This is a genomic window from Hydrogenophaga intermedia (assembly GCF_000723405.1).
GTDB lineage: Bacteria > Pseudomonadota > Gammaproteobacteria > Burkholderiales > Burkholderiaceae_C > Hydrogenophaga > Hydrogenophaga intermedia.
This window is the reverse complement of the sequence record NZ_CCAE010000035.1, coordinates 1-49,401: the sequence shown is the minus strand read 5'-3', so window position 1 is coordinate 49,401 and position 49,401 is coordinate 1. Positions and strand designations below refer to the sequence as shown.

The 49,401-nt window shown below is 69.7% G+C and carries 48 protein-coding genes; 28 read left to right on the top strand and 20 right to left on the bottom strand.

The genetic code is table 11. The features are described 5' to 3' along the window. Positions 1 to 139 precede the first annotated feature (139 nt). The 6 genes from BN948_RS17725 to BN948_RS17700 are packed head-to-tail and all read left to right on the top strand — an operon-like array spanning position 140 to position 5,505. A complete protein-coding gene (locus BN948_RS17725; RefSeq protein WP_009518482.1) occupies positions 140 to 1,237 on the top strand; it encodes an AI-2E family transporter in 1,098 nt (365 codons plus the stop codon). A 31-nt stretch (positions 1,238 to 1,268) separates the two neighbouring features. Further along, positions 1,269 to 1,955 (top strand): DnaA regulatory inactivator Hda, encoded by a 687-nt coding sequence (gene hda, locus BN948_RS17720; RefSeq protein ID WP_009518480.1) that lies wholly within the window; start codon positions 1,269 to 1,271, stop codon positions 1,953 to 1,955. Positions 1,956 to 1,969: 14 nt separating this feature from the next. Further along, positions 1,970 to 2,638, top strand: coding sequence for a histidinol-phosphatase (locus BN948_RS17715; RefSeq protein ID WP_009518479.1), 669 nt, complete (start codon positions 1,970 to 1,972; stop codon positions 2,636 to 2,638). Next, positions 2,635 to 4,290 (top strand): polynucleotide adenylyltransferase PcnB, encoded by a 1,656-nt coding sequence (gene pcnB, locus BN948_RS17710; RefSeq protein WP_009518478.1) that lies wholly within the window; start codon positions 2,635 to 2,637, stop codon positions 4,288 to 4,290. The genes BN948_RS17715 and pcnB overlap by 4 nt, the downstream gene beginning before the upstream one ends. Further along, entirely contained in the window at positions 4,277 to 4,774 is a 498-nt protein-coding gene (gene folK, locus BN948_RS17705) for a 2-amino-4-hydroxy-6-hydroxymethyldihydropteridine diphosphokinase (protein ID WP_138820288.1), read from the top strand. Before pcnB ends, folK begins: the two co-directional genes overlap by 14 nt. Further along, positions 4,774 to 5,505 (top strand): pseudouridine synthase, encoded by a 732-nt coding sequence (locus tag BN948_RS17700; protein ID WP_035623027.1) that lies wholly within the window; start codon positions 4,774 to 4,776, stop codon positions 5,503 to 5,505. The genes folK and BN948_RS17700 overlap by 1 nt, the downstream gene beginning before the upstream one ends. 36 nt (positions 5,506 to 5,541) lie before the next feature. Here BN948_RS17700 and pdxH read toward each other — a convergent pair whose 3' ends face one another. Then, the gene (gene pdxH / locus BN948_RS17695; protein WP_009518475.1) at positions 5,542 to 6,180 is read right to left on the bottom strand and encodes a pyridoxamine 5'-phosphate oxidase; all 639 of its coding nucleotides are present in this window, start codon (positions 6,178 to 6,180) and stop codon (positions 5,542 to 5,544) included. Positions 6,181 to 6,206: 26 nt separating this feature from the next. Next, on the bottom strand, positions 6,207 to 6,809 hold the full coding sequence (locus BN948_RS17690) for a gamma-glutamylcyclotransferase (protein WP_009518474.1): 603 nt from the start codon (positions 6,807 to 6,809) through the stop codon (positions 6,207 to 6,209). Positions 6,810 to 6,866: 57 nt separating this feature from the next. On the opposite strand from BN948_RS17690, the gene BN948_RS17685 reads away from it, so the two are divergent. Beyond that, a complete protein-coding gene (locus BN948_RS17685; protein WP_035623007.1) occupies positions 6,867 to 7,397 on the top strand; it encodes an OmpA family protein in 531 nt (176 codons plus the stop codon). Between the two features lie 63 nt (positions 7,398 to 7,460). Here BN948_RS17685 and gloA read toward each other — a convergent pair whose 3' ends face one another. Together gloA and BN948_RS17675 are read right to left on the bottom strand one after the other, a co-directional pair. After that, positions 7,461 to 7,874: a lactoylglutathione lyase gene (gloA, locus tag BN948_RS17680; protein WP_035623004.1), complete on the bottom strand. Its 414-nt coding sequence runs from the start codon at positions 7,872 to 7,874 to the stop codon at positions 7,461 to 7,463. An 11-nt stretch (positions 7,875 to 7,885) separates the two neighbouring features. Beyond that, the gene (locus BN948_RS17675) at positions 7,886 to 8,416 is read right to left on the bottom strand and encodes a PaaI family thioesterase (RefSeq protein ID WP_009518351.1); all 531 of its coding nucleotides are present in this window, start codon (positions 8,414 to 8,416) and stop codon (positions 7,886 to 7,888) included. Between the two features lie 52 nt (positions 8,417 to 8,468). On the opposite strand from BN948_RS17675, the gene BN948_RS17670 reads away from it, so the two are divergent. After that, positions 8,469 to 8,945, top strand: coding sequence for a MarR family winged helix-turn-helix transcriptional regulator (locus BN948_RS17670; RefSeq protein WP_009518352.1), 477 nt, complete (start codon positions 8,469 to 8,471; stop codon positions 8,943 to 8,945). Then, positions 8,932 to 10,152 carry an MFS transporter gene (locus BN948_RS17665; protein WP_009518353.1) on the top strand — a complete coding sequence of 407 codons (1,221 nt, stop codon included), beginning with the start codon at positions 8,932 to 8,934 and terminating at the stop codon, positions 10,150 to 10,152. The genes BN948_RS17670 and BN948_RS17665 overlap by 14 nt, the downstream gene beginning before the upstream one ends. A 9-nt stretch (positions 10,153 to 10,161) precedes the next feature. On the opposite strand, the gene BN948_RS17660 is transcribed toward BN948_RS17665, so the two are convergent. Together BN948_RS17660 and BN948_RS17655 are read right to left on the bottom strand one after the other, a co-directional pair. Then, entirely contained in the window at positions 10,162 to 10,491 is a 330-nt protein-coding gene (locus BN948_RS17660) for a hypothetical protein (RefSeq protein WP_035623001.1), read from the bottom strand. Positions 10,492 to 10,594: 103 nt separating this feature from the next. Beyond that, positions 10,595 to 11,377, bottom strand: a complete 783-nt coding sequence (locus tag BN948_RS17655; RefSeq protein WP_009518355.1) for an SDR family NAD(P)-dependent oxidoreductase — start codon at positions 11,375 to 11,377, stop codon at positions 10,595 to 10,597. 150 nt (positions 11,378 to 11,527) lie between these two features. Between BN948_RS17655 and BN948_RS25785 the strand changes: the two genes are divergently transcribed. After that, positions 11,528 to 12,235: a response regulator gene (locus BN948_RS25785; RefSeq protein WP_009518356.1), complete on the top strand. Its 708-nt coding sequence runs from the start codon at positions 11,528 to 11,530 to the stop codon at positions 12,233 to 12,235. On the opposite strand, the gene BN948_RS17645 is transcribed toward BN948_RS25785, so the two are convergent. The 3 genes from BN948_RS17645 to BN948_RS17635 are packed head-to-tail and all read right to left on the bottom strand — an operon-like array spanning position 12,232 to position 15,207. Beyond that, positions 12,232 to 13,167: a LysR family transcriptional regulator gene (locus BN948_RS17645; RefSeq protein ID WP_009518357.1), complete on the bottom strand. Its 936-nt coding sequence runs from the start codon at positions 13,165 to 13,167 to the stop codon at positions 12,232 to 12,234. The genes BN948_RS25785 and BN948_RS17645 overlap by 4 nt on opposite strands. A 52-nt stretch (positions 13,168 to 13,219) precedes the next feature. Next, positions 13,220 to 14,545, bottom strand: a complete 1,326-nt coding sequence (locus tag BN948_RS17640) for a sensor histidine kinase (protein WP_009518359.1) — start codon at positions 14,543 to 14,545, stop codon at positions 13,220 to 13,222. Continuing rightward, positions 14,542 to 15,207: a response regulator gene (locus tag BN948_RS17635; RefSeq protein ID WP_009518360.1), complete on the bottom strand. Its 666-nt coding sequence runs from the start codon at positions 15,205 to 15,207 to the stop codon at positions 14,542 to 14,544. The genes BN948_RS17640 and BN948_RS17635 overlap by 4 nt, the downstream gene beginning before the upstream one ends. Before the next feature lie 92 nt (positions 15,208 to 15,299). Between BN948_RS17635 and BN948_RS17630 the strand changes: the two genes are divergently transcribed. Further along, a complete protein-coding gene (locus BN948_RS17630; protein WP_009518361.1) occupies positions 15,300 to 15,683 on the top strand; it encodes a cupin domain-containing protein in 384 nt (127 codons plus the stop codon). On the opposite strand, the gene BN948_RS17625 is transcribed toward BN948_RS17630, so the two are convergent. Beyond that, positions 15,680 to 17,464 carry a DEAD/DEAH box helicase gene (locus tag BN948_RS17625; protein WP_035622998.1) on the bottom strand — a complete coding sequence of 595 codons (1,785 nt, stop codon included), beginning with the start codon at positions 17,462 to 17,464 and terminating at the stop codon, positions 15,680 to 15,682. The two genes, BN948_RS17630 and BN948_RS17625, sit on opposite strands and share 4 nt — an antisense overlap. A gap of 248 nt (positions 17,465 to 17,712) precedes the next feature. Between BN948_RS17625 and ettA the strand changes: the two genes are divergently transcribed. The 3 genes from ettA (at position 17,713) to BN948_RS17610 (ending at position 22,100) form a co-directional block, all read left to right on the top strand. Further along, positions 17,713 to 19,374 carry an energy-dependent translational throttle protein EttA gene (ettA, locus tag BN948_RS17620; protein ID WP_009518364.1) on the top strand — a complete coding sequence of 554 codons (1,662 nt, stop codon included), beginning with the start codon at positions 17,713 to 17,715 and terminating at the stop codon, positions 19,372 to 19,374. Then, positions 19,371 to 19,931 carry a DUF1415 domain-containing protein gene (locus BN948_RS17615; RefSeq protein WP_009518366.1) on the top strand — a complete coding sequence of 187 codons (561 nt, stop codon included), beginning with the start codon at positions 19,371 to 19,373 and terminating at the stop codon, positions 19,929 to 19,931. Before ettA ends, BN948_RS17615 begins: the two co-directional genes overlap by 4 nt. Positions 19,932 to 20,021: 90 nt before the next feature. Continuing rightward, positions 20,022 to 22,100 carry a DUF1631 family protein gene (locus BN948_RS17610; protein ID WP_158515842.1) on the top strand — a complete coding sequence of 693 codons (2,079 nt, stop codon included), beginning with the start codon at positions 20,022 to 20,024 and terminating at the stop codon, positions 22,098 to 22,100. Here BN948_RS17610 and BN948_RS17605 read toward each other — a convergent pair. After that, the gene (locus BN948_RS17605) at positions 22,097 to 23,455 is read right to left on the bottom strand and encodes a TAXI family TRAP transporter solute-binding subunit (RefSeq protein WP_035623021.1); all 1,359 of its coding nucleotides are present in this window, start codon (positions 23,453 to 23,455) and stop codon (positions 22,097 to 22,099) included. The two genes, BN948_RS17610 and BN948_RS17605, sit on opposite strands and share 4 nt — an antisense overlap. A gap of 114 nt (positions 23,456 to 23,569) precedes the next feature. On the opposite strand from BN948_RS17605, the gene BN948_RS17600 reads away from it, so the two are divergent. Further along, positions 23,570 to 24,403: an undecaprenyl-diphosphate phosphatase gene (locus BN948_RS17600; RefSeq protein WP_009518371.1), complete on the top strand. Its 834-nt coding sequence runs from the start codon at positions 23,570 to 23,572 to the stop codon at positions 24,401 to 24,403. A 1-nt stretch (position 24,404) separates the two neighbouring features. Here BN948_RS17600 and BN948_RS25780 read toward each other — a convergent pair whose 3' ends face one another. The 4 genes from BN948_RS25780 to mutS all read right to left on the bottom strand — a co-directional run bounded on the left by BN948_RS25780 (position 24,405) and on the right by mutS (position 30,684). Further along, positions 24,405 to 26,318: a PAS domain S-box protein gene (locus BN948_RS25780; RefSeq protein WP_009518372.1), complete on the bottom strand. Its 1,914-nt coding sequence runs from the start codon at positions 26,316 to 26,318 to the stop codon at positions 24,405 to 24,407. Between the two features lie 97 nt (positions 26,319 to 26,415). Then, positions 26,416 to 27,252, bottom strand: a complete 837-nt coding sequence (locus BN948_RS17590) for an alpha/beta fold hydrolase (protein ID WP_009518373.1) — start codon at positions 27,250 to 27,252, stop codon at positions 26,416 to 26,418. A gap of 7 nt (positions 27,253 to 27,259) precedes the next feature. Beyond that, positions 27,260 to 28,087 (bottom strand): proteasome-type protease, encoded by an 828-nt coding sequence (locus BN948_RS17585; RefSeq protein ID WP_009518374.1) that lies wholly within the window; start codon positions 28,085 to 28,087, stop codon positions 27,260 to 27,262. After that, the gene (mutS, locus tag BN948_RS17580) at positions 28,084 to 30,684 is read right to left on the bottom strand and encodes a DNA mismatch repair protein MutS (protein WP_050980663.1); all 2,601 of its coding nucleotides are present in this window, start codon (positions 30,682 to 30,684) and stop codon (positions 28,084 to 28,086) included. The genes BN948_RS17585 and mutS overlap by 4 nt, the downstream gene beginning before the upstream one ends. Positions 30,685 to 30,973: 289 nt before the next feature. On the opposite strand from mutS, the gene BN948_RS17575 reads away from it, so the two are divergent. From BN948_RS17575 to BN948_RS17565, 3 genes are read left to right on the top strand one after another with little or no spacing between them, the layout of a single operon-like run. Further along, the gene (locus BN948_RS17575) at positions 30,974 to 31,735 is read left to right on the top strand and encodes an endonuclease/exonuclease/phosphatase family protein (RefSeq protein WP_009518376.1); all 762 of its coding nucleotides are present in this window, start codon (positions 30,974 to 30,976) and stop codon (positions 31,733 to 31,735) included. After that, positions 31,732 to 33,048, top strand: a complete 1,317-nt coding sequence (clsB, locus tag BN948_RS17570) for a cardiolipin synthase ClsB (protein ID WP_009518377.1) — start codon at positions 31,732 to 31,734, stop codon at positions 33,046 to 33,048. The genes BN948_RS17575 and clsB overlap by 4 nt, the downstream gene beginning before the upstream one ends. After that, entirely contained in the window at positions 33,045 to 34,076 is a 1,032-nt protein-coding gene (locus BN948_RS17565; RefSeq protein WP_009518378.1) for a putative bifunctional lysylphosphatidylglycerol flippase/synthetase, read from the top strand. The genes clsB and BN948_RS17565 overlap by 4 nt, the downstream gene beginning before the upstream one ends. Here the strand turns inward: BN948_RS17565 and BN948_RS17560 are convergent. Continuing rightward, the gene (locus BN948_RS17560; RefSeq protein WP_009518379.1) at positions 33,964 to 34,971 is read right to left on the bottom strand and encodes an aldo/keto reductase; all 1,008 of its coding nucleotides are present in this window, start codon (positions 34,969 to 34,971) and stop codon (positions 33,964 to 33,966) included. The genes BN948_RS17565 and BN948_RS17560 overlap by 113 nt on opposite strands. Positions 34,972 to 35,126: 155 nt before the next feature. On the opposite strand from BN948_RS17560, the gene BN948_RS17555 reads away from it, so the two are divergent. The 6 genes from BN948_RS17555 to BN948_RS17530 all read left to right on the top strand — a co-directional run bounded on the left by BN948_RS17555 (position 35,127) and on the right by BN948_RS17530 (position 41,057). Continuing rightward, complete coding sequence (locus BN948_RS17555; RefSeq protein WP_009518381.1) at positions 35,127 to 35,549, top strand: universal stress protein; 423 nt, start codon at positions 35,127 to 35,129, stop codon at positions 35,547 to 35,549. A gap of 12 nt (positions 35,550 to 35,561) precedes the next feature. Beyond that, positions 35,562 to 38,054 (top strand): cation-translocating P-type ATPase, encoded by a 2,493-nt coding sequence (locus BN948_RS17550; RefSeq protein WP_009518385.1) that lies wholly within the window; start codon positions 35,562 to 35,564, stop codon positions 38,052 to 38,054. Between the two features lie 10 nt (positions 38,055 to 38,064). Further along, positions 38,065 to 39,114, top strand: coding sequence for an SAM-dependent methyltransferase (locus BN948_RS17545; protein WP_009518387.1), 1,050 nt, complete (start codon positions 38,065 to 38,067; stop codon positions 39,112 to 39,114). Positions 39,115 to 39,175: 61 nt separating this feature from the next. Beyond that, entirely contained in the window at positions 39,176 to 39,967 is a 792-nt protein-coding gene (locus BN948_RS17540; RefSeq protein ID WP_009518388.1) for a DUF1295 domain-containing protein, read from the top strand. Further along, positions 39,964 to 40,617 (top strand): DUF6134 family protein, encoded by a 654-nt coding sequence (locus BN948_RS17535; protein WP_009518389.1) that lies wholly within the window; start codon positions 39,964 to 39,966, stop codon positions 40,615 to 40,617. Before BN948_RS17540 ends, BN948_RS17535 begins: the two co-directional genes overlap by 4 nt. Beyond that, positions 40,614 to 41,057 carry a DUF2177 family protein gene (locus BN948_RS17530; protein WP_009518390.1) on the top strand — a complete coding sequence of 148 codons (444 nt, stop codon included), beginning with the start codon at positions 40,614 to 40,616 and terminating at the stop codon, positions 41,055 to 41,057. The genes BN948_RS17535 and BN948_RS17530 overlap by 4 nt, the downstream gene beginning before the upstream one ends. Here the strand turns inward: BN948_RS17530 and BN948_RS17525 are convergent. Together BN948_RS17525 and BN948_RS17520 are read right to left on the bottom strand one after the other, a co-directional pair. Beyond that, positions 41,020 to 41,676 carry a ChrR family anti-sigma-E factor gene (locus BN948_RS17525; RefSeq protein WP_009518391.1) on the bottom strand — a complete coding sequence of 219 codons (657 nt, stop codon included), beginning with the start codon at positions 41,674 to 41,676 and terminating at the stop codon, positions 41,020 to 41,022. The genes BN948_RS17530 and BN948_RS17525 overlap by 38 nt on opposite strands. A gap of 5 nt (positions 41,677 to 41,681) precedes the next feature. Further along, entirely contained in the window at positions 41,682 to 42,266 is a 585-nt protein-coding gene (locus BN948_RS17520) for a sigma-70 family RNA polymerase sigma factor (RefSeq protein ID WP_009518392.1), read from the bottom strand. 235 nt (positions 42,267 to 42,501) lie between these two features. On the opposite strand from BN948_RS17520, the gene BN948_RS17515 reads away from it, so the two are divergent. The 3 genes from BN948_RS17515 to BN948_RS17505 are packed head-to-tail and all read left to right on the top strand — an operon-like array spanning position 42,502 to position 45,914. Next, positions 42,502 to 43,884 (top strand): NAD(P)/FAD-dependent oxidoreductase, encoded by a 1,383-nt coding sequence (locus BN948_RS17515; RefSeq protein WP_035622988.1) that lies wholly within the window; start codon positions 42,502 to 42,504, stop codon positions 43,882 to 43,884. Positions 43,885 to 43,902: 18 nt separating this feature from the next. After that, entirely contained in the window at positions 43,903 to 44,697 is a 795-nt protein-coding gene (locus BN948_RS17510) for a DUF1365 domain-containing protein (protein ID WP_035623010.1), read from the top strand. Continuing rightward, positions 44,694 to 45,914, top strand: a complete 1,221-nt coding sequence (locus tag BN948_RS17505) for an SAM-dependent methyltransferase (RefSeq protein ID WP_009518396.1) — start codon at positions 44,694 to 44,696, stop codon at positions 45,912 to 45,914. Before BN948_RS17510 ends, BN948_RS17505 begins: the two co-directional genes overlap by 4 nt. Before the next feature lie 23 nt (positions 45,915 to 45,937). Here the strand turns inward: BN948_RS17505 and BN948_RS17500 are convergent, their stop codons facing one another. Together BN948_RS17500 and BN948_RS17495 are read right to left on the bottom strand one after the other, a co-directional pair. After that, positions 45,938 to 47,164, bottom strand: coding sequence for a hypothetical protein (locus BN948_RS17500; protein WP_035622985.1), 1,227 nt, complete (start codon positions 47,162 to 47,164; stop codon positions 45,938 to 45,940). Positions 47,165 to 47,403: 239 nt separating this feature from the next. Then, complete coding sequence (locus BN948_RS17495) at positions 47,404 to 48,102, bottom strand: glutathione S-transferase family protein (protein WP_009518398.1); 699 nt, start codon at positions 48,100 to 48,102, stop codon at positions 47,404 to 47,406. Positions 48,103 to 48,212: 110 nt separating this feature from the next. On the opposite strand from BN948_RS17495, the gene BN948_RS17490 reads away from it, so the two are divergent. Beyond that, entirely contained in the window at positions 48,213 to 49,097 is an 885-nt protein-coding gene (locus BN948_RS17490; protein ID WP_009518400.1) for a LysR substrate-binding domain-containing protein, read from the top strand. Positions 49,098 to 49,401 lie beyond the last annotated feature (304 nt).

The window sequence follows — 49,401 nt, the reverse complement described above, 5'->3', positions numbered from 1 at the left end:
CATGTAGTGGTGTGAAAAAGGGCCGGGCGGGGGGGGGGGGGGGGGGGATCCCCCGGGCGCCAGGGGCGCGCCGATAGAATCCGGAACCGGATTTTACGGGCTCGCCCCGGGCCCGACGCCCGCCATCGAGCCCCGCCTCATGACCTTCACCCCCACCCAGATCCGCATCGCCGCCTGGACCTTGATCGCTCTGGTCATGGTCCTGCTGCTCACCGTGCTGGCGCCGGTGCTCATGCCATTCATCGTGGCCTTGATCATTGCGTATGCCATGCATCCGCTGGTGGAGCGCCTGGCCGCGCGGGGCTGGCCGCGCTGGTTGGGGGCCGGTCTGTCGGTTGCGCTGCTGATGCTGGTGCTGCTGGCGGTGGTGCTGCTCATCGTCCCGGTGATCACCCAACAGGTGCCGATGCTGAGCGAACAGGTGCCCGCCCTGCTGGAGCGACTGGCCGACCGGCTCACGGCGCTGGCCGCGCGCTTCGGGTTCGACCTGAACCTGGACGTGAGCCAGCTGCGCCAATGGGCCAGCGAACTGGTCAGCGGCAAGGAAAGCGAGTTGCTGGCCGGCCTGCTGTCCTCGCTGCGCATCGGCGGCAGTGCGCTGGCGGCACTGTTCGGCAATCTGTTCCTCATGCCCATCGTCGCCTTCTACCTGCTGCTCGACTGGCGCGCCCTGATGGGCCGCGGCCGTTCTCTGGTACCACCGCGCTGGCGCGAATCGGTGCAGGGCTTCCTGAACGAGACCGACGACGTATTGGGCCGGTACCTGCGTGGCCAACTGATGGTGATGGGCATTCTGGCGGTCTTCTATTCGGTGGGGCTGGCGCTGGTGGGCTTGAACCTGGCGTTGCCGATTGGCGTGTTCACGGGCCTGGCCACCTTCGTGCCTTTCCTGGGTTTTGGCGTGGGCCTGGTGCTGGCCGTGCTGGCCGCGCTGCTGGAATTCCAGTCCTTCACCGGCGTGGCGCTGGTGTTCGGCGTCTACATGCTGGGCCAGCTCGTCGAGAGCTACTGGCTCACCCCCCGTCTGGTGGGCGAGGCCATCGGCCTGCACCCCATCAGCGTCATCTTCGCGCTGCTGGCCTTCGGCCACCTGTTCGGTTTCGTGGGCGTGCTCATCGCGCTTCCGGCCAGCGCCGTGCTGCTGGTGGCGCTGCGCCGGCTCAAGCGCCAGTACATGGCCAGTGACCTGTACCTCAAGGCGCCGGTGTCGCACAACGGGCCTCCCCGGTTGCCATGAGACCTGTTCTGTGAGCACCCCCGGCCAACCCATGAAGCAACTCGCGCTGGACATCGGCCTGGCGCCGCTGCCCACGCTCGACAACTTCGTGGGCGCGGGCAACGAGGCCGCGCTGGCGCACCTGCGCCTGTGGGTGCCCAACCCGCTGCGTTCGCCCGTGCCTACGTTCCTGTGGGGCGAAAGCGGCAGCGGCAAGACGCACCTGCTGCGCGCCGTGCGCGAGGCCCTGCGCGAGCAAGGATCGCGCGTGGGCTGGATGGACGCCGCCACGCTCGACCCACCCGAGTACGACGAGCACTGGGACGCCGTTCTGCTCGATGACACGCACCTCTACACCGCCACCCAGCAGGCCATGGCCTTCAACTGGTTCGTCAACGCCCAGACCCCGGCCCACGGCCCGGCGCGCTGGGTACTGGCCGCGGGCGACCGCCCGCCCGCCGATTTGCTCCTGCGCGAGGACCTGCGCACCCGGCTCGGCTGGGGTCACGTGTTCCAGTTGCGCGCGCTGGGCGAAACGGAGCGCCGTGCGGTGCTGCGCCGCGCCGCCGACGAGCGCGGCGTCTTCCTCGGCGACGAGGTGATGGACTTCATGCTCAAGCGCTTCTCGCGCGACCTCTCCAGTCTCATGCTGCTGCTCGAGCGGCTCGATGGCTACGCGCTGCGCACGCAGCGCGCGATCACCATTCCGCTCATCAAATCCATGCTGGAAGACGAATGAGCGGACCCCTTCCCATGCGACTGACCCTTTTCGACCTCGATCACACCCTCATTCCCCTGGACTCCGACCACGCCTGGGGCGAGTTCACCGTGCGCCTGGGCTGGCGCGACGCCGACGAATTCCGCCGCGCCAACGATGGCTACTACGCCGACTACAAGGCCGGCACGCTGGATGTGCACGACTACGTGCGCTTTGCCACCGGCGCCGTGCGCGAGCGCGGCCTGCCCGAAGGACAGCGCGCCCACGAGCGCTTCATGGCCGAGGTGATCCGCCCGGCCATGACGGACGCCGCGCGCGCCCTGGTGCGCCAGCACCAGGCGGCGGGCGACACCGTGCTCATCGTCACCGCCACCAACGCCTTCGTCACCCGCCCCATCGCCCAGGCCTTCGGCGTCGACCACCTCATCGCCATCGACCTGGAAACCGATCCGTCCGGTCAACTCACCGGCGCCATCGTGGGCGTTCCCTCGTTCCGCGAGGGCAAGGTCGCCCGTGTGGAACAATGGCTCGCCGATCGCGGCCTGCGCTGGTCCGATCTGGCGCACAGCACCTTCTACAGCGACTCGATGAACGACCTGCCGCTGCTCGAGAAGGTGGACGAACCGGTGGCCACCAACCCCGACGAGCGCCTCGCCACCCTCGCGAAAGAACGCGGCTGGCGCATCCTGAACCTCTTCGAATGATCAAGAAATTCATCGACAAGCTGCTGGGCAAGACCAGCGGCGCCCGCGCGGGATCGCGCTTCGGCAAGCGCGAAGACGTGCCGGCCAGTGTGCACAACATCAACCCCAAGCTGGTGGACCAGCGTGCGCTGGACGTGGTGCACACGCTCAAGCAGGCCGGCTTCGAGGCCTACATCGTGGGCGGCGCCGTGCGCGACCTGCTCTTGGGCCTGCGCCCGAAGGACTTCGACGTGGCCACCAGTGCCACACCGGAGCAGGTCAAGGGCCTGTTTCGGCGGGCCTTCATCATCGGCCGGCGCTTTCGCATCGTGCACGTGGTCTACGGCCGCGGGCGCGAGCACGAGGTGATCGAGGTCTCCACCTTCCGCGCCTACCTCGACAGTGCCGACGCCGAGCAGGTGGCCGGCAACGAGCGCACCAGCAAGGGTGAACTGTCGGGCATGAAGCACGCGGTGGACGCCAGCGGGCGCGTGCTGCGCGACAACGTGTGGGGCCCGATCGAGCAGGACGCCGCTCGCCGCGATTTCTCGGTCAACGCCATGTACTACGACCCGGAGACGCAGACCGTGGTCGACTTCCACCACGGCATTCGCGACGCGCAGAAGAAGACGCTGCGCATGATCGGCGACGCCGCCACGCGCTACCGCGAAGACCCGGTGCGCATCATCCGCGCCGTGCGCTTCGCGGCCAAGCTCTCGCCGCTGGGCTTCAAGCTCGATCCGAAGACGCGCGAACCATTGATCGCGTCCAAGTCGCTGCTGCAGGACATCCCGCAGAGCCGCCTGTTCGACGAGATGCTCAAGTTGCTGCAGACCGGCCACTCGCTGGCCAGCCTGCAGCAACTCAAGGCCCTGGGCCTCAACAGCGGCATCTACCCGCTGCTCGACGTGGTGGTGCAGCGCGCCGACGATCCCTTCGTGCAACTCGCCCTGCAGGACACCGACCGCCGCGTCGGCGAGAGCAAACCCGTGGCACCCAGCTTCCTGCTGGCCTGCGTGCTCTGGGCCGACGTGCGCCGCGGCTGGGAGCGCCGCCTTGAGTCGCGCCCCGACCGCAAGCCCGTGCCGGCTTTCGCGGCCCTGCAGGACGCCATCGACGAGGCCTTCGATTCGCGCATCGGCGATGTCTCGGGCCGCGGCAAGCTGGGTGCCGACATGCGCGAGATCTGGCTCATGCAGCCGCGCTTCGACAAGCGCACCGGCAGCGGTGTGTTCACGCTGGTGGAGCAACCGCGTTTCCGCGCCGGCTTCGACTTCCTGCGCCTGCGCGCGCAAGTGGGCGAGGTGGAGGAGGAACTGGCCCACTGGTGGGAGACCTTCAGCACCGCCAGCGAGGACATGCGCCGCGACATGGTGGACGCGCAGCGCAACGCCGGCAAGGGCGCGCCCAAGGCGCGGCGTGTGAAGCGCGGCGACGCCGACCACCCAGAGACCGGCGTGGCGGAAGATCCGCGCTTCCGCCCGGTGGACGAAGGCGATGGCGGCGACGAGGACGAGGCACGGGACGATGCCCCCGCTGGCGCCGAGCCCGGCGACGCGCCCGCGAAGAAACGCCGTCGCCGACGTCGCAAGCCTGCTGGTGCCGCACGCGGCGAGGGCGGTGATGGCGGCGAAGGCAGCCCGCCCGCCAGCGGCGGCGATGGCGCGGTCTGAAGTCACCGCCTGCGTCGCGCTCGGCGCCAACCTGGGTGACCCCGTGGCGGCCGTGCGCGGGGCGCTTGACGCGCTGAACCGCATACCTGGTGCGCGTCTGGTTCGCGCCTCATCGCTGTACCGCAGCGCGCCGCACGAAGCGCAGGGCCCCGATTTCATCAACGCGGTGGCCGAGGTCGCCACCACGCTCAGCGCGCCCGATCTGCTGAGCGCCTTGCAGTCCATTGAGGCCGGCGCGGGCCGCGAGCGGCCATACCGCAACGCGCCACGCACGCTCGACCTGGACCTGCTGTTCTACGGTGAGGGCCGCATCGATTCGCCCACGCTCACCGTGCCGCACCCACGCTGGCGTGAGCGCGCATTCGTGCTGGTGCCGCTGGCCGAGATCGCGCCCGATCGTTTGCCGTCGGCTTGGCAAGGGGCCATCGCCGGCCAGTCCATCGAGCGCCTGCCCGAACCGGCGCCGGCCCTCCACCGACCATGATGCAGTTGCAGGACATTCTTTTTTCGCAGGGCTTCGGCACGCGCCGCATCTGCAGTGGCCTGATCCAGCAAGGCCACGTCTCGGTGGACGACGCGGGTGAGCCCTGCATCGACCCCGGCGCCACCTTCGAGGAGGACGGCCTGGTGTTCCGTGTGATGGGCGAGACCTGGCACTACCACGCCCAAGCCTACCTGCTGCTGCACAAACCGGCGGGCTTCGAGTGCTCGCACAAGCCCGGCGCGCACCCCAGCGTCTACACCCTGCTGCCCGGCCCGCTGCGCACGCGCGGCGGCGGTGCGGCGGCCGGTGTGCAGGCGGTGGGCCGCCTGGACCAGGACACCACCGGCCTGCTGCTGCTCTCTGACGACGGCAAGTTCATCCACCGCATGACCTCGCCGCGCCACCACGTGCCCAAGGTCTACGAGGCGCAGGTGAAGCACCCGCTGGACGAGCGGCAACTGGCCCGCCTGCTCGAGGGCGTGGTGCTCGACGACGACCCCAAGCCTGTGCGCGCGCAGGCCTGCGAGGCGGTGAACGCCCACCACCTGCGTTTGACGCTCACCGAAGGCAAGTACCACCAGGTCAAACGCATGGTGGCGGCGGTGGGCAACCGGGTGGAGTCGCTGCACCGCTCGGCCTTCGGCGAGTTGGTGCTGGGGCCGGAACTGTCCGAAGGGCGGTGGCGCTGGTTGACGGGCGACGAGGTGCGCTCGTTGACGCAGAAGGTGTGAAGGCGGGCGCAGGCCCGCACGGCCTGCGGATCTGCCTCAGGGTGCCAGGCGCTCGCGCACCCAGTCCCCGTCCTCCAGCCGATAGCGCAGCCGGTCGTGCAGGCGGCTCTTGCGTCCCTGCCAGAACTGCCAGTTGTCCGGCACCAGCCGGTACCCGCCCCAGTGCGGCGGGCGAGGAGGCTTCAGCAGGAACTGCGCGCCGTACTTCGCGGCGTTGGCCACCAGCACCGAGCGGCCCTCGATCACCTCGCTCTGCGGGCTGGCCCAGGCGCCGATGCGGCTGTCCAGCGGCCGGCTGTGGAAGTAGGCGTCGCTTTCTTCGGCGCTGGTGAACTCCACGCGACCCTCGATGCGCACCACGCGCTCAAGCTCGACCCAATGGAACTGCAGCGCCGCGAAGGGGTTGCCCGCAAGTTCGCGACCCTTGCGGCTCTGGTAGTTGGTGTACCAGACGATGCCGCGCGCGTCGTAGCCCTTGATGAGCACGATGCGCGTGCTGGGGCGCAGGTCGGAACCCACCGTGGCCAGCGTCATGGCGTTGGGCTCGGGCACCTCGGCGGCGATGGCTTCTTTCAGCCACCGGTCGAACTGCTGCAGCGGATCGGCGTGCGAGGCGTCCTCGCTCAGTTCGGCCTTTTCGTAGCTCTTGCGCAGGTCGGCGATGTTCGTGCTCATACGGGGCAGTGTAGTGAGGCGATGACTCAATCGGCCAGGTGCAGCAGCTTTTCCAGCGCGTGGTCGTGGATGCCGTGGGCCTTGAGCCCTTCGAAGGTGCGGCGCGCGTAGTCCAGCGTGGTGCCGTAGCGCCCACAGGAGCGCGAGAAGATGTCGCGGTAGCGCTCGGGCGTGAGCACGCCGGTGTAGCTGGGGCTGCGGCGCGACAGCGTGAACGCCAGCGCGCGCACCGGGCCCTCGGGCGTGTTCACGCGCAGCCATTTGGGGTCGTAGACCGGGTTGGGCATCTCGCGCGCCCACAGGCGCGGCATCAGCGCCTCCACCTGCTCGTGCGGCACGCGCAGGGCGAGTCCGTCGCAGCTGCCGCCCGAGACCAGGGCGAACACCAGGCCCGGGCACTCCGGCGTGCCGCGGTTCACGCGGCTCCACATCTGCAGGCTGCGGTGGTGGCCGTGCACGCGGCCGGGCCGGCTTTCGGCGGCGTCGAACTCGGGGCGCCACACCAGCGAGGCGTAGCCGAACACCCACAGGTCCGCCCGCTCGCCCTGGGCGCGCCAGTCGGCCAGGGTGTCGGCCATCATGGCCGCGCCGTCTCGCTGTTCGGGGATCCAGGTGCGCGGTGGCTTCATCCGCCCTGCCTACAATGCCGGATTCGCCGATTCACGCACACCACAGGAGCTTCTCGCATGGCCACACAGGATAACGAACCCGAACAGCGCGTCGTCGCGGTCGTCCTGATTTCCCTCATCGCGCTGATCATTGCGGGCGTGCTGGGCCTGGGCGTGTTCAAGGCGCGCGGCGACAAGGCGGGCGCACCCGCCTCCTCGGCGGCTCCCGCCGCCGCTGCGGCGGCCATGGCACCGGGCGCCGTGGCGATCTCTGCCACCGACGCCAGCGTGGTGGTCGACAACGGCGTGGTGAAGTTCTACTTCGCCACCGGCAAGGCCGATCTGGCCTCGGGCGCCCTGGTGGCCCTGGCCGAGGCCATCGAAGCCGCCAAAGGCGGCTCGCGCCTGGTGATTTCGGGCTTTCACGACGCCACCGGCGACCCGGCCTTCAACGCCGAACTGGCCAAGCAGCGCGCCCTGGCCGTGCGCGACGCCCTGGTGGGTGCGGGCGTGGCCGAAGGCAACCTGGAACTGAGCAAGCCCGCCGTGACCACCGGCAGCGGCGCCGACGCCGAGGCGCGCCGGGTCGAGGTGGTGATCATTCGCTGAGCGCGGCACCGCGTTCGCCAGACAGAAGGCCCGGTTCAACCGGGCCTTTTTCTTGGTGGGGGTTCAGCGCAGGCCCTGTCCGGCCGCGTGGTCGTCCGCGCGCTGGATCAACTCGATCTTGTAGCCGTCCGGGTCGGTCACGAAGGCGATCACCGTGGTGCCGCCCTTGACCGGGCCGGCCTCGCGCGTCACCTGGCCGCCAGCGGCCTTGATCTTCTCGCAGGCCGCGTAGGCGTCGGGCACGCCCAGGGCGATGTGGCCGTAGGCCGTGCCCATCTCGTACTGCTCCACGCCCCAGTTGTAGGTGAGCTCGATCTCGGCCTGCGCCGGGTTGCTCTCGAAGCCCAGGAAGGCGAGCGAGTACTTGTACTCGGGGTTCTCGGAGGTGCGCAGCAGCTTCATGCCGAGCACGTTCGTGTAGAAGTCGATCGAGCGCTGGAGGTTGCCCACGCGCAGCATGGTGTGGAGGAGTCGCATGGGCGCGATTGTCACCTCGCCTCGAAGACCAGGCACGTCGTTGTGGCATGGGCGTACAGCGTGCCGTCCGGGCCCACCAGACGCGCCTCGGCGGTGGCGAGCTGGCGGCCCGCGTGAATCACCTGCCCGATGGCACGCACGCGCTGCACCTTGGGCGTGAGGGCCTTGACCAGGTTCACGCCCAGCTCGGCGGTGGTGTAGGCGCGCCCGGGCGGCATCTTCGTGTGCACGGCGCAGCCCAGGGCCGAGTCGAGCAGGGTGGCGAACCAGCCGCCGTGCACTGTGCCCAGCGGGTTGAGGTGGCGCGTCAGTGGCGTGCCCTGGAAGGTGGCGGTGCCGTCGCCCACCGCCACCAAGGTGAAGTCCAGCGTGGGTGCGATGGGCGGGAAGGGCAGTTCGCCGCGCAGCATGGCCTGCATCAGTTCCAGGCCGCTCTTGCCGGCGATTTGATCCGGCGTGGACACGCCCGCGCCCGGCCCCTTCGCCATGGCGTCGAGCACGGCCTTTTCCTCATCCAGCCAGCGTTGCAGGGTGTCGCTCATGGTGTGTTCCTTGAAAGTTGCATATGCATGAATTGTAGATACAATCATCGCCATGTCGACTGTCGCCACCGCGTCATCAGCGCCTCTCAAGCCGCAGGGCTGCACCAACCTCAAGCTGCGCCAACTGGTGCGCGCCGTGGGCGCGTTCTACGACGCCGAGGTGGGCAAGGCCGGGCTGAAGATCACCCAGTACTCGCTGCTGTCGTACATCGCCAAGCTCGGGCCGATCCGCGCGGTGGAACTGGCGCAGCAGATGCACATGAGCGCGTCCACGCTGTCGCGCAACCTGCGCCCGCTCATCGACGCGGGCTGGGTGGAGCAGGCCGCGGGGCCGGACGCGCGCAGCTGGCTGATCCAGGCCACGGCCGACGGCCAGGCCAAGCGCGCCGAGGCGCAGCGCCGCTGGCGCGCCGCGCAGGAGGCGGTGAACCAACGCCTGGGCGCGGAGCGCGTGATCGCGCTGCACGCGCTCATCGACGAATCCCTGGCGCTGCTGGACGGCGCGGAGGAAGCCCATGACGAACCTTGAACCCCGCGCTCGCCTGTGGTGGCTGGTGCTGCTGGCCGCGGCCGGTGCCTTCGCGCTCACCATGGGCACGCGCCAGACCATGGGCTTCTTCCTGTCGCCCCTGAACACCGCCACCGGCCTGGGCGTGGGCAGCATCAGCCTGGCCTTTGCCTTCGGGCAACTCTGGTGGGGCCTCACTCAGCCGTTTGCGGGCGCCTTCGCCGACCGCGTGGGCGCGGGCCGCGTGCTGGTGATCGGTGTGCTGCTGGTGGCGGCGGGCACCTTCCTCACGCCGTACATGACGACCACGCTCGGCCTGATCTTCGCGCTGGGCATCCTGGCCGCGGGCGGGGCGGGCATGGCGGGGCCGTCGGTGCTGATGGCCGCAGCCAGCCGGCACATCGCGCCCGAGCGGCGCGGCATGGCCACGGGCATCGTCAATGCGGGCGGCTCCTTCGGCCAGTTCGTGATGGCGCCGATCGCGGCCGGCCTCACGGCCAGCCTGGGCTGGGTGGGCGCGCTGCAGGCGCTGGCCTTCATCACGCTGCTGGCGCTGCCGGCGGCGTGGGTGCTGCGCGGCGGGCCCAGTGGCGCTGCCAAGGCGGCGGCGCCCGTGGCGCTGCCGGCGCGCGAGGCGCTCAAGCGCGCCTTGCAGCACCGCGACTACCTCATGCTCTCGGCGGGGTTCTTCGTTTGCGGCTTCCACGTGGCCTTCCTGGCCACGCACCTGCCGGGCGTGGTGGCCGCCTGCGGGCTGCCGGCGCCGGTGGGTGCCTGGGCGCTGGGCATCATCGGCCTGTTCAACATCGTGGGCAGCCTGACCATGGGCTGGGCGGTGGGGCGCTGGCGCATGAAGTCGCTGCTGGCGCTGGTGTACGCCACGCGCGCGCTGGCGGTGCTGGTGTTCCTGTTCGCGCCCAAAACGGAGGCCGTGTTGCTGGTCTTCGCCGCCGTGATGGGCCTGACCTTCCTCTCCACCGTGCCGCCCACGGTCGGGCTGGTGGCCAAGTTCTTCGGCATGGGCAACATGGCCATGCTCTTCGGCGCGGTGATGTTCGCGCATCAGATCGGCGGCTTCCTGGGCGCCTGGCTGGGCGGGCGCGTGTTCGACGCCACGGGCAGCTACGACTGGGTCTGGTACGTCGACATCGTGCTGGCCATCGGCGCCGCGCTCATCCACCTGCCGATCCGCGAGGCGCGGCCGATACCGCGCGTGCAGGCGGCCTGAGGGCAGGCCTCAAGGACTGCTGTACGGATTGCCCGTCGGGGAGGTGTCCGGCGGGCGCTGGGTCTTGGCGTTGCCCGGCCAGCGCTGATCGGGCTTGGGCACCTTCTCCAGGGCGTTGCCCGCCCGGTCCATGCCACGGCCCCAGGCCTGGAACAGACGGTGAACGTGCGTGTCGCCCGGCGTGGCCGGCGCCGGGGCTGCGTTCGGCACCGTGGCCTGGCTGCTGGCCGCTGGGGCGCTTCGTGGATGGGCCGTGGTCTTGCTCTGGGCCTGCGCAGAGGCCGTGGTCAGCAGCAGCCCGGCGCTGCTCAGGGCGATCAGGGACAGCAGGTGTTTCATCGTGAGGATCCCGCAAGGGACGGGCGTGTCGATGGAAGAAGGCCGCATCCTGCCCCGCCTCGCCACTGCGCGCACGCCGTGTTTGTCAGGAGGTGTAAACGCCCTACACCGGCACCGTGTAGTTCAGCGCCATGCGCCCGCCGTCCACGGTGACGATCTCGCCCGTGACGTAGCTGGCGGCGTCGCTGGCCAGCCAGGCCACCACGTCGGCCACTTCCTCGGGTTGGCCCAGGCGCTTCAGGGGCGTGCGGCTGAGGATCTTGCGGCGCGCGTCTTCACTGGTGAGCACCGCCTGCGCCGCGAGTTCGGTGGCGATGGTGCCCGGCGCCACCGCGTTCACGCGGATGCCGTGGTCGGCCAGGGCCAGCGCCATCACGCGCGTGAGCTGGTTGATGCCGCCCTTGCTGACGTTGTAGCTGGCGATGCTGGGGATGGCCATGACGCCGTTGACCGAGCTCATGTGGACGATGGCGCCGCGCACGCCGCCCTGGACCATGGCGCGCGCCACGGCCTGCGCCATCAGGAAGGCGCCTTTGAGGTTGACGCGCAGCACGGCGTCGAAATCGGCCTCGCTGATCTCCAGGAAATCGGCGGCCTTGAAGATGCCCGCGTTGTTCACCAGCACGTCGATGCGGCCGGCTTCCTCGAGCGCCGCGGCCACCAGCGCGTCCACCTGGGCCTTGTCACCCACGTCGCAGGCGATGAATTGGCCGCCGAGTTCGCGTGCCAGGGCCTCGCCGGCCTCGCGCGCCACATCGGCGATGACCACGCGCGCCCCTTCGCGCGCGAAGCGGCGCGCGCAGGCCGCGCCGATGCCCTGAGCGCCGCCGGTGACGATGACGACGCGGTCGTGGTGGCCGAAATGGATGGCGTTGGGATCGGTCATGGGGATGGCAAGGGTTGAACGACTATTGTTGCGCGTTTTGAAGTTCGTTGATCCTGGTCAACGTGATCACGGCTGATGTGCGCCATTCTGCGAACCTGGGGCAGGTGTGCCCGATGGACCGACAGACCGATGACCCGATGAAAGTGATCCATGAAGGTATTGCTCGTTGACGATGATGAGATTTCGCGGCAAGTGCTGGTCGCATCGCTGTCGCGCGTGTCCGGGGTGAGCGGTGTGGTGGAAGCCGAGGACGGCGAGGCGGCCTGGCAGTTGCTGGAATCGGGCCTTAGACCGGCGCTGTGCTGCTGCGACCTCGTGATGCCGAATCTCGACGGCGTGGGGCTGCTGGAGCGAGCCCGCGCGCACAGCCTGTTGGCGGGCTTGCCCTTCGTGATGATCTCTTCCGCCGCCGATCGCGAATCGGTGAAGCGTGCGGCGCTGGCCGGCGCGGCGGGCTTCATCGTCAAGCCATTTGCCGTGGCGGCGGTCAGCCAGACCATCGAAAAGATCCTGCGCGAGGCGCGTACGCGGCAGGCCGAGTCTTCGGCCGAGACGCGGCGCCGCCTGGGTGTGACCGGGGAGCAACTTCAGCAGATGGCGCGCCGCTGGCGCGGCGAGGCGCGTGATCTGGTCGAGCGCCGCGCCCATCGGGCCGATGGCGCAGGGCAAAGCCCGTCGCCAGAGGAAGCGGGGCTTGAATCGGCATTGCGCCGCCTGCACAGTGCCAGCGTGCTGCTGGGGCAGCACCGCTGTGCCGAACTGCTTCAGCGAGAGATCGACGCGCCCTCGTCGCAGCGTGACGTGATCCTGCTCGAGGTAGCCCGCATGGCGGACGATTGGGTAGGCGACAGCGTCTAGCCGCAGGCCATGCAGGTGGCCAGGGCCTGGTCGACGCGCGCGCGCGTCTGCTCGCTGAGGTGGTCGAGGAAGACCTGCGTGCGCCGCGGCATGAACTTGCGGCTGGGCAGAGCGGCGTACATGGTCAGGCGGTTCGTGATCCAGGGGCTGAGCACGCGCACCAGGTCGCCGTCGGCCAGCAGCGGCGCGGCCAGCTCCACCGAGGTGGCGGTGATCCCCGCACCGTCGAGTGCGGCGTGCATCAGGGTGTCGTTGTGGTTGGCCCAGACCACCGGCTGCACCTCCACTTCCACCGCGCGGTCGTTCTCGTTGGCGTTGAGCAGGCGCCACTTGCTGGTGCGCCCGGTGCTCGGCTTGAGGCGCAGCACGTCGTGCTGCGAAAGGTCTTCCGGGCGGGCCGGCTGACCCCGGCGGGCGATGTAGTCCGGCGAAGCCAGCAGGATGCCTTCGGTGCTGATGACCTTGCGGGCGATGACGTTGGAGTCGAAGGTCGCGTCGGCGCCGATGAGGGTGATGTCGTAGTCCTCCACCGGAGGCTCGCGGTGGGACTCGACGTCGATGTCGAGCCGGATCTTGGGGTAGGCCTTGCGGAAGTCCGCCACCAGCGGCGCCAGCACGTGCGTGGCCAGCACCGGCGGCGCCAGCAGGCGCAGCACGCCCGCGAGCTCCTGCGTCTGCGAACTCACCAGCGCGCTGGCTTCTTCCAGGTCGAGCAGGATCTGGCGCACGCGGTCCAGGTAGACCTCACCCGCGTCGGTGAGCGAGACCCGGCGCGTGGTCCGGTGCAGCAGGCGCGTGCCCAGGTGCTCTTCCAGGTCGGCCACCAGACGCGTGACCACGGCAGGGGAGAGATCGAGCGAGCGCGCCGCGGCCGCGAAGCCGCCTTCGTCCACCACCTTCTGGAAGGCGCGCATGGAATGCAGTCGGTCCATGGGATTGCAGTGTGGCCTGGCGGCCTTCAATTGTTGCGAAAATTGAAACAGTTTAGCGCGATGCGGCCACGACTGGCAGATCGATCCGCACGCTGAGCCCGCCGCCCTCGCATTCGCTGAGCGCGAGCGTTCCGCCGTGCTGCGCCACCACCCGGGCGACGATGGACAGCCCCAGGCCGCTGCCTTTGCCTTCGCCCTGGGACGGGGCGAGGCGCACGAAGCGCTGCAAGACCCGCTGGCGGTCGGCTTCGGGGATGCCCGGACCGGTGTCGCTCACGGCGAGCCGGACCCGCCCGCCCTCGGCCGTCACCTGCACGTCCACCCGACCGCCCGTGGGCACATGGCGCAGGGCGTTGTCCACCAGGTTGTTCAGCAGCACGCGCAGGTCTTCCTCATCGCCCGGCACCCAGGCCGCCGCGCTGGGCGCCAGGCCCAGGTCGATGCCGTGCGCATCGGCGCGCACCGAGAAGGCGGCCACCACCTCGGCCGCCAGCATGTCCAGGCGAATGGGAAGCATCTGGCGTTCGCGCACGCCGGGCTCCAGCCGGGCCATCTGCAGCAATTGGGCCACCAGGTGCGTGGCGCGCTCGATGCCGCGGTCGAGTTCGTCGAGGGCAGACTGGCGCGTGGCGTCGCCGCTGCGCCGCGCGATCTGGGCCTGCAGCTTCACGGCCGCCAGGGGTGTGTTGAGTTCGTGCGCCACCTCGGCCAGCAGGGTGCGCTGGCTGCCCAGCAGGGCGTCCACGCGCGCCAGCAACTGGTTGAGCGCCTCGCCCAATGGGACCAATTCGTCGGGCAGCGCCTCGGTGCCCACCGCGTGCAGGTCCTTGCCTTCGCGGTGGCGCAGGTCGCGGCCCCAGGCGTTCAGGGGCGCCAGTGCGTTTTTCACCGCCGCATGCATCAGCAGCCAGATCACCAGCACCAGAACGCCCAGTGGCGCCAGCAGCCCGGGAAGGATCTCGCCGAAGCGCTCCATGCGGTCGGCCGCGGTCACGGCCACCTGAACGATCTGCTCGCGGTCGACCAGGGTGTAGATGCGCCAGTCCTCGCCATTCCAGGCCGCCACATTCAGGCCGGCGGGCTGCAGCGGTGGTCCGCCCCCCGACACCGAGCTGTAGACCAGTTGCCCGCTGGCGGTCCAGATCTGGGTGGTGAAGTGCCCCAGGTCGCTGGACGGGCCATCGGGCGGGCTCGCGTGATCTGGCGCGGGGCGCATGCCGTGGCGGATCACCGAATAGGCGATCGACTGCAGCACGCTGTCGCGTGAGCGGTTGAAGCCGTCCCAGGCCAGCTGGTAGCTGATGACACCCTCGAGCACAGCGGCAATCACCAACGCCCCGAGCTGCCACAGCAGCAACCGCCGGCGGATCGACTTCATTGCGGCGGCTCGACCAGCTTGTAGCCCACGCCGCGCACGTTGCGGATCCAGGCCGCGCCCAGCTTGCGGCGCAGGTGATGCAGGTGCACCTCGACGGCGTTGCTGAGCACCTCGTTCTGCCAGGCGTACAGGCGCTGCTCGAGTTGTTCGCGCGAGAGCACCTGCCCCGGGCGCTCCATCAGCGCGGCCAGCAGGTCGAACTCGCGCGGCGACAGCGGCACGCGCTGCTCGCCCAGCGTCACCTCGCGCCGCTGCGGGCTCAGCACCAGCGGGCCCAGGCGCATCTCCGGCTGCGGGCGGCCATGCCGACGCCGCGCCAGCGCATGCACGCGCGCGATCAACTCGTCCAGGTCGAAGGGTTTGGTGAGGTAGTCGTCGGCGCCCAGGTTCAGGCCAGCAATGCGCTCGCTCACCGCGTCGCGCGCCGACACCACCAGTACGGGGGTGTCCAGGGACTGTTCGCGCATCCAGCGCAGCAGCTGCAGACCGTCCTGGCGCGGCAGGCCGATGTCGAGAAGCAGCACCTCGTGCCCGCCGGCCTGCAGGGCGGTTTGCGCGGTGGCGCCGTCACGCACCCAGTCCACGGTGAAACCCGCCATGCCCAGCCCTTTTTCAAGGCCCTGGCCCAGCATGGTGTCGTCTTCGGCGAGCAGGAGTCGCATGCGTCTTCAGGCAAAAGGCCGAGTGTGCGCGAAAACGGTGGCCGCACCTGTCGCTCGCATCTGGTAGAACCCGGCGGTTTCCGGAGCCTCCCATGAGCACCTTCACCCGCGTCATCCTGTTCACTGACACCGACGGTCGCGCCCGCTTTCGCGAAGAAGCGCTGGCGCTGGACGGCGGTTCACCCGCCGCGCGCCTGTCGGTCCTGCTGCCGGCCAGTGGCCTGGTGCTGCGCGAAAGCCCGGTGGGCTTTCGCAGCGACTTCCATTGCACCGACGCGCCGCAATGGCTCATCGTGCTGCGTGGGCGAATGGAAATCGGCCTGCAGGACGGCACAAGCCGCGTGTTCGGCCCGGGCGAGCACTTCTATTCAGCCGACACCCTGCCCGACGGCGCCACGTTCGACGCCAACGTGCACGGCCACCGCAGCCGCCAGTTGGGCGACGAGCTGCTCGTCACGGCCTTCGTCAAGATCTAGTTGTTCCCGATGCGGCCGTAGTTGGTGCGCAGCGGGTCGACGTTGCCCTCACCGCGCTGACCGCCACCGCCGCCGCCCTTCTTGTTGCGGTTCTTGCCGCGGTTGCCGGTGCGCATGGCATCGATGCCGGTGCGCAGCGGATCGGGCTGGCCGTTCGGGTTGGCCTGGCGCGGCCGGGGGTCTCGGATGCGCAGGCTGCCCAGGTGGGCGTTGGGCCCCGGCTGGCGCTCATGGCCTTCCTCGCCCTCCATGCGCGGCGGGCGGTCGGCGCGCGGCGGACGATCGGCGCGTGGCGGACGGTCGCCGCGTGGCGGACGGTCGCCGCGCGGGGGGCGCTGGCGCTGCTGGCCATTGCCCGGGCCGTTGCTGAACTGGCCGCTATTGTTGCCCTGGCCACCGCCCTGAGGACGCGGGCCCCGGGCCTTCTGGCCCTGGCCGCCGCGCGGCTGGCCATCGCCTTGTCCACGGCCTTGGCCCTGGCCCTGGCCTTCGTTGCCCTTCTTCTCGCGGATGCGCTGCACCATTTCCTGGCGAGCGGCCTTGGCGGCGGCGGCCATCACCTCGCGGCTGGGCGGCTTGCCCGCGCCGCCCCAGATGGTCTGGCGGCCCATGGCGATGGGCTCGGCTTTCTCGCCGGGCTCGGGCATGTACTCGGCGAACATCTCCACCGGGATCTGCTGCTTGGTGAAGCGCTCGATCTCCATCATGAAGCCTTCCTCGTCCAGGCTGACGAGGTTGACCGCCTGGCCTTCGCGGCCCGCGCGGCCCGTGCGGCCGATGCGGTGCACGTAGTCTTCGCAGATGTTGGGGATGTCGTAGTTGACGACGTGCGGCAGCTCATCGATGTCGATGCCGCGCGCGGCGATGTCGGTGGCCACCAGGGCGCGAATCTCGCCGCTCTTGAAGCCGGCCAGCGCCTGCGTGCGGGCACCCTGGCTCTTGTTGCCATGCAGCGCCATCGCGGTGATGCCGTTCTTGTTCAGGTAGTCGGCCACGTTGTTGGCGCCGAACTTGGTGCGCGTGAACACCAGCACCTGGCTCCAGTTGTGCAACTGGATGATGTAGACCAGCAGGGCCTTCTTCTTGCCACGGCCCACGGGGTGGATGACCTGGGTGATGCGCTGCACCGTGGTGTTGCGCGGCGTCACCTGAATGTGCTGCGGGTCCTTGAGCAGACCTTGCGCCAGATCGCGGATCTCGTCGCTGAAGGTGGCGGAGAACAGCAGGCTTTGCTTGCTCTGCGGCAGCAGGGCAAGCACTTTCTTCACGTCGTGGATGAAGCCCATGTCGAGCATGCGGTCGGCTTCGTCGAGTACGAGGATCTGCACGTTCGACAGGTCCAGGAAGCCTTGCTGCTGCAGGTCGAGCAGGCGGCCTGGCGTGGCCACCAGGATGTCCACGCCGCGCTTCATGGCGTCGATCTGCGGGTTCATGCCCACGCCGCCGAACACCACGGTGGACGACAGATCGACGTGCTTGCCGTAGACCCGGACCGATTCCTCGACCTGGGCGGCGAGTTCGCGCGTGGGGGTGAGCACCAGGGCGCGGATGCCGATGCCGCCGAAGCGGTTCTTCGGCCGCTGGCCCTGCGAGAGTCGCTGCAGCAGGGGCAGCGTGAAGGCAGCGGTCTTGCCGGTGCCGGTCTGGGCGCCGGCGAGCAGGTCGCGACCCGCCAGGACAGCCGGGACGGCCTCGACCTGGATGGGGGTGGGCGTGTGATAGCCGTGCTCATGCACGGCTTGCACGATGGCCGGGGCCAGGTTCAGTTCTTCGAATGTCATTGTGTGAATCTGCGCCCTTCCAGGGCGCTGGGTCATCGGCCACACGGGAGCGCCGCTTCGGGCGCTGCCCCGCTCAGTCGGGGTCGATGGATTTCAAGGGGAGGTGGCGGCGTCCGCGCGGGAGGCTCGCCCCAGCAGTCTGCTGGTGTCGGGCCAACTGACGTGCCCGAACGGGTCGTATTGTCGCATGGGTCGATAATCTGTGGTTTCGCGCCACGTCCCGCGCTGCAAATTTCCCACAGAACACCATGGCTCAATACGTCTTCAGCATGAACCGGGTCGGCAAGATCGTGCCGCCCAAGCGCCAGATCCTCAAGGACATTTCTCTGTCCTTCTTCCCGGGGGCCAAGATCGGCGTGCTCGGCCTCAACGGCTCGGGCAAGTCCACGCTGCTCAAGATCATGGCCGGCATCGACAAGGAGATCGAAGGCGAAGCGATCCCGATGCCGGGCATCCGCATCGGCTACCTGCCGCAGGAACCCAGGCTCAACGACGAGCAGACCGTTCGCGAGGCGGTGGAAGACAGCATGGGCGAGGTGCGCCAGGCCCAGAAGCGGCTGGAAGAGGTGTACGCCGCCTACGCCGAGGAAGACGCCGACTTCGACGCGCTGGCGGCCGAGCAGGCCCAGCTCGAGGCCATCATTGCCACCGCAGGCACCGACTCGGAACACCAGCTCGAGATCGCCGCCGACGCGCTGCGCCTGCCGCCCTGGGACGCCAAGATCGGCCTGCTCTCCGGCGGCGAAAAGCGCCGCGTGGCGCTGTGCTGCATGCTGCTGAGCAAGCCCGACATGCTGCTGCTCGACGAGCCGACCAACCACCTGGACGCCGAGTCCGTGGAGTGGCTGGAGCACTTCCTGCAGCGCTTCCCCGGCACCGTGGTGGCCATCACCCACGACCGCTACTTCCTCGACAACGCGGCCGAGTGGATCCTCGAACTCGACCGCGGCCACGGCATTCCCTACAAGGGCAACTACTCCAGCTGGCTGGAGCAGAAGGAAGACCGCCTGGCCCAGGAGCAGCGCACCGAGGACGCGCGCCGCAAGGCCATGAAGGAAGAACTCAAGTGGGTGCGCTCCAACGCCAAGGGCCGCCAGGCCAAGAGCAAGGCGCGCCTGGCCCGCTTCGAGGAACTGAGCGACGTCGATTACCAGAAGCGCAACGAGACGAACGAGATCTTCATTCCCGTGGCCGACCGCCTGGGCAATGAGGTCATCGAGTTCAAGGGCGTGAGCAAGAGCTACGGCGACCGCCTGCTGATCGACAACCTGAGCTTCACCGTGCCTGCGGGCGCCATCGTCGGCATCATCGGCCCCAACGGCGCCGGCAAGTCCACGCTGTTCAAGCTCATCACCGGCAAGGAGCAGCCCGACAGCGGCGAGGTCAAGATCGGCCAGACCGTGAAGATCGCCGCCGTGGACCAGAGCCGCGACGGCCTGGCCGGCGACAAGACCGTGTGGGAAGACATCTCCGGCGGCCTGGACATGATCACCGTGGGCAAGTTCCAGATGCCCAGCCGCGCCTACTGCGGGCGCTTCAACTTCTCCGGTGGAGACCAGCAGAAGCTGGTGAAGAACCTCTCCGGCGGTGAGCGTGGGCGCCTGCACCTGGCCAAGATGCTCAGCGAGGGCGGCAACGTACTGCTGCTGGACGAGCCCTCGAACGACCTCGACGTGGAAACCCTGCGCGCACTGGAAGAGGCGCTGCTGGAGTTCGCGGGTTCGGCGCTCGTCGTGAGCCACGACCGCTGGTTCCTCGACCGCATCTGCACCCACATCCTGGCCGCCGAGGGGGACAGCCAGTGGTTCTTCTTCAACGGCAACTACCAGGAATACGAAGCCGACAAGAAGCAGCGCCTGGGCGAGGAGGGCGCCGCGCCCAAGCGCCCGCGCTTCAAGAGCCTCGCGTGACCGAAGAAGGGGTCATCGCCGCGACGCGGCACTGGATCGAGAAGGCCGTGATCGGCCTGAACCTGTGCCCGTTCGCGCGCGCCGTGTGGGTGAAGAACCAGGTGCGCATCGTGGTGAGCACCGCTCGACATATCGACGGTCTGCTCGACGACCTGGACCGTGAACTCGATCTGCTCAAGAACACGCCCGCCGAGCAGATCGACACCACGCTGATCGTGCACCCCACGCTGTTCCCCGACTTCGAGGTCTTCAACGACTTCCTCGGCATCGCCGACGAGGTGGTCGCCGAGCACGACCTGGAGGGCGTGATCCAGGTCGCGAGTTTTCACCCCGACTACCAGTTCGAGGGCACGGAGCCCGACGACATCACCAACGCCACCAACCGCTCGCCCTTTCCCACGCTGCACCTGCTGCGCGAGGACAGCGTCGCGCGCGCCGTGGCCAGCGAAGGCGGTGATGCCGAGGCCATCGTGGCCCGCAACATGGACACGCTGCGCCGCCTGGGGCCTCAGGGCTGGCGCGATCTGATGTCGGCTTCGGGCGACACCAAAGCCTGAATTGCCGGGTCGGGCAGGTGCTTTCCCCCTTTTTGGGGATAAGGTGCCGGGGGCACAATGCTCCCGCCTTTCGTCGCTGATGCCCTCGCCATGCCCAATTCCCCGCTCCCGGCCCTTGACCTGTGTTTGAAGGAGGCGCTGGACCAGTGCCGGCAATGGATCCCGGTGTGGATCGACCGCGTGCACGCCTTGCTGCGCGAGCGCGAGCTGATCCAGACCCAGCCGCACGAGCGCCTGGCCCTGCTGGAGGCCCACCAGTCGGTGCACCGCCAGCGCGACGTGGTCGCCCGGCACTGGCTCTCGGCCCTGGCCGACCGCATCGAACAGGCGCCCGCTGCGCCCGGCCAGGCGCGCAAGCCCGCGCTCAGCCTCGATGAACTCGAACTGATGGGCGACGACCAGGTGCACGAACGCGTGGAAACCGCACGCGTTCAGCAGACCGCCATGCTGTCGGCCGACGACGCCTTCAACGAGTTCACCTCGCGCCTGTCCACCGCGCAAGGTTTCAAGGTGGTCAATGCCGACCTCAATCCCCTGCGCGTGCAGATCTTCGTCGAGACGCTGCTTTCGGCGCTCAAGTCCCTGGACGTGACCCCCGCGGCGCGCGCGCGTTGGCTGCAGGTGGGCGCCAAGCCACTGGGCGAGTCGCTCGATGTGTTCTACCGTCACCTCGCCGCCTGGCTTGGCGCGCAAGGCGTGCAACCCGCCGGCTACGCCGTGGTGATGGCGCCCGAATCGCGCGTCCTGCCGGACGAGGCGCTTGCCGGACAGGACCTGCTCGAAGGCCCGATGAGCGACCAGGAGGCCCTGCTCACGCTCGACCACCTGCACCAGTTGCTCGTGGGCGACCTGGATGGTGGCGACGCCACGCGCCGCACCAACGACAGCATGACCCGCGCGCTGGCCGGCGAGGTGGTGACGCTCATGATGCAGCGCATCGCCGCCGACAAGCGCCTGCTCAAGCCCGTGCGCAACCACCTGCAGGAGATGAAACCCGCCCTGCTCGAACTGGCCACCAGCAACCCGCGCTTCTTCGCCGACCGCAACAACCCCGCCCGGCGCCTGCTCGACGCCGTGACCGCGCGCAGCCTGGCCTTCACCAGCGAGCAGGACGAGGGCTACAGCGGCTTCCTGCAGGAACTGCGGCATGTGGTGTACGAGCTGCGTCGCCCGAGCAAGACCGATCTGTCCGAACGTTTCCCCACGCTGCTCGACCAGTTGCGCCAATCCGAAGACCGCGCCGTGCCGCGCGGCGAGCGGGAGGCGCGTGGCCGCGCCGTGCAGACCCTGGTGAAGGTGGAACAGCGCAAGCTGCTGGCCGAGAAGATCGCCAACGAATTCCGCGCCCGGCCCGATTACGCCAAGGCACCGGGCCCCGTGCGCCGCTTCCTCACCGGCGTGTGGGCACAGGTGGTGGCCAAGGCCCGCATCGACGAGGCCGACAACCCGCCCATGACCTCGGGCGATGCGAACTCCAAGCGGTATGTCGATATCCTGGCCGATCTGCTGTGGTCCAGCCAGCTCGCGCTGGCCAGCCAGAACCGGCCGCGCCTGGTGCGCATCATCCCGCCGGTGCTGCGCACGCTGCGCGAAGGCCTGGACTCGATCGACTACCCGCGCGACAAGGTCGAGGCCTTCTTCCAGACGCTGATGGGTCTGCATGAGGCGGCCTACAAGACCCAGCGTAGCAGCGAGGCCGCGGCTGCCGCACCCGCGACCGCGGAGCCTGAAGCCGACGCCAGCGTGCTCAACCCCGACGACGCCGAACTCTGGATGCGCCAGCACGAGGCGAAGGAAACCAACTTCTACGACGAATCGCTGCCCGAGACGACCCAGCCCGGCTTCCAGGCCACGCAGCCCATGCAGCGCGACTGGATCGACATCAAGGCCGAGATGGTGCTGCGCGACGCCACCTCGCTCACGGTGGGCAGCTGGTTCGACCTGCAGCAGGAGGGCCAGGCCCTGCGCGTGCAGCTCACCTGGGCCAGCCCGCACGGCACGCTGTTCCTGTTTGGCACGGCCTCGGGCAAGTCCATGTCCATGACGCGGCGCGGCGTGGACCGTCTGATCGAACAGGACAAGCTGCGCGTCGTGGCCGACCACAGCGTGGTCGACGAGGCGCTGGACGCGGTGGCGCAGCAGGCGCTGAGGAACTCCGGAAAGCGCTAAGCCGCGGGCGCCGCCGCTGCGGTGGCGTCCTTGTTGCGCAGGATCTTCTTGCGCACCAGGTGGATGTTGTTGCGCAGCGCGTACAGCTCGTCGGTGTACGACAGCGGCACCACCACCTTCTCCACCTTGGCCTCCATGCCGTCGAGCTGCTCCAGCAGCTCGTCCGGTGTGGCGCCGCCTGATTCGAGCCGATGTTCCACCTCGCGCAGCTCCGCGTACCAGCGGAACACGCGCGAGCGGATGCGGAAGGTGTAGAGCGGCGGCACGATGCGCGAGAGCGGCAGCGCCAGCGCGATGATCAGGCCCAGGGCCAGCCACATGCGCTCGACGATGCTGGCGGCCCAGAACGGCAGGTAGCGCTGCAGGAAGGGCAGGCCGCCCTTGTAGGCGCGCTCTGCCTCGCTCGCCGCGGGGAATTCGCTGTGCTCCAGGTTGGGGTACTCGCGCGCGCGATTGAACCAGCCCGCGCCGCTGTGCACCTCCATGGCCGTCTGCGCGAACAACTGCAGGATCGCCGGATGCGTGTCGGAGCGCGCCAGCAGCGAGGTGGTGGACGCCACCAGACGCACGTTGCGCGGCGGCACGTTGCGCGCCAGGTCCACCACGCCCTGCGGCATGGTCACAGGCGTGAGGTAGCCGAAGCGGCGCGAGTAGGCCTCCGCCTGCGCGAAATCGAGCAGCTTCACGCCTGGTGTCTGCAACAGCATCTGCACCATCAGCGACTCGGGCGCCGAGGCGAACACCAGGGCGTCGAGCTGGCCGTCGAGGAAGGCCACGGTGGCCGGTGTCTGCTCCAGCCGGCTCAGCGTGATCTGGTCCGGCTCGATGCGGTTGACCTCGAGCAGGCGGTTGAACAGGCGCGGCACGCCGCTGCCCGGCGTGCCCACGTTCACGCGCCAGCCCTTGAGTTCGGCCAGGTTGCGCAGCGTGGCGTCCTTGCGGTTGACGCGGCGCGCGGCGTCCTCGCGGTAGAACAGCCACAGCGGCTCCACGAACAGGCTGCCCAGGGAGACGATGCCGTCTTCGTCGTCGTAGCCCATGTCGGCCGTGCCGCCCTGCACGAAGCCCAGCTCCACCGTGCCCTCGCGCAGCCGGTCCAGGTTGTCGGCCGAGCCCTCGGTGCGCACCAGCTCCACCGTGATGCCGTGGCGCCTGAGCGCTTCGGCGTAGCGTTGGCCGAAGGTGTCGTAGGCGCTTTGCTCCGGCCCCGTGGCCAGCACCACCTGCGTGGGCGGATTGGGCTTGAGCCACCACCAGGTGAAGGCCACCAGCGCGATGGTGATCAGCACGATGGGGCTGCCCGAGAGCAGCATCTCCTTGAGCGAGATCAGGGTGTAGCGCAAGGTCTTGGGCATGATGGCCGCGAACATAGCACGCGCATGCGTACACGCCCGTTGCGCTTTGTTTCGTGGCGCCGCCACCTAGAATGCCCCGGCCGCTCACCCGAGCTCACCGAACCTCCTCACCGCATGGATCCGATTCTGCTGATCAAGGCCGCCCTCATGGGCGTGGTCGAAGGCCTCACCGAATTCCTGCCCGTCTCGTCCACGGGCCACCTCATCCTGGCGGGCACGCTGCTGGGCCTCACGGGCGAGAAGGTCAAGGTCTTCGAGGTCGTGATCCAGACCGGCGCGATCCTGGCCATCGTCTCGGTCTACGCGCAGCGCATCCTGGACACGCTGCGCGGCCTGCCCGCTGGCGACGCGGTGGCGCGCCGCTTCACCGCCAATGTGCTGATCGGCTTCCTGCCGGCGGCGGTGCTGGGCTTTCTCTTCATCGGCGTCATCAAGAGCGTGCTGTTCCACCCCTTCGTCGTGGCGGCCGGCTTCATCGTGGGCGGCTTCATCATGCTCTGGGCCGAGGCGCGCCAGGCGGGCGGCGCGCCCGTGCATGTGGAGACCATCGACGACGCGCGCTGGACCGACGCGCTCAAGGTGGGCCTCATCCAGTGCCTGGCCCTGATTCCCGGCGTCAGCCGTTCGGGCGCCACCATCATCGGCGGCATGCTGGTGGGCTACAGCCGGCGCGCGGCCACCGAATTCAGCTTCTTCCTGGCGCTGCCGGTGCTGCTGGGGGCGGCCACGCTCGACCTGTACAAGAACCGCGAGCTGCTCGCGATGGCCGATCTGCCGTTCTTCGCCACCGGGCTCATCGTCTCGTGGCTGTCGGCCTGGGTGTGCGTGCGTTGGCTGCTGCGCTTCGTGTCCTCGCACACCTTTGTGCCTTTCGCCTGGTACCGCATTGCCTTCGGTGTGCTGATCGTGCTCACCGCCTGGGGCGGCTGGATCAACTGGACCGCCTGAATCAGGCCTGTGGCTGCAGCGTGAAGTAAAAGCGCGCGCCTTCACCCGGCGCGCTCTCGGCTCGCAGCTCGCCCCCATGGCGCAGCACGATGCGCCGCGCCGTGGCCAGGCCGATGCCCAGGCCCGCGAACTCATGCGGCATGTGCAGGCGCTGGAAGGGCTGGAACAGCTTGGCCGCGCGCGCCATGTCGAAGCCTGCCCCGTTGTCGGCCACCACGAACTCCCGCTGGCCGTCACGCTCCTGCGCCGTGAAGCGGATACGCGCCCGCGGTGTCTGGGCGCTGTACTTCCAGGCGTTGTGCAACAGGTTCTGCAGCAGCGCCTCGATCAACGGCCCGTCCGCCATCGCCACCAGGCCGGGCTGCACCGACCAATCGACCGCGCGCTCGGGCGAGGTGGCCGCCAGCTCGCGCAACTGCCGCGTGGCGATGGCCGACAGGTCCACCGGGCTGCGCTGCAGTTCGCCGCGCGCCATCTGCGACAGCTTGAGCAGGCCGTCGATGAGCTCGCCCATCTTCTTGCTGGCGTCGCGGATGCGCTCCAGGTGCCGGTGGCTTTCGGGTGCGAGGCTGGGGTTGTCTTCCTCCAGCGCCTGCGCAAAGCCGTTGATGATGCGCAGTGGCGAGCGCAGGTCATGCGCGACGGCGTACGAGTAGCTCTCGAGTTCGTCGTAGGCGGCCTTCAGGGCCTGCGTGCGTTCGCGGATGCGTTCCTCCAACGAGGCGTTGAGCTGCTGGATCTGTTGCTCGGCGCGCTTGTGCTCCGTGATGTCGACCACCGTCCCCAGGCCGTGCGTGACGCGCCCGTGGGCGTCGCGTTCGAACTCCGCGCGCACCGACACCCAGTGCCATTCACCGTTGATGCCGATCTGGTATTCGATGTCATAGGCATCGCCGCGGCGGAACGCCGCCGCCCAGGCCTGTTGCATGCGCTGCCGGTCGTCCGGATGGGTCATGGCCACCATGTCCAGGTCGGTGAACACGGCGCGCGGCACGCCGAGGATGACGTTGGCATTGCCCAGTGTGGTGAACTCGCGCTTGAGCGCGTCGTAGCGCCAACTCGCCATCAGCGCCAGCTCCTGGGCCTGCGAGAGCAGGCGCTCGTTGGTTCGCAACGCCTCCTCGATGGCCTTGCGCTCGGTGATGTCCTGCACCACCGCGATGAGGTAGTCCGGCGTCTGGCTCGCGTCGCGGATCAGCGTGATGGACAGCAGCACCCAGATGGTGTGGCCGTCCTTGTGAAGGTAGCGCTTCTCGATGGTGTAGTGACCAATCTCCCCACGCGCCAGGCGTTGCATCTGCGAGAAGTCGCCGGCGACGTCGTCCGGGTGCGTGAAATCGCGCCAGTGCCTCGCGATGATTTCTTCGTGTGTGTAGCCCAGCAGTTCGCGGTAGGCCCGGTTGATGCGTATCCAGCGCCCGTCCATGTGCGTGTGGGCCATGCCTGTTGCGCGGTTCTCGAAGGTATCGAGCATCTGCTGGTGGCTGCGTTGCGCCTGTTCGACCGAGGCGCGCAGCTCGCGCGTGCGTCGCTGCATCAGTGCGATGGCGCCCACCACGACGAGCTGCGTCAGCAGATGCCAGAAGTTGAGCCAAAAGGCCTCCTTCGGGTCGCCGATGGCGAAGCTGAAGTAGGGTTGCACCAACAGGAAGTTGACCGCCAGCATGCCCAGCAAGGTGCTGAGCATGCCGATGCGAAACCCGCCATAGAGCGCGCAAATGGCCGCCGCGAGCGTGAGGGTGACGAAGCGGCCACCGCTTTCCGCCGGGGCCAGCACCACGCGCAGCCAGGTGGCCAGTGCCGTGAGCGCCACTGCCACCAGGGCGCGCAGCCACCAGGGATGGCGTCGCGGGTCCCAGGCGGTGAGGCGTGTGCCGAGCCGGCCCAATGGGCTGGAGCCGGGCTCTGCTGACATCGCATCGTCTGAGGTCACGGGGCGCGAGGTTACACCCCCTGGGGGTACTGCCGCATAAGGGGCAGCCCGGGGTGCCCCCGAGGCCGTGATGCAGGTCTCAGTCCGCGGCCAGCACGGCCAGCAACTCGTCGATGGCGGCGGCTGTTTCCTGGGGCTTTTCCATGGGGAACAGGTGCGAGCCCTCGATCAGTCGCAGCCGCGCCTCGCCACCGCGGCCCAGCACGCGCCGCGTCATCGCCATGCCCACCTGCTGCATCTCCAGCGAACGCGTGCCGCCGATGAAGCCCACCGGGCATTGCAGCGGGTGGCGGCGCAGCAAGCGGTCCAGGTTGTGGGGCAGGGTGTTGTAGATGGCGGTCTCGATCTCGCGGTCGAAGCTGAGCACGCGCTGCGGGCCTTGGGGCGTGTCGGCGTCGTGCGTGCCGTGCTCGATGTAGTCCCGCAGGCACTGCGGGTCCCAGTGCGCGAACGCGCGTTTGTGGCGCAGGTGCTCCAGCGCGGCGTCGGCGTCGGGCCAGGCCTGGCGGCGCTTGCGGCTGATGCGCCCGGGCGAGACCGACCCCACGAGTTGCGTGCGCTTGACGAGCTCCAGCGTGCGCGCGCGCCAACCCCCCAGCAGGGGCGAATCGATCAGCAGCACGCCGCGCACGCGCTGGCCACCCAGTTCGGCGTGGCGCGCGGCGCACATGAGGCTGAGGAAGCCGCCCAGCGAATGGCCGACCAGCCAGGGGGCCTCACCCGCGCGTTCCACCTCGGCACTGGCGAAGTCGGCCAGTTGCTGCACCAGGTGTGGCCAGTTGCTGGTGACGGGGTAGCGCGGGTCGTGCCCGAACCGCTCCACCGCGCGCACCACGTGGCCGCGCGCGCGCAGGCTGCGAAACAGCACCTGGTAGGTGCCCGCAGGGAAACTGTTGGCGTGCGAGAAGACGATCACGCCGCGCTCAGATGAGCTTCTCGCGCGGGTTGGTGATCTTCCTGAGCGGGCCCAGGCGCTCGCTCTCGCACCGCAGCGGCACGGTGGTCTGGCCGTCGTCCCAGGTGGGGTGCTCGATGTCGTCGAAGGCCTCGCGCAGTTTGCGGCCCCAGGTGCTGCGCACCATGCGGAAATAGGGGTTGTTTTCCTCGATACAGACGATCTTGTCGCAGCGCAGGGCGTTGGCGTCGTAGACCACCATGTCCAGCGGCAGGCCCACCGACAGGTTCGACTTGAGGGTGGAGTCCATGGAGACCAGGGCGCATTTGGCGGCCTCGTCCAGCGGCGTGTCCAGCGTGATCACGCGGTCCAAGACCGGCTTGCCGTACTTGGATTCGCCGATCTGGAAGAACGGCGTCTCGGCCGTGGCCTCGATGAAGTTGCCGGCCGAGTACACCTGGAACAGGCGCATGCCCTCGCCGCGGATCTGGCCGCCGAAGATCAGGGAGACATTGAAGTCCACGCCAGCGCGCTGCAGCGACTCGCCGTCGCGGTGCCACACATGGCGCACGGCCGAGCCCAGCACGCGCGCGGCGTCGAACATGCTGCGCGCGTTCCAGATGTTGATCGGGTCGCCGCCCTCGTGGTCGTCGAGTTGCTCGATCTGCAGGATCTCGCGCACCGACTGGGAGATGCTCAGGTTGCCTGCCGACAGCAGGCACATGAAGCGGTCGTCGGCCTTCTCGTAGATCATCATCTTGCGGAATGAACTGATCTGGTCGAGGCCCGCGTTGGTGCGCGAGTCCGACAGGAACACCATGCCGGCGTTGAGTTTGACGGCGACGCAGTAGGTCATGTGGGGGCTCCCGTCTGTGTGGCGAGTTTCTTGAGCTGGTAGAGCTGATCCAGCGCGTCGCGCGGGCTCAGCGCATCAGGGTCGATGGCGGCCATGGCGGCCACCAGGGGGTGGGGTTCGGGCGCTTCGGCCGGTGGTGGCGGGGCGAACAGGTCCACCTGCGTCTGCTGCTCGGCGCTGTGCGCCTCCAGTGCGGCCAGGGCGTGGCGCGCGTGCTGCACCACCGGCGCGGGCACGCCGGCCAGCCGCGCCACCTGGATGCCGTAGCTGCGGCTGGCCGGCCCGGGCTCGATCTGGTGCAGGAAGACGATGCCCTTGCTGCCGCCCTCGGCCGCGCTCACGTGCACGTTCACGGCCGCGTGGTGGGTGGCCGGGAATTCGGTGAGCTCGAAGTAGTGCGTGGCGAACAGCGTGAAGCAGCGCGCCTTGTCGTGCAGGTGCGCGGCGATGCCGCCGGCCAGGGCCAGGCCGTCGAAGGTCGAGGTGCCACGCCCGATCTCGTCCATCAGCACCAGGCTGTTGGGCGTGGCCGTGTGCAGGATCTGCGCGGCCTCGGTCATCTCCACCATGAAGGTGGACTGCGCATTGGCCAGGTCGTCGGCCGCGCCGATGCGGGTGTGTATGGCGTCGAGTGGGCCCAGCCGGCAGGCCTGCGCCGGCACGTGGCTGCCCATGCTGGCCAACAGCGCGATGACGGCCACCTGGCGCATGTACGTGCTCTTGCCGCCCATGTTGGGGCCGGTGATCACCTGCATGCGCGCCTTGGGGCCCAGCACCGTGTCGTTGGGAATGAAGGCGCCCGCTCCCGTCTCGGCCAGGCGCGCTTCCACCACCGGGTGGCGCCCGCCGCGGATCTCGATGCCCGGCTCGCTGGTGAAGCTGGGCGCGCACCAGTTCAGCGTGAGCGAGCGCTCGGTCAGCGCGCACAGCGCGTCCAGCGCCGCCAGCGCGCGCGCCAGCAGGGTGAGCGGGTCGATGAAACCCTGCAGCGTGTCCAGCAGGCCTTCGTACAGCCACTTCTCGCGTGCCAGCGAGCGTTCCTGTGCCGACAGCGCCTTGTCCTCGAAGGCCTTGAGCTCGGGCGTGATGAAACGCTCGGCGTTCTTCAGGGTCTGGCGGCGCTTGTAGTCGTCGGGCACGCGGTCCAACTGGCCCTGCGTGACCTCGATGTAGAAGCCGTGCACCTTGTTGAACTGCACGCGCAGGTTGGCGATGCCGGTGCGCGCGCGCTCGCGCGCCTCCAGCTCGATGAGGAAGGCGTCGCTGTTGTGCTGGATGCCGCGCAGCTCGTCGAGCTCGGCGTCGAAGCCATCGGCGATCACGCCACCATCGCGCACCAGCGCGGAGGGCTCGGCCAGCAGTGCGCGCTGCAGCAGCTCGGCGCAGCCGGCGGGCGGCTGCAGCTCGGTGGCCAGGCGGGCCAGCAGGGCGTCGCTGCCCAGCGGCGCCAGCGCGGCGGCCAGCTCGCCCGCGCGGCCCAGGGTCTGGCCCAGGCCCACCAGCTCGCGCGGCTTGGCCTGGCGCAGCGCGATGCGCGCGGTGATGCGCTCCACGTCGCTGCAGCCCTTGAGCCGTTCGCGCAGGCGCTGCCACGGGCCGCTGCGCAGCGTCGCGATGGCGCCCAGCCGTTCGCGCGCCTCGGCGCGGTCGCGTTTGGGCTCCAGCAGCCACTGGCGCAGCGCGCGGCTGCCCATGCCGCTGGCGCAGGTGTCCAGCAGCGAGAAGAGGGTGGGGCTGCTCTCGCCACGCAGCGTCTGCACCAGTTCGAGGTTGCGGCGCGTGCTGGGCGGCAGGTCGATGCGCTCGTCGAAACGCGCCACCTGCAGGCTGCGCACGTGCGCCAGGGCGCGGCCCTGGGTGTGTTCGGCGTAGGCCAGCAGTGCGCCGGCCGCGGCGTGCGCGTCGGCCAGGCCATCGGCGCCCCAGGCGGCCAGGCTGGCGGCCTGCAACTGGTCCAGCAACTTGCGCTCGCCCAGCGCGGCGTCGAAGGCCCAGGCCGGGCGCAGCACGGTGACGAGCTTGCCGCCTTGCGGCGTGGGCGCGCCGGCCAGGGCCATCACGCGCTGCTCGAACGCGGGTGTCGTCTCGGCGCTGTAGAGCAGTTCACCGGGCGCCAGGCGGGCCACCCAGTCGGCCAGCTCGTCGCTGGCGCACTGGGCCAGGAAGACGATGCCCTGCGTAAGCGACAGCCAGGCCAGCCCGCAGCCGGTGCGGGCGCCCGCGTGCACGGCCATCAACAGCGCCTCGCTCTTGTCGGACAGCAGCTCCGCGTCGGTCAGCGTGCCGGGCGTCACCACGCGCACCACCTGGCGTTCCACCGGCCCCTTGGCCGTGGCCACATCGCCCACCTGCTCGCAGATGGCCACCGACTCGCCGAGCTTGATCAGCCGCCCGAGGTACGTGTCCACCGAATGAAAGGGCACGCCGGCCATGACCACCGGCTTGCCCGCCGACTGGCCGCGCTGGGTGAGCGTGATGTCGAGCAGGCGAGCGGCCTTCTCGGCGTCCTCATAGAACAGTTCGTAGAAATCCCCCATGCGGTAGAAGAGCAGCGTGTGCGGGTGCCCGGCCTTGAGGGCCAGGTACTGCTGCATCATGGGCGTGTGGGCGGGGGTGGCCAGGGAATCGGTCACGGTGGGCGCGGGAGGGCACTGGGAAAGAGCCGAAGACTGTAGCCGATCGCCCCAGGCGTGCAGGCACACCGATTGCCCCTCCACGCGCTCCGTCCTTAGCACCCTGGGCCGAAATGTCAATCAGCGAGCAGGCATCGGCCGCTGCCGCGCAGGGCGCTTTTACCGCTCGTTGCCCCGCCAACGCCAAAGCGCGGGCACGATGGGCTTCATCATGAAACGAGACGTACTTTGGCAAGACGACAAGGAGCACGGGATGCCGCTGAAGCGTGACGGCGCCAGCCTGCGCGTGCTCACGGTCAACATTCACAAGGGTTACAGCTTTTTCAATCGGCGCTTCGTGCTGCACGAGTTGCGCGAGGCGGTGCGCGCCGTCAAGAGCGACCTGGTCTTCCTGCAGGAGGTGCGCGGTGGCGGTGACCCCGACGAGCGCCACCCGGGCGTGTCGCAGTACGAGTTCCTGGCCGACACCATCTGGCGCGACCACGCCTACGGCCGCAACGCCGTGGCCCCGCGCGACAGCTACGGCAACGCCGTGCTCTCGCACTTTCCCATCGTCAAGAGCCACAACCACCGGCTCTCGCACCCACGCATCCAGCCGCAGCGCGGCGTGCTGCATTGCGTGGTGAACCACGGTGCCTTGCCGGCACTGCACCTCATGTGTGTGCACCTGGGCCTGCTCGAAGGCGACCGTGAGCACCAGATCGCCGCGTTGCACGAGATCATCGGCAGCGAGGTACCCGCCGACGCGCCCCTCATCGTTGCCGGCGACTTCAACGACTGGCGCCAGCGCGTGGACGGGCGGCTCGCGCAGATCGGCCTCAGCGAGGTGTTTCGCCAGAGCCACGGCCGGCATGCGCGCAGCTTCCCCGCCGCCTGGCCCCTGCTGCGGCTCGATCGCATCTACGTGCGCAACGTCGAGACGGTCCAACCGTTGCCGATGCCGCGCCACCCCTGGTCGCGCCTGTCCGACCACGCCCCGCTGGCGGCCGAGGTCCGGCTCAAGGAGGCGGCATGAACACGGCGGCGACCGCGATGAACTCCCGCTGGCTACCGGGCAACCGCATCGAGTTGCTGTGCTGCGGCGAGGACTACTACCCGAGCGTCTTCCAGGCCATCGACACCGCCGAGAAGCAGGTGCTCCTCGAGACCTTCATCTGGTTCGACGATCCCGTCGGCCGCGAATTGCGGGCCGCGCTGATCCGCGCCGCCCAACGCGGGGCCGAGGTGCACGTGCTCATCGACGGGTGGGGCTCGCCCGACCTCGGCGACGAATTCGTCCAGGGCCTGATCGACGCGGGCGTGAAGCTGCGCGCCTTCGAGCCCGTGCGCAAACTGTTCGGCGCGCGCATCAACATGCTGGGCCGCATGCACAACAAGCTGGCCGTCATCGACGGCCGCGTGGCCTATGTGGGCGGCATCAACTACGCCAAGGACCACGTGCTGGCGCTGGACCCGGAGCAGGCCAAGCTCGACTACGCCGTGCGCATCGAAGGGCCGCTGGTGGAACAGATCGAGGCCTTTTGCCGCACCAACATCAGCACGCCCCAGCCCCCGCGCGAGATGTGGCTGCGCCGCTGGCGCCGCCTGCGCCAGTTGCGTCGCGAGGAACGCATGCCCTCGCTCGACCAGGGCGCCGTGGCCGCTTTCGTCACACGCGACAACCACCGCCACACCACCGACATCGAGCGCCACTACCGCGCGGCCATCCGCAGTGCGCAGACGCGCATCGTCATCGCCAACGCCTACTTTTTTCCGGGCTACCGCCTGGTGCGCGACCTGCGCCGCGCCGCGCGCCGCGGCGTGCAGGTGGACCTCATCCTGCAGGGCAACCCCGACATGCCCTGGGTGCAGCGCGCCACCATGCTGCTGTACGAACACCTCTTGCGCGCGGGGGTGCGCATCCACGAGTACAACGAGCGCCCGCTGCACGCCAAGGTGGCCGTCATCGACGACCACTGGGCCACGGTGGGCTCCAGCAACCTCGACCCCACCAGCCTGAGCCTGAACCTGGAGGCCAACGTGATCGTGCGCGACAACGCCTTCGCGGCCGTGCTGCGCCAGGCGCTGGACGGCGTGCTGGAGAAAAGCTGTGACGCCGTGCAAGTGTCGCGGCCCGGTCGCCTGCGCTCGGCCTGGATCGTGCTGCGCAGCATGGTGGTGTTCCACGCGCTGCGGCGCTTTCCGGCCTGGGCGCGCTGGGCGCACCACGCCAAGCCGCGCGTGGTGCCGGTGGTGCCCGAATCGGGCGAAGCCGAGACGATGTCGCGCGAAGCCGTGCCACATGAGCCCGTGCCGCATGAACCGGCCCACGCGGAGGGCCTGCGGTGACACCGGGGCCAACCCTCAAGCGCCTGTGGCCGCACGCGCGCCGCTGGCTGCCCTGGCTGCTGGCGGCCGCCGTGCTGTACCTGGTGGCGCAACAGGCGCGCGAGGTGGAGTGGGCCAAGGTGTGGACCGCGCTGCAGGCCTTGCCGCTGCACCACCTCCTCATCTCGGTGGCGCTGGCACTGTGCGCACACACGCTGTTCGCCAGCTATGACCTCATCGGCCGCTGGCTGGCCAAGGCGCGCATCACGCGCGCGCGCACGCTGGCCACGGCGGCCATCGCCTACGCCTTCAACCTCAACTTCGGCGCCTTGATCGGTGGCGTGGGCATGCGTCTGCGCCTGTACACGCGAGCCGGCCTGTCGCCCGGTACCGTGGGGCAGATCGTCACGCACAGCTTCATCGCCAACTGGCTGGGCTGGTGCTGGGTACTGGGCACGGTGCTCGTGCTGTCGCCGCCGCGCCTGCAGGGCGAATGGGCGCTGGGCATGGTGGCCTTGCGCGGCATGGGCGCGGTGCTGCTGGTGGTGGCCGTGGGCTACCACGCGCTGTGCGCCTTCAGTGGCAAGTCGGAGCTGCGCTGGCGCGAGCACACGCTGCCGCTGGCCGGTAGCCGCGTGGCATTGATGCAGGCGGTGATGGGCGCCACCGTGTGGATGCTGATGGCGCTGAGCCTGTGGAACCTGCTGCAGGGCCGGGTGCCGTACGCCACCGTGCTCGGGGCGCTGCTGCTGGCCGGCGTGGCAGGCGCGCTCACGCACGTGCCGTCCGGGCTGGGCGTGCTGGAGGCCGTGGTGGCGGCGGCGCTGGCGGGGACGATGCCGCTCAACGAGGTGCTGGCCGCCGTGCTGGCGTACCGCGCGGCGCACTACCTGTTGCCGCTGGCGCTGGCGCTGCCGGCGTATGGCGTCAGTGAACTCAGCTCGCGCGAGGGGACTCGATCCCCACCAGCCCCGCCTCGGGGTAGCGCGTCCCAGCCACCGCCTGTGGATCGAACAGGCGATCCAGTTGCCCGATCTCCTGGGGCGTGAGCGCGATGTCGATCGCGCTGACGTTGCTCTCCAGGTAGGCGATGCGGCGGGTGCCGGGGATCGGCACCACGTGCGGATGCTTGTTGAGCAACCAGGCCAGAGCGACTTGCGAGTTGCTCAGCCCGCGCTCGGCGGCGAACGCCGTCAAGGCCTCCACCAGGCGTTGGTTCGCGGCGCGCGCCTCGCCCACGAACCTTGGGTTGTTCTTGCGGAAATCGGTGTCGGACAGCTTGTCCGTCTCCAGCGCGCCGGTGAGGAAGGCCCGGCCCAGTGGGCTGTAGGCCACGAAGGCGGTGCCGAGTTCGGCGCAGGCCGCCAGCATGCCTTCCTCGGGCTCGCGGCTCCACAAGGAGTACTCGGACTGCACGGCGGCGATCGGAAACACCGCGTGCGCACGGCGCAGGGTCTCCACCGAGACCTCGGACAGCCCGATCGCGCGGACCTTGCCCGCCCGCACCAGCTCGCCCATCGCGCCCACCACGTCTTCGATGGGCACGTTCGGGTCGCGGCGGTGGCAGTAATACAGGTCGATGTGGTCCGTGCCCAGCCGGCGCAGTGACGCCTCGCAGGCGTCGCGGATGTAGGCCGGCGAGTTGTCGATGCGTCGCTCGTATTGCCCGGCCGCGCGCACGATGCCGAACTTGGTGGCCAGCACCACGCGCTGCCGGCGCGTGGCGCCGCCCTCGGCGAGGAAGCGGCCCAGCAGGCTCTCGTTGTGGCCGAGGCCGTAGGTGTCGGCCGAGTCGAGGTGCGTGACGCCCAGTGCCAGCGCCCGCTCCAGCGTGCGCAGCGAGTCGGCGTCGTCGGTCTGGCCGTAGAACTCGCTCATGCCCATGCAACCCAGGCCGATGGCGGATGTGGCAAGGCCCGACGCGCCCAGTTGGCGGTGTTTCATGGTGTCTCCGGTTCGGATGAAACCCCGGACTCTACGTCGGGCTGGCGTCGGGCCAATGCGCGCCGGGTTGACGCACGTCATCCCGGTCCTGGTCCGGTGCACCAAGATGGCGGGCGTGCCGCTTGGCGCGGCGAGCGACCATCCCGGGGGCAGTCATGAAGATCTTGCTGGCAGTAGACGGCAGCGAACACACCAGGCGCGCACTGGCCTACCTGGCCGCTCACGACGAATGGCTGGGCGCGCGACACGCGTACACCGTGGTTCACGCCGCCACGGCGCTTCCCCATCGGGCGGCGGCCTTCCATGGGCTTGACGTGGCCCGGTCGTTCTACGAAGACGACGCTCAGGTCATTTTCAAGCCGGTGCGCCAGTTCCTGGGGATGCACGGCATCCAGGCCAAATTCGTGCTGCGGATCGGCCACCCGGCCAAACACATCGCCGCGCTGGCCAAAAACGGCCGGTTCGATCTGCTGATCATGGGCACGCACGGGCACGGCGCCATCGCCGGGCTCTTCATGGGCTCGGTCGCAACGAAGGTGCTGTCGCTGTGCGCAACGCCGGTGCTGCTGATCCGGTGAGCGCCGACACGAATGGCTCAACGCCGCATCCCGCCGGAACAGTTGCCGCTTGGCGTCAGTGGCCACCTGGGCATGAGCTCGGAGCAGGTCATCGCGCAGCGCCGCTCCTGTGGCGACAACGACATCGTCCCGCAGACCACCAGCGGCTGGTCCTCCGTGGCGCGCGACACCGCGCGCGATCCGATGCTGTGGTTCCTGGTGGTCTCGGCCGGCCTGTTCGCGCTGCTCGGCCAACTCACCGAGTCGCTGGTGCTGCTGCTGGCGATGGGGCCGCTGCTGGGCATGGACGCCTACCTTCACCGGCGGACCCAGGCATCGTCCGCCGGCCTGGCCAGTCGCCTGGCCCCTTCGGCCCGGGTGTTGAGGGATGGCCAGTGGCGGGACCTGGTGTCGCGAGAACTCGTCCCCGGGGATCTGGTGGAGGTCAAGCCCGGCGAGTACTTCCCCGCCGACGGCTTGCTGGTCGCCGGCGATGGCCTGCAGGCGGACGAATCGACCTTGACGGGCGAGTCCCTGCCGGTCGCCAAGCGCGCCATCGCGGTGGAAACACCGCTGCCCGCCACGGCGCCCGACGACCGCTGGGGCACGGCGGGAACCCGCCTGTTGACCGGCACGGCCTGGCTTCGGGTGCTCTTCACCGGCGGCCGGACCCGCTATGGCGAGATCGTGCGCACGGCGGCCGAAGGCAGCCATGGCACCACGCCATTGCAAAAGGCCATCGGCGAGCTGGTGCTGGTGTTGCTCGCTGCTGCGCTCTCCTTGTGCGCGGTGCTCGCGGTGGTCCGGCTGTGGCAGGGGCACGGCTGGATCGACGCGGCGCTGAGCGCGGTGACCCTGGCGGTGGCGGCGGTGCCGGAGGAGTTTCCGCTCGTCTACACCTTCTTCCTCGGCATGGGCGTCTTTCGGCTGGCGCGAAAGAACGCGCTGGTGCGCCGGGCCGTCGCCGTGGAAAACATCGGCCGCACCACCTGCATCCTGTCCGACAAGACGGGCACCATCACGGCCGGCTCGCTGGTGCTCTCGCACACGGTGCTGGCCCCGTCGCTGGACGCTCGCGCCTTGCTGCAGATGGCCACATCGGCGGCCCGGCCGGACAGCGGCGATCCGCTGGACCAGGCCTTGCACGCGGCGGGTTCGGCGCCACCGGCGGCGAGCCGGGCGATCGACTTTCCCTTCACCGAGGCGCGGCGCCGCGAGACCGCCGTCTGGTCTGGCGCGGGGCGCCAGTTGACGGCCTACACCAAGGGCGCCCCAGAGACCGTGCTCTCGCTGTGCGATCTCACCGATCCGGAACGGTCGCGCTGGCTGGGCCTGGTCGATGAACACGCCAGGTGCGGCCGCAAGGTCATCGCCTGCGCGTGGAAGGACCTGATCGCTGGGCAGTCCGTCGAGCGGGAGCCCGACCATGGCTTCGAGATCGCGGGCCTGCTGGCCTTTGAAGACCCCGTCCGCGACGGGGTGCGGGAGGCCATCGCCGATTGCATGGCCGCGGGCATGCGCGTCGTCATGGTGACCGGCGATCACCTGGCCACCGCCACCGCCATCGCGCGCGCGATCGGGTTGGGCGGGGACAGGCCCCGCGCCGTGGCGCTGGAGGCCGTCGATGACCCGGCCGCCCTTTTTCGTCAGCACAAGGCGCTGGACGTCGTGGCCCGCGCGACGCCTGCCCAGAAACTGGCCCTGGTGCAGGCGATGCAGGCCGCGGGTGAGTTCGTGGCGGTGACCGGAGACGGCGTCAACGACGTGCCGGCGCTTCGCCAGGCCGACATCGGCGTGGCCATGGGCGCGCGTGGCACGCAAAGCGCGCGGGAGGTGGCGCCCGTGGTGCTGCTGGACGACAACTTCAAGACCATCGTGGACGCCGTGGCCGAAGGCCGCCAGCTGTTTCAGAACCTGCGATGGGCGTTCGCCTATCTGCTGCTCGTGCACATGCCGCTGGTGGTCGGTGCCGCGCTCATCCCGCTGATGGGCCTGCCCCTGCTGTTCCTGCCGATCCACATCGTCTGGCTGGAGTTGGTCATCCACCCGACCGCCATGCTGGCGTTTCAAGACCTGCCGTCGGGCACGACCCTGGCCCATGCGCCGTGTCCGCGAAAAGCAAGCTTCTTCACCACCCGGGCCTGGGGGGCCATCGGCCTGGTGGGCGCATGGATCGTTGTCGCCATGATCGGGAGCTACCTCCAGGCGCTCGGTGTCGAACGCGATGTCGAACACGCGCGAGCGATGGCGCTGGCGGTGCTGTTGATGGCCAGCGTGGGCGTCACCGCGGGCCTGACCCGATGGCGCGGCGCGGCCTCCCGCTGGCTGGGCATCGCCACCGTGGCGTCGGTGGTGCTGGCCATTCAGGTCCCCGTTGTGGGCCGGGTATTGAACCTTCGCCCGCTGCACGGGAGCGATTGGCTGCTGGTCGTGCTGGCCAGTGCACTGACGGCCTGGCTGGTTCGCGCGCTCGTGGCGGGTGACCCCCCCGCCACGTCGCTGCGTACAAGTGGCACCCCCACTTGATCCCGATGCCATGTCCCTTGCCCCCAACACCGCGACCGCCATCCACTGGGTCGAGCAAGGCCTGGTGCCCGACCCGGCCGTGCGTCTGGGCATCCGCCATCTGCTGCGCCAGCGCCTGAGCGAGCTGCACAGCGGCGACCCGGAGGTTGGCGCCGTCCTGTCCACGGCCTTCCACGCCGGCCTGTCCCGCGCCCCGCTGGCACCACTGCCCGAGAAGGCCAACGAGCAGCACTACGAACTGCCCGCCGACTTCTTCGGCGCCGTGCTGGGCCCGCACCGCAAGTACAGCTGCTGCTGGTGGCCGGCGGGCGTGGACACGCTGGAGCAGGCCGAGGCCGCCGCGTTGCAGGAGACCTGTGCGCGCGCCGGCCTGGCCGACGGCCAGCACATCCTGGAGCTGGGTTGTGGCTGGGGCTCGCTGAGCCTGTGGATGGCCGAGCGCTTTCCGCGCGCGCGCATCACGGCGGTGTCGAACTCGCATTCGCAGCGCCAGCACATCCAGGCCCAGGCCACGGCGCGCGGGCTGGCCAACCTGGAGGTCATCACCGCGGACTTCAACGACTTCGAGACCGATCGTCGCTTCGACCGCATCGTCTCGGTGGAGATGTTCGAGCACCTGCGCAACTGGCCGCAGGCCTTCGCCAAGGTGGCGCGCTGGCTGACCTTGGGCGGTCGCTTCTTCATGCACGTGTTCGTGCACCGCGAGGCGCCGTACGCCTTCGAGCCGCGCGATGCCAGCGACTGGATGAGCCGCCACTTCTTCTCGGGCGGGATGATGCCCAGCGACGACCTGGCCCTGCGCTGTCAGGACGACCTGCGCGTGCTGCGCCAGTGGCGCTGGAACGGCCGGCACTACGCGCGCACGTCCGCCGCGTGGCTGCAGCGCATGGACGCGCAGCGGGAGGCGCTGATGCCCCTGTTCCGCGAGGTCTACGGCGAGCAGGCCGCGGTGTGGTGGACGCGCTGGCGCCTGTTCTTCCTCTCGGTGGAAGAGCTCTTCGCCTACGCGGACGGTGGCCAGTGGTGGGTGAGCCACTACCTGTTCGAGCGGCGCACATGAGCGCCGCCGGGCCGTTCCCAAGGCGCTCAGCCCCGCAGTGCGCAGTACGGAGGGTGGTCCGATGATCACCTTGGCCGCCTGGGGGCTGCTGGCGGCGCTGGCCGTGGCCTTGCCCGTGTGGGCGCTGAGCCTGCCCTTGCGCGACGCCAGCCTGGCCGACCGCGTGTGGTCGCTGCTGGTGGTGGCGCCGGTGGGGGTCTATGCCTGGGCCCTGTTGCCGCCGCTGCAGGCGCGCGACGGGCTGCTGCTGGCCCTGCTGCTGGCCTGGGCCCTGCGCCTGGCCATCTACATCAGCCGGCGCAACAGCGGCCACGGCGAAGACCGCCGCTACCGTGCCATGCGCGAACGCCATGGCGATGCCTTCGGCCTCAAGAGCCTGTACCTGGTGTTCGGCCTGCAGGCCGTGCTGGCCTGGGTGCTGGGCTGGCCCTTGCTGGCGGCGCTGGGCCGACCCGTGGGCCTGACGGCATTGGACGCGCTGGGGTTCGTGCTGGCCGGCGGCGGCCTGCTGATCGAAACCTTGGCCGACGTGCAACTGGCCCGCTTCCTGCGCGGGCCCAGGTCGCCCGGCGCGGTGATGGACCGTGGCCTGTGGGCCTGGTCGCGCCACCCCAACTACTTTGGTGAGGCCTGCTTCTGGTGGGGCCTGTGGCTGATGGCGCTGCCGGCCGCCGGCTGGGCCGGTGCATGGACGGTGGTGTCGCCGCTGATGATCACCTGGCTGCTGCTCAAGGTGTCCGGCGTGGCCCTGCTGGAACAGGACATGGCCGAGCGACGCCCGGCGTACCGCGACTACATGGCGCGCACCAGTGCCTTCGTGCCCTGGCCGCCGCGCCGGGAGGCACAGTCATGAGTGAACGCGCCGCGCGCCGGCTCGGCCCGTGGCCGTGGGCGCTGGCGCTGCTGTGCCTGCCGGCGCTGGCGCAAGCCACCGGCGCACCAGCCACCGACGCGCCGCCCGCGGGCCGGTGGGACTTCACCGTCTCGCTCGACGGCAAGCCCATCGGCACCCACCGCTTCGTGGTCACCGGCGGTGCCGACGCGCGCAGCGTCGAAAGCCGCGCGAGCTTCGTGGTGCGCTGGCTGGGCGTGCCCGTCTACCGCTACCGCCACGAGGCGGACGAGCGCTGGCAGGGCCAATGCCTGCGCGAGTTGCGCGCCGAGACCGAGACCAACGGGGAGCGGCAGGCCGTCAGCCAGCGCCTGGACGACGGGTGCCGCATGGGATTCGCGTACTGGAACCCGCGCCTGGTGTCGCAGTCCACGCTGATCAACCCGCAAACCGGGCAGGCCACACCCGTGCGCGTCGAGCGCCTGCCCGACGCCAGCATCGAGCGCCTGGGCCAGTCCGTGCCGGCGCGCGGCTGGCAACTGCGCACGCCCGATCAGCGCATCGACGTCTGGTACGCCGCCGACAGCGGGCGCTGGATCGCGCTGGACGCCGAACTCGACGGCGGTCGCCGCCTGTCCTACCGACTCACCTCTCAGCCCACGCCACCATGAACCTCAGCCCCAGCCGCCTCGCCGCCGCCTACCTGGCCACCATGGCCGTGTTCCTCGCGCTCGACGCCGTCTGGTTGAGCCTCATGGCCTCGCGCCTGTACCAGCCCGCCATCGGCCACTTGATGGCACCCACGGTGGACTGGCTTGCCGCCGCGCTGTTCTACCCGCTCTACATCCTGGGCTTGCTGGTGTTCGCCGTGCGGCCCGCGCTGATCGAGGCCCGCGCCGCGCCGGCCCTGCGCCTGGGCGCGCTGTTCGGCCTCATCGCCTATGCCACCTACGACCTGACCAACCAGGCCACCTTGCGCGACTGGTCGTGGACGGTCACCGCGGCCGATCTGGTCTGGGGCGCGTTCGTGAGCGGCAGCGCGGCCGGCGCCGCCGCCTGGCTCATGTGTCGACTTACATCCCGACCAGCGAGCCGAAGAAGCGCGCAATAGCGCCTTCGAAGCGCAGCGGCGCGTCCAGCGAGGCCAGGCAGATGCACTCGCTGCCGTCCTGCACCACCGGCTGGTGAAGGATTTCGCCGTCGGCGGCGTCGAAGTCGCCGGGGCCGAAGAGGGCGCGCCCGTCGTGGAAGCGGCCGTGCAGCACCTGCGTGAACTCCGTGCCCTGGTGCGTGTGCCGCGGCAGGTACTTGCCCGCCGCGATGCGCAGCAGGAACACATTGGCGTCCGGCTCTTCGGGCAGGCTCACGCGGCTCCAGCGCATGCCCGGGCCGATCCAGCGCCAGGGCGTGGCCTCGCAGTGCGCCAGTGACCGGGGCCAGCGCGCGCCGGCGGGCAGGGGAGGGGGCGCGCTCGCGGTGATCGTCCTGGCCGGTGCGGCGGCTTGCGCGTCGATGCGGGCGAAGGTGCGGGCCAGGGCGTCGTCGCCCATGTCGGCGGGCGTCAGCCCGTCCAGCAATTGGCCGCCCAGCGCGTTCAGGGCTTGCACGCGCTCGCGGCACGCGGGGCACAGCTCCAGGTGGCTGTACAGCACCCGCCGCATGCCCGGCGCCAGTTGGCCGCTGGCCAGCGCCAGCAGCAACTCGTCGTCGGGGTGGTGTTGGATATCCATCGTCTTCAGCCTTCCAGCAGGCGGCGCAAGCGCGCCACCGCCAGGCGCACGCGCGACTTCACCGTGCCGAGCGGGATGCCCAGCTCGGCGGCGATGCGCGCGTGCGGTTCGTCATTGAAATAGGACAGGTGCAGCACCTGCTGCTGATCGGGGGTGAGGCGCGCGAAGGCGCCACGCAGGCGCTCGTGCAGCCGCGCCGTGTGCAAGCGCTCGTCGGCGTCGGGCTCGTCGGCCAGCACCTGGTCGAAGTCGAAGTCCTCGTCCATCGCCTCGATGCCCTGGCGCCGCCGCAGCGCGTCCACCCGCAGGTTGCGCGCGATGGTGAAGATCCAGGTGGAGGCGGCGGCCTGGGCAGGATCGAACATCGCCGCCTTGCGCCAGACCGTGGCCAGGGCCTCCTGGGTCAATTCCTCGGCTTGCGTTTCAGGGCTGCCGCCCTGCATCAGGTAGCGCTTCACCCGGGGCGCGAAGTGGCCGAACAGGCGGGCAAAGGCCGCGCGGTCCTGGTTCTGGCCCACGGCCACGAGCGCCTCGTCCCAGGCTTCATCGGGGCGGGGCGTGCGCGTGGCGTCCAGGGAAACGATGGTCAAGGCAGGCGCTCGGCGATGGGGCGGCGCGCCCGTCGAAGGGTCGGCGGGCGCGGTGGGGGGACGAGGCTGGGGCAGGGCCATGCCGCTTCTACGCAGGCTCGCGGGTTCTGGATCATCGCAGCAGCCGGAAACAAATCCAAACGGTTCCCGGCTGCGTAGAAGGCTGCATAGAAGCCACTGACGCAAGGCCCACTGCCGGGCCTGCCCCCTGACCAGAGATCCGCCGGAGACCGCGATGCCATTCGACGACGCCCAAGCCGCCGCCCCCGCCACGCCCGGACACCGCCCTGGTCACCAACGCATCGCCGTCGTCGGCACCGGCATCGCCGGCATGTCCTGTGCCTGGCTGCTGTCGCAGCGGCACGAGGTCACCGTCTTCGAAAGCGAACCCCGCCCTGGCGGGCACAGCCACACCGTCGGGGCGCCCTGCGGCGGCGCCACGGTGCCCGTGGACACCGGCTTCATCGTCTACAACGAGCCCGCCTACCCCAACCTCACGGCGCTGTTCGACCACCTGGGCGTGCCCACGCAGGCCAGCGACATGTCCTTCGGCGTCAGCCTGGACGGCGGCGCGCTGGAGTACGCCGGCACCGACCTGCGCGGCCTGTTCGCGCAGCCCCGCAACCTGCTGCGCCCGCGCTTCTGGGCCATGCTGCGCGAGCTGCTGCGCTTCTACCGCGAAGCCCCGCGCGATGCACACCAGGCCGGCGCCCAGCCGCTGGACGACTACCTCGACACCCACGGCTACGGCCGCGCTTTCCGCGACGACCACCTCTACCCCATGGCCGCGGCCATCTGGTCCACGCCCGCCGCGCAGGTGGGCCGCTACCCCGTGGCCGCCTTCGTGCGCTTCTGCGAGAACCATGGCCTGCTGCGGCTGAGCGGGCGGCCCGTGTGGCGCACCGTGCAAGGCGGCAGCCGCGAATACGTGCGGCGCCTGTGCGTCCCTTTCAGCGAGCGGCTCCACCTGGACCGGCCCGTGCTGGAGGTGCGTCGACGCGCGGACGGCGTGCGCCTGCGCACCCGCGAGGGCTGGTTCCCCCAGACCTTCGACCAGGTGGTGCTGGCCACCCACGCCGACCGATCGCTCAAACTGCTGGACGAACCCACGCCGCTGGAGCGCGCGCTGCTCGGCGCCTTTGCTTACACCCGCAACCTGGCCGTGCTGCACAGCGACCCGGGGCTCATGCCGCGCCGGCGCGCGGTGTGGTCCAGTTGGAACTACCTGGCCGCGCGCGGCAGCGACGCGCCGCCCACCGTCAGCTACTGGATGAACCGCCTGCAGCCCCACCTGCCCCAGGGCGCCGGGGCCGATCCGCTGTTCGTCACCCTGAACCCGCCCGTGTCGCCAAGGCCCGAGCACCTCATCCGCACCGAGGTGTACGAACACCCGCTGTTCGACGCCGCCGCCATGGCCGCGCAGCGCCGCCTCTGGGATTTGCAGGGTCAGCAGCGCACCTGGTTCTGCGGCGCCTACTTCGGCTCGGGGTTTCATGAGGACGGCCTGCAAGCCGGCCTGGCCGTGGCCGAAGCCCTGGGCGGCGTGCGCCGGCCCTGGACAGTGGCCGACGAATCCGGCCGCATCGCGCTGCCGCAGTGCGCCGCCGTGGCGGTCTGAGTCCCGATGACCGGCCCCATGGACATCCACAGCGCGCTCTACGTCGGCGAGGTGATGCACCAGCGCCTGCGCCCGCGCCGGCACCACCTGCGCTACCGCCTCTACAACCTGCTCATCGACATCGACGAACTGCCGCGCCTGCAGCAGCGCCTGCGCCTGTTGTCGGTCGACCGCTTCAACCTCTTCAGCTTCCATGCGCGCGACCACGGCGATGGCTCCGGCGCCCCGTTGCGCCCGCAGATCGACGCGCGCCTGCGCGCCGCCGGCCTGCCCACGGGCGGTGCCATCCGCCTGCTCACCCTGCCGCGCCTGCTGGGCCATGTGTTCAACCCCATCAGCGTGTGGTTCTGCCACGCACCCGACGGCGCGCTCGCCGCGCTGATCTACGAGGTCAACAACACCTTCGGCCAGCGCCACAGCTACCTCATTCCCGTGGCCGACCCGCAAGCCGCCACCATCGAGCAGCGCATCGACAAGCGCCTGCACGTCTCGCCCTTCAACGGCATGGACATGACCTACCGCTTTCGCGTCGTGCCGCCGGCCGAGGCCGTCTCCATCGGCGTGAACGTGCACGACGCCGAGGGCGCCTTGCTCGTCGCACGACAGGACGGCCGGCGCCGCGAACTCAGCGACGCCGCCTTGCTGCGCGTCTTCCTCAGCCACCCGCTGCTCACCCTCAAGGTCGTCGTCGCCATCCACTGGGAGGCCCTGCGCCTCTGGCTCAAGCGCGTGCCGGTGCACACGCTGCCCCCCGCGCCCGAGCAGGACATCACCGTCGCCCCCAGGGCCGACGCCCACCACAAGCCCACATGAACACGAGCACCTCCACCGCCCCCACCCCCGACGCCTCCCGGGTCTGGTCGCCGCTGCAATGGCTGCTGAGCCGCACCCGCCACGGCCGGCTGGCGCTGGGCCTGCCCAACGGGCGAACCCTCGACATCCTCGGGAGCGAACCCGGCCCCCAGGCCAGCCTGCAACTGCGGCGCTGGCGCGCGCTGCACCGCCTGTTCCTGCAAGGCGACCTGGGCCTGGCCCTGGCGTTTCGCGATGGCGACTGGGACACCCCGGACTTGCTGGCCCTGCTGGAGTTCGGCCTGGCGAACGAAGCGGCCTGGGGTTCGCTGCTCGACGGCAGCCGGCCCGCGCGCTGGCTCGCGCGCCTGGCCCACCGCCTGCGCGCCAACAGCCGGCGCGGCAGCCGCCACAACATCGCCTTCCACTACGACCTGGGCAACGGCTTCTACCGCCAGTGGCTGGACGACAGCATGCTGTATTCCAGCGCGCTCTTCAGCGAGGCGCCCGACGACACCCTGGAGGCCGCGCAAGCGCGCCGGCTCGACCGCATCCTGCAGATGCTGGACACCCCGCCCGGCGGCGAGGTGCTGGAGATCGGCTGCGGCTGGGGCACCCTGGCCGCCACGCTCGCGCAGCGCCACGGCGCGCGGGTCACCGGCCTCACGCTGTCCAGCGAACAACTCGCCTTCGCCAGGGAACGTGGCCAGGCCTGGGGCGTGGCCGACCAACTCGACCTGCGCCTGCAGGACTACCGCGACGTGCAGGGCCAGTACGACCGCATCGTCTCCATCGAAATGATCGAGGCCGTGGGCGAAGCCTGGTGGCCCACCTACTTCAACACCCTGCGCCAGCGCCTCAAGCCCGGCGGCGTGGCGGTGCTGCAGGCCATCACCATCGCCGACGACCGCTTCGAGTCCTACCGCCAGGGCGCGGACTTCATCCAGCGCTGCATCTTCCCCGGCGGCATGCTGCCCAGCCCGCGGGTGCTGCGCGAACACGCCGCGCGCGCGGGCTTCGAGATCGAAGAAGAACAGTGCTTTGGCGAGAGCTACGCGCGCACCCTGGCCGAGTGGCGGCGGCGCTTCCTGGCGGCCTGGCCGGCCATTCAGGCGCAGGGCTTTGACGAGGCGTTTCGGCGGCTGTGGCTGTACTACCTGTGCTATTGCGAGGCGGGGTTCCTGGGGGGGAGGGTGGATGTGGGCTTGTATCGCTTGCGGCTGAGCGACTCGGCCTGAGCGCCCTCGGTACGCCGGGGCCTTCAATACATGTACACCGCACCCCGGTGCAACACACTGTTGTCCGCCTGGTTTCCGCCGATGCCCGTGCTGTCGCTGCCCTCCGCGGGCGCGCCGACGGCAACGGTGCCCGCATCGTCCGTGAGCGCGACGGACCAACCGAACAAGTCGCCCTGGCCCGTGTTGCTGGCCTTCAGGTACCGCGCGTGCACGAACCGGCCGCCCTCGAGGCGGTAGACGTGTGTGGCGCCGGCCCAGCTGAGGCCTTGCTGCGTGGGGTCGGCCCCGGCGCCCACACCGCGGCTGGCGTCGCCGATCTCGCCGATGGCCAAGGCGGTGCCGTCGGGCGTGAGCGCCAATGCGTGGCCGCCGAAATGGCGCCTGTCCTGCGCATGGGGCGAGGTGAGCGTTTGCGCCAGCGTGTAGCCGCCCGCGCCCCGCCGGAACACGTAGGCCCGCCCCGCGCTGGGCCAAGCCTCCACACCCCGGAATCGTTCACCGATCACCACGGTAGATCCGTTGCCTGAGATCGCGGTGGCGCTGCCGAACCAGGCATCGGCCATGGGCGAGGGCGCTTTCAGGTAAGCGCGTAGGCGCCAGGTGCCCGTGTCGGCGTCGAACCCATAGACGAAGGCCGCTCCCGCATGCGGCTGGCTGATGTCGCCGGGGTCGTCGGGCTCGCCACTGCGCTCGTGCGGGGCGCTCACCACGATGGTGCTGCCGTCGGCCGACACCTTCGTCTGCTGGGCGAACCCGCTGCCCGCCTCGGGGGCCACCGGCGCCACGCTCTGCTGCAATGACCAGACACCGCCGCTTCGGCGGTAGACGTGAAAGCGCCCCGGCGTGAACACGCCGGGTTCCCCCACCACCGCCACCGAGCCATCGGCTGACACGCTCACCGAGCCTCCGAAACGCCCGTTCTCCGTCGGCGCCGGTGAGCGCCAGGTATCGGCCAACGCCCAACCGCTGGGCGTGGGCACGAACAACTGCACCTGGCCGGCATCGGGCAGTGTGGCGTCGGCACCGGGCAGACCCACCAGCAGGCTGCCGTCTCGGGCGAAGGCCGGCGCCGGTTGGTCCAGCCAGTCGAATGGCAGCGTCTGCGCCCATGACCACGCGCCCGAGCGGCGCGTGAACAGCTCCACCGCCGACGACTGGCCCACCGCCAGCGCATTGCCATCGGGCGAGAAGGCCATCGTGCGGCCGAAGCTCCAGTCGGCCGAGTTGGCGTTGCGTTTGAGGTAGACCATGCCTTGCGGCGCGTTCGCCTCGCCGTCGCTTGCAGCGGGCGTGTCAGACCCACCACCTCCGCACGCGGCAAGCGCCAAACACGCCAGCAGCGCGTGCATGACCAAAGGATGTGCGAGGCGAGCACAGGCCCGCAGGTTCACCGCCATAACAAGGTTCCTCCATGAGCCGGTTCCCCCGGCAATTGGTGGTCCTCCCTGCGGCGTTCCCCTCGGGTGGTGAATCGTTTCCGTGTGTGCGCTTACGCTGTCTGGGCCAGCAGCTCGCCCAGCTCCACGTGGCCGGCAAACGCCCCGGTGCTGCGCACGGGCTCGCCGTGCTCCACCCCGTGCGCGAACCGCACGGCCGGGTCGGCCTGCAGGCGCTCGCACAAGGCATGCAGCGCCGGGTAGTCGCGCCGATCCAGCACTTGATGGAAATGATTCCAGCGGGCGATGCCCATCAGGTACGCGTCTGCCGCGCTGCGGTGCTCGCCCACCAGCCACTCACGGCCGTCCAGCAAGCCCTCCAGCGCCGCGTGGGCGCGCCGCACCTTGTCGTGTCCCATGGCCTTCACCCCGCGCAAGGCCTCGCCCTGCAGGCCATGCTCCATCGCGTACCACAGCGGTGCGAACGACTCGAAGAAATCCGTGTTCAGAAACGCCAGCATCTCGTTGAAGCGGTCGAACGCCGCGCTACCCTGCGCGGGCACCAGGCCGCTGGCGGGTGCAGCCGCGCCGATGTGGTGCAGGATCGCCACGCTCTGGCTCACGAAGCGGCCGTCGCCCGTGCGCAGCGAAGGCGTTTCGCCCACCGGGTTGACGCGCTTGAACGCCTCGCTGCTCACCACCTCGGGCATCTGGATGCGGCAGAGTTGGTAGGGCAGGCCGCTCCACTCCAGCGCCACGATGGCACCGAACGAGCAGCCCTCGGGCACGCCGTAAAAAAGAATCGGGTTCATGGTTTCAGCTCCTGTTTCGTTGACGAAGGAGCGCATTCTTGTGGCGTGGACGCTGGCCGCCTAGACAGGGAAAAAGCAACGCAAAGTCCACACCTGTGGACAATGGCCCCATGAACCTGAACGACCTCACCCTGTTCGCCCAGGCCGTGGAAAGCGGTGGCTTCGCGCCCGCGGCCCGGCGCTTCTCGGTGCCCAAATCCACCCTCAGCAAACGCGTGGCCGCGCTGGAAGCCAGCCTGGGCGTGCGCCTCATCGAACGCAATTCGCGCAGCTTTCGCCTCACCGACACCGGGCACGACTTCTACCAACACGCGCGCGCCGCGCTGGTGGAAGTGGAGAGCGCCCAGCAGGTGGTGCAGTCCCGCCTGGCTGAGCCCAGCGGCACCGTGCGGCTCACCGCCGCCGTGCCCGTGGTGCAGTTCCAGTTGGCGCCCCACCTGCCCGCGCTGGCCCGCACCTGGCCCCGCCTGCAACTGCAATTGCACGCCAGCGACCGGTTCGTGGACCTCGTGCAGGAAGGTTTCGACATCGCCCTGCGCAGCCACTTCGCCCCGCTGCCCGACTCGGGCCTGGTGCAGCGCACGCTCATGGTCGAGCCTGTGGTGCTCGTCGCGGCCCCGGCCTACCTGCGCGAACACGGCACGCCGCGCCAGCCGGCCGACCTGGCCGCGCACCACGGCCTGCTGACGGCCGTGGACGCCACGCGCTGGACCTTGAGCAAGGACAAAGCAGACACCCTGCAGACCATCGAACCGCAGCCGCGCCTGGTGGCCAACGAGTCCGTGGCCTTGCTGCACGCGGCCACGGCCGGCCTGGGCATCGTCTGCCTGCCCGCAACCATCTGCCAGCACCACCTGGCGCGCGGTGAACTGGTGCGTGTGCTGCCCCGCTGGACGGCGGGCAGCGTCACCACCACTGCGCTGGTGCCCCACCGCCGCAGCCTGCTGCCGTCGGTGCGCGCGGTGCTGGATTTCTTGTCGGTGCAGTTGGGTTAGCCGGCTTCAGCCAGAGCGGCGAAAACACTGTACATGTGTACAGTACAATCGAGCCAAGCCAGACGCCACGCGGTGTCTGGCACCCAGCAGTTGCTGTTGTTGGCTTCTTGTCGCCGACAGCTTTGGCCCGCTCGCCTTTATGGCGGCGGGCTTTTTCTTGAATCCGCAGTCCTTCTCGACGAGGCCTCGTACAGCAGACGCCGGCCTGGGGCCTCGGCCACGGGCAGCAGGTCGGTGTTGCGCACTTGCGGGTCGTCACCCAGCTTGAACAGCAAGGGGCCCAGGGCGGGAGGCTCGCATGGCC

What these genes read in the sequence shown, in the direction of transcription:
- BN948_RS17725 (WP_009518482.1), top strand. Translation starts at nt 140, where the DNA reads ATGACCTTCACCCCCACCCAGATCCGCATCGCCGCCTGGACCTTGATC.
- hda (WP_009518480.1), top strand. Translation starts at nt 1,269, where the DNA reads ATGAAGCAACTCGCGCTGGACATCGGCCTGGCGCCGCTGCCCACGCTC.
- BN948_RS17715 (WP_009518479.1), top strand. Translation starts at nt 1,970, where the DNA reads ATGCGACTGACCCTTTTCGACCTCGATCACACCCTCATTCCCCTGGAC.
- pcnB (WP_009518478.1), top strand. Translation starts at nt 2,635, where the DNA reads ATGATCAAGAAATTCATCGACAAGCTGCTGGGCAAGACCAGCGGCGCC.
- folK (WP_138820288.1), top strand. Translation starts at nt 4,277, where the DNA reads ATGGCGCGGTCTGAAGTCACCGCCTGCGTCGCGCTCGGCGCCAACCTG.
- BN948_RS17700 (WP_035623027.1), top strand. Translation starts at nt 4,774, where the DNA reads ATGCAGTTGCAGGACATTCTTTTTTCGCAGGGCTTCGGCACGCGCCGC.
- pdxH (WP_009518475.1), bottom strand. Translation starts at nt 6,180, where the DNA reads ATGAGCACGAACATCGCCGACCTGCGCAAGAGCTACGAAAAGGCCGAA.
- BN948_RS17690 (WP_009518474.1), bottom strand. Translation starts at nt 6,809, where the DNA reads ATGAAGCCACCGCGCACCTGGATCCCCGAACAGCGAGACGGCGCGGCC.
- BN948_RS17685 (WP_035623007.1), top strand. Translation starts at nt 6,867, where the DNA reads ATGGCCACACAGGATAACGAACCCGAACAGCGCGTCGTCGCGGTCGTC.
- gloA (WP_035623004.1), bottom strand. Translation starts at nt 7,874, where the DNA reads ATGCGACTCCTCCACACCATGCTGCGCGTGGGCAACCTCCAGCGCTCG.
- BN948_RS17675 (WP_009518351.1), bottom strand. Translation starts at nt 8,416, where the DNA reads ATGAGCGACACCCTGCAACGCTGGCTGGATGAGGAAAAGGCCGTGCTC.
- BN948_RS17670 (WP_009518352.1), top strand. Translation starts at nt 8,469, where the DNA reads ATGTCGACTGTCGCCACCGCGTCATCAGCGCCTCTCAAGCCGCAGGGC.
- BN948_RS17665 (WP_009518353.1), top strand. Translation starts at nt 8,932, where the DNA reads ATGACGAACCTTGAACCCCGCGCTCGCCTGTGGTGGCTGGTGCTGCTG.
- BN948_RS17660 (WP_035623001.1), bottom strand. Translation starts at nt 10,491, where the DNA reads ATGAAACACCTGCTGTCCCTGATCGCCCTGAGCAGCGCCGGGCTGCTG.
- BN948_RS17655 (WP_009518355.1), bottom strand. Translation starts at nt 11,377, where the DNA reads ATGACCGATCCCAACGCCATCCATTTCGGCCACCACGACCGCGTCGTC.
- BN948_RS25785 (WP_009518356.1), top strand. Translation starts at nt 11,528, where the DNA reads ATGAAGGTATTGCTCGTTGACGATGATGAGATTTCGCGGCAAGTGCTG.
- BN948_RS17645 (WP_009518357.1), bottom strand. Translation starts at nt 13,167, where the DNA reads ATGGACCGACTGCATTCCATGCGCGCCTTCCAGAAGGTGGTGGACGAA.
- BN948_RS17640 (WP_009518359.1), bottom strand. Translation starts at nt 14,545, where the DNA reads ATGAAGTCGATCCGCCGGCGGTTGCTGCTGTGGCAGCTCGGGGCGTTG.
- BN948_RS17635 (WP_009518360.1), bottom strand. Translation starts at nt 15,207, where the DNA reads ATGCGACTCCTGCTCGCCGAAGACGACACCATGCTGGGCCAGGGCCTT.
- BN948_RS17630 (WP_009518361.1), top strand. Translation starts at nt 15,300, where the DNA reads ATGAGCACCTTCACCCGCGTCATCCTGTTCACTGACACCGACGGTCGC.
- BN948_RS17625 (WP_035622998.1), bottom strand. Translation starts at nt 17,464, where the DNA reads ATGACATTCGAAGAACTGAACCTGGCCCCGGCCATCGTGCAAGCCGTG.
- ettA (WP_009518364.1), top strand. Translation starts at nt 17,713, where the DNA reads ATGGCTCAATACGTCTTCAGCATGAACCGGGTCGGCAAGATCGTGCCG.
- BN948_RS17610 (WP_158515842.1), top strand. Translation starts at nt 20,022, where the DNA reads ATGCCCAATTCCCCGCTCCCGGCCCTTGACCTGTGTTTGAAGGAGGCG.
- BN948_RS17605 (WP_035623021.1), bottom strand. Translation starts at nt 23,455, where the DNA reads ATGCCCAAGACCTTGCGCTACACCCTGATCTCGCTCAAGGAGATGCTG.
- BN948_RS17600 (WP_009518371.1), top strand. Translation starts at nt 23,570, where the DNA reads ATGGATCCGATTCTGCTGATCAAGGCCGCCCTCATGGGCGTGGTCGAA.
- BN948_RS25780 (WP_009518372.1), bottom strand. Translation starts at nt 26,318, where the DNA reads ATGTCAGCAGAGCCCGGCTCCAGCCCATTGGGCCGGCTCGGCACACGC.
- BN948_RS17585 (WP_009518374.1), bottom strand. Translation starts at nt 28,087, where the DNA reads ATGACCTACTGCGTCGCCGTCAAACTCAACGCCGGCATGGTGTTCCTG.
- mutS (WP_050980663.1), bottom strand. Translation starts at nt 30,684, where the DNA reads ATGATGCAGCAGTACCTGGCCCTCAAGGCCGGGCACCCGCACACGCTG.
- BN948_RS17575 (WP_009518376.1), top strand. Translation starts at nt 30,974, where the DNA reads ATGCCGCTGAAGCGTGACGGCGCCAGCCTGCGCGTGCTCACGGTCAAC.
- clsB (WP_009518377.1), top strand. Translation starts at nt 31,732, where the DNA reads ATGAACACGGCGGCGACCGCGATGAACTCCCGCTGGCTACCGGGCAAC.
- BN948_RS17560 (WP_009518379.1), bottom strand. Translation starts at nt 34,971, where the DNA reads ATGAAACACCGCCAACTGGGCGCGTCGGGCCTTGCCACATCCGCCATC.
- BN948_RS17555 (WP_009518381.1), top strand. Translation starts at nt 35,127, where the DNA reads ATGAAGATCTTGCTGGCAGTAGACGGCAGCGAACACACCAGGCGCGCA.
- BN948_RS17550 (WP_009518385.1), top strand. Translation starts at nt 35,562, where the DNA reads ATGGCTCAACGCCGCATCCCGCCGGAACAGTTGCCGCTTGGCGTCAGT.
- BN948_RS17545 (WP_009518387.1), top strand. Translation starts at nt 38,065, where the DNA reads ATGTCCCTTGCCCCCAACACCGCGACCGCCATCCACTGGGTCGAGCAA.
- BN948_RS17540 (WP_009518388.1), top strand. Translation starts at nt 39,176, where the DNA reads ATGATCACCTTGGCCGCCTGGGGGCTGCTGGCGGCGCTGGCCGTGGCC.
- BN948_RS17535 (WP_009518389.1), top strand. Translation starts at nt 39,964, where the DNA reads ATGAGTGAACGCGCCGCGCGCCGGCTCGGCCCGTGGCCGTGGGCGCTG.
- BN948_RS17530 (WP_009518390.1), top strand. Translation starts at nt 40,614, where the DNA reads ATGAACCTCAGCCCCAGCCGCCTCGCCGCCGCCTACCTGGCCACCATG.
- BN948_RS17525 (WP_009518391.1), bottom strand. Translation starts at nt 41,676, where the DNA reads ATGGATATCCAACACCACCCCGACGACGAGTTGCTGCTGGCGCTGGCC.
- BN948_RS17515 (WP_035622988.1), top strand. Translation starts at nt 42,502, where the DNA reads ATGCCATTCGACGACGCCCAAGCCGCCGCCCCCGCCACGCCCGGACAC.
- BN948_RS17510 (WP_035623010.1), top strand. Translation starts at nt 43,903, where the DNA reads ATGGACATCCACAGCGCGCTCTACGTCGGCGAGGTGATGCACCAGCGC.
- BN948_RS17505 (WP_009518396.1), top strand. Translation starts at nt 44,694, where the DNA reads ATGAACACGAGCACCTCCACCGCCCCCACCCCCGACGCCTCCCGGGTC.
- BN948_RS17500 (WP_035622985.1), bottom strand. Translation starts at nt 47,164, where the DNA reads ATGGTCTACCTCAAACGCAACGCCAACTCGGCCGACTGGAGCTTCGGC.
- BN948_RS17495 (WP_009518398.1), bottom strand. Translation starts at nt 48,102, where the DNA reads ATGAACCCGATTCTTTTTTACGGCGTGCCCGAGGGCTGCTCGTTCGGT.
- BN948_RS17490 (WP_009518400.1), top strand. Translation starts at nt 48,213, where the DNA reads ATGAACCTGAACGACCTCACCCTGTTCGCCCAGGCCGTGGAAAGCGGT.